Genomic DNA, 55650 nt, shown 5'->3' on the forward strand with positions numbered 1-55650 from the left:
CAGGAACGCGCGGCCTCCACGGTGATGGACAACGCCAGCGTGGTGGCCCAGCTCAAGGGCGCCGAGCGCAGCCTGGAACAGATGCAGCAGACCCTGGCCCAGCAGCAGGTGCCGGGCCTGGCCGAGTACCAGCGCACCAAGCAGCTGCGCGAACAGATCGACCCGAAGGCGCAGGGCCGCTTCCAGGGCGAGGTGAACGGGCAGAGCGCGATGAAGCCCGGCAGCGACGGCGGCAGCCCCGGCGAGCAGCCGGTGGAACGGCTGGGCACACCGTTGCTGCTGGCCGAAGCGCCGCACCATATCGCCTGGACCACCCCGGCCAGCGCGGTGGCCTATGCCGGGCAGAACCTGCAGATGACCGTGCAGCAGGACCTGCACGTCAGCGCCGGCGAGACCCTGGCCACGGTCTCCGGCGAGCATGTCTCGCTGTTCGCGCAGAGCGGCCCGCTGCGGGTGATCGCCGCGCAGGGGCCGGTCAGCCTGCAGGCCAACGATGGCGAACTGGAACTGCTGAGCGAGCAGGCGCTGACCATCACCGCCACCGACGACCGCATCGACGTGCTGGCGCAGACCAAGGTGGTGCTGCAGGCCGGCAACAGCGCGATCACGCTGGAGGGCGGCAACATCACCTTCAGCTGCCCGGGCGAGTTCAAGGTCAAGGCGGGCGAGCATCCGTTCATGCCCGGAGAAAGCATCACTCCGTTCATCGCTCCGCTTCCTGGTGGGCTTCAGGGCATCCCCGACTGGATCGCATTGGACTACCGCGATGGGGAGACGCAGCAGGCCATGGCAGGGACCCCTTACGAAATTCATTTCAAGAATGGTTCTGTCATCAAGGGAACGCTGGACGATGCCGGCCAGGCCCATCACGAGCCCATCCCGAAACAGGACGTAGAGAAAGTCGTCTATGAACCCCGCGAACCTGATGCGGAAGACACCTGGCCGGATCTTGGGCTGATCGCCATGCCCGAACAGGGCACCGGCCATGGGTGATTCGCGTGCCGATCTTCCCAACCAGGCCGCGCCCGTCTCCCTGCAACAGCTTCGCGAAGCGCTTGCCTTCATCAGCGACCAGTACAAGAGCGCCGTCGACGGCAGCAAGAACGTTTTCGTATGGCTGTGGGAGTCGATCCAGGGTGATTTCAACCAGGACCGCACCGCAGGACAGATCGTGTTCGACACCGCCATTTCCATGGTGCCGGGTGTGGACCAGGTCTGTGATGTCCGCGACATCATTGCCAACTGCAAGCAGATCAACGATGACAAGAGCAATACCTGGGCATGGATTGGCCTGGTTCTGACTCTGGTCGGCCTGATTCCCACCCTCGGTTCCCTGCTGAAGGGTGTGCTGAAGATTTTCTTCCTCTTCATCCGCCGTTTCGGCCTGAACCACCTCGTCCGCGCCGTCGATGAGGCCATGGGCTGGGTCATTACCCTCCTGCGCCGACGTGAGGTTGCCAAGTACTGGAAAGCCCTGCGCTGGGACCGCGTGTTCCATGAACTGGCGAAGCAGACCCGCATCGTGCGTGGACGGGTGACCCAGGCACAGCTGTTGAAGGCCTTTGATCGTGCCGTGCTGCTGATGCGCAACCTGCTGGGCAAGGTCGCCGATAACCCGCTGGTGGGAAGCCGCGCGCAGGAGACCATCGACCTCGTCGTTGGCATCCGGAAGATCGCAGACAAGTACATCGGCAAGGTACTGGCGCCCGTGCAGCGCATTCTTGACACGATCATCAAGCGACTTGAGTTCGAGGACATGGTGCAGCGGCGCGGCATCGTCAACACGGGCAACTTCCATTTCAGTGGGACGCTGCCCGAAGCGCATGCCGTGACGCTGATGCGGCGGGTTGATCCTCCACCGTCGTGGCTTGGGAAGGGCAGACCGACAAAGAACAAGCCGCTGGATCCCTCCGACTATCGTCCACATGTCGATGACATGGCGAAGAAGGACTTCCCGAAGTTGACCGATGGCCAGATCAGGAGTTTCGCCGAAGGCATGCGTGCCGATACGATCAAGGGGCCAGCGAAGCTGTATCGCGTGGTCTCGCCTTCAAACTCAGGGGCAGGCGCCGACTGGATGACGGAAGAGGTATTCGACACCATCATGAAATCGTCGGACCCCAAAGCCACCTGGCGAAAGCATCTTGCGGTCTGGCCTGATTGGAACCCCAACGGGCAGTTCGTAGTCTATGAGCTCAAAGCGGGAGAAAAACTGAACGTGTGGCGTGGTCCGGCCTCTGCGCAGACCAAAAAGGAACTCAAGGATCATCACCTTGAAGGCGGCTATGAACAGATCAAGTTCGATGCCGCCCTCGAATACGATGCCGCCGGTAAGCCGGAGAAGAAAATCCTGGGTGACAGTCAGGAGTACTACTCCGTCGATGAAGCGACCGGTGCCATGACCAGGAGCAGCATGACCTATGAGAAGTGGAAAGGCTTGCCCGCACATGAGCAGGTGAAGCATGTCAGTCTCCGGACAAAGATCAACAATCCACACATTCTTGGCCCCCTTGATACCAGATGGGGTACTAGCGACTTCGGCAGCCAGATGAACGACGTGAGGCTTGGGCTGCCAAACATTTCTGGCCAGAGGCTAAACCGCTGAACATGAAAATCCACTGTCTTGAACTTAATCCCTGGCACAAGCGGCAAGCCGCCCTTATCCATCATTTCACCTCGATGGAGTACCTAAAAGGTCTGTTGCCGCAGATCGACAGCCTGCTGGCTATGACCGACCAGATGCTTGCCGAACGCTCGCATCTGGATGCGGCAGGCAGGGCGCTGGCGGGGTGGAGCTCGCAGGACACGGCGTCGCACTTCTCGACGTATGCGTACCCCGCGCTGATAGAGTTCCGCGAGGGCATAGTAAAAGACATTGCTCTACGCTCGATAGAACAGTACCGCGTTGCTGGCGAACACCAATGCGAACGCATGCTGGAGGAGTACGCCCACCTGATGGCCTGGGCGACGCCGCAGCAGGAAGCAATGTTCAGAGATACCACAGAGCGGGTATTCAGGTACGCCTGGGAGATATCCGGACTAATTGCACGCCCCCCCGGCAAGAACGACTTCTCATTCTGGTTGCTTTGGAACAAGGGAGTGATCAACTCACATCGAATCCCCAAGTTCCGGGTCCGCACCGACATTATCGTGCGGACCAATCAAGTTCCTCCACGTACCGGCATCTACGTTGCAAAAGATGACCCCATGGCCACGCTCCAGTTTGCATGGACCGGTGGATACGGAGAGCTGTGCCCAGCCGTGACCCTCAATGATGTTGGAAGAACGGTTCTGCAGCAGTTCGGTCGCGAGCGACTGTGGGGCGATACCGAAGGGCTGTATCGCTTCCTCGATGCAAACCGGCACCTGGATCCCTATGGCTGGCCCTACATCCAGGCCGAGCTGGCCAAACTGGCTCCGTCAGTGATCGCAGGTGTGGCCTTCGATGATCAGGACTGCGAATGGTACTTTGTCGAACGCATTGCCGATGAATTCGAGGACATCGACGGCAGCTACACCGGTACGGATTGGAAGGATCGCCGACCGGACCGCGTCGCAGCTGGCAAGCCAGTACCCTTTGATGGCTGGTGGTATACCCCTGCCCAAGGCAGCAGGCGCTACTTCAAGCAAGGCGACGTGTTCCCCAGCATCAACAGCGACTGGGGTGACACGTTCTGGATCTGGGCGCCAGACCAGGCGCCACCGACGATGGGTTGATGGAAATGCACCGCCCTGATTCTCCCGGCGCTGATTGATCAGAAGCACGCACATGATCCCTATGGAACTCAACCCGTGGCACAAACGGCAAGCCGCGCTCATCCATCATTTCACCTCGATGGAGTACCTCAAAGGCCTGTTGCCACAAGTCGATAGCCTGTTGGCCCTGACTGACCAGATGCTTGCTGAACGCTCGCATCTGGATACTGCAGGCAGGGCGCTGGCGGGTTGGAGCTCGCAGAGCACGGCGTCGCACTTTTCGACATATGCCTATCCAGCCCTGATGGAATTCCGGCAAGCTGTCGTGGAATGCATCGCCCTGCGCTCAATTGAACGTTATCGTCGGGCTGGCGAACACCAATGCGAACGCATGCTGGAGGAGTACGCCCACCTGATGGCCTGGGCGACGCCGCAGCAGGAAGCAATTTTCCGGGATGCCACAGAACGGGTGTTCAGGTATGCCCGTGAGCTCTCCGACATCGTTGAGCGCCCGCCCGTCGCAAATGATTTTTCGTTCTGGTTGCTCTGGAGCAACGCTCTGATAGACAAGCATCGCATCCCTGCGTTCCGGGTTCGAACCGACATTGTCGTGCGCACCAATCAAGTTCCTCCACGCACTGGCATTTACGTAGCCAAGGACGATCCTATGGCTTCACTCCAGTTTGCATGGACAGGTGGATACGGAGAGCTGTGCCCAGCCGTGACCCTCAATGATGTTGGAAGAACGGTTCTGCAGCAGTTCGGCCGCGAGCGACTGTGGGGCGATACCGAAGGGCTGTATCGCTTCCTCGATGCAAACCGGCACCTGGATCCCTATGGCTGGCCCTACATCCAGGCCGATCTGGCCAAGCTGGCTCCGTCAGTGATCGCTGGTGTGGCCTTCGATGATCAGGACTGCGAATGGTACTTCGTCGAACGCATTGCCGATGAATTCGAGGACATCGACGGCAGCTACACCGGTACGGACTGGAAGGATCGCCGACCGGACCGCGTCGCAGCTGGCAAGCCAGTGCCCGTTGATGGCTGGTGGTATACCCCTGCCCAAGGCAGCAGGCGCTACTTCAAGCAAGGCGATGTGTTCCCCAGCATCAACAGCGACTGGGGTGACACGTTCTGGATCTGGGCGCCAGACCAGACACCACCGACGATGGGTTGAATGAGAACCACCGCACCGGGCCAAACATGCCTCACCTCACCCTGGGCGGCGGAATCTCAGACACCACCTCCGGTACGACCTCCGGCACCAGCGTGAACTGGTAGCGATTGTCGTACAGCTTCACCTCCAACTGCTTCCGGCCGCGCCGTTCAAGCGTGTAAAGCTTGCCGGCCCACGGGCTGCCGAGCAGTGCCATCGGGCTGATGTCGCCCAGCCGCGACGCATCCAGATGCACCACCACGCGGTCGTCCAGGTAGGCAACCTTCACCGAACTGAAGAACGTGGCGTATTGACCGCTGCGCATCGCGGCGTAGCCGGTCAGTTCCGGGTGCGCCACCAGGAACACGAAGTGGCTGCTGAAATCGACGTTGCCCAGATCGGGCTCGTTATCGCGCTGCGAGGACGGCCACTTCGCGCCCATCGCGTCCAATGCATTTGCATGGGTGATGGGGAAGAAACGGATATCGAGATAGCCCGGCCCGCCTGAGTCCACCCGGGCCTGGCCGTCGTTCACCGCTGCCGAGGACAGTAGGTTGTTGTGCACCAGGCCTGGTGGGGTGCTCATGCGGAATTCGCCGCTGGCCTGCACGTCCTGCGGAGGATTGAAGAATGCACTGACCTGTTCGTTCTGGCAGGCGGCAAGCAGGGGCAGCAGCGCAAAGGGCAATGCACGCTGCTGCAGGGTACGGATCCGTGTCATTGCATCGGGCCTCATCCATGGGGAGGCCATTAGATCATGCCGGGTGCAGCCGGGTCCGGGCCCGGCGCGACAACGGCCGCCGCTCAGAAGGTGTAAGCGGCCTGCACATACACCCGTCGCGGCTCGCCCGGGAAGTGCCCGTTGCGGGCGATGAAGCCACTGGCGGCATACACCTTGTCGAACAGGTTCTTGACGTTGGCCTGGAACTGCCACTGCTTCCAGGTGGTCTTCCAGCTCATGTCGAACACGGTATAGGCCTTCACCGTCTGTCCATCGAGGCTGACGCGCTCGCCCACATGGTCGGCGCCGAAGCCGATGGCGGAGTTGATCGCGGGCAGGTCGTAGCGCGTCCACAACCCGACCTTGTTGCGCGGCGCATTGGCGAAGCGGTCGCCGGAGGCGTTGGTGATGCCGCCCGGGCCGGCGTCCTTCACCCGCGCGTCGTTGTAGGCGTAGGTCAGGTTCAGCACCCAGCGCTCGGTGACGTCGGCCAGCAGGTCCAGCTCCATGCCGGTGCTGCGCACCAGGCCCAGCGCGGCCAGCTGGTTCACGCCGCCGGTCACCTCGCCGGTGGCCTGCACGATGTTGCTGCGGTCGATGCGGTAGGCCGCCATGTTCACGCTCACGCGCTCGGCCAGCAGCGATTTCAGGCCGATTTCCCACTGCTTGCTGCGCTCGGCGTCGAACGGGCCGCCGGCGGCCGGGTTCTGGTTCGCCGCGCTCTGCGGCACGAAGCCACTGGCCACGTTGGCATACAGGTTCAGCCCCTGGCGCACAGTGAACGTGCTGCCGAGCCGCCAGCTCAGATCGTTGCCATCGACGCGGCTGGCGCCGAGACGATCCTCATCCTTGAAGCCATCCCAGCGCAGCCCGGCCAGCACGTGCCAGCGCTGGCCCAGTGCGAGTTCGTCCTGCAGGTAGGCGCCGTAGCGTGTGCTGCGGGTGGAGGTGCTGCGCCAGGGCAGGGTGGCCAGGTTGTAGTCGTGCCAGGTGCTGGCGCCGTACACCGGGTTGAACAGGTCGATGCCGCGTACCGGGCCGGCGCCGCGCGCGAGGTCGGCGCTGTTGGCGGTCTGCGCGGTGAAGTCGGCGTCGAGCTGGTACACATCGGCGCCGAACAGCACCTTGTGGCCGATGCGGCCGGTGTCGAGGCGCAACACGGCATTGCCGCTCGCGGTGAATGCCTCGTTGTCGCGGACCTGGTTGCGCAACTGCCGGGTCATCCACTCGGCCACGCCATCGCGGTCGCGGTCGATCAGCCCCATCGGCTCGTGGTACATCTGGTGCTCGTTGTTGCTGAACCAGCGTGCGGCGAGATCCACATCCAGGTTCTCACGCGGCGCGAAACGGTACTGCGCCAACGCCACCTTCGCGCGCATGTCGAGGAAGTCGCTGGCCTCGTTGTGGTTCCAGCGGCGGTCGGTCAGGAAGGTGCCGGCATCGTTCACCGGCACGCCGCGCAGGCGGTTGCCGCCCAGGTTCTGGGTGATGTCGGTGAACTGCAGCACCAGCTCGCCGGTCTGGCCAACATCGAAGGCCAGCGAGGCATCACCGATCACGCTTTCGCTGTCGGCGTTCCAGCGCACGCCCTGTTCGGTATCGGCATACAGCCCGGCGCGGTAGCGCACGCTGCCGTCGGCGTTCAACGGGCCGGTGCCTTCGATGGAGCCGGCGCGGAAATCCTTGTTGCCCATCTGCACTTCGATGCGGCGCTCGGCGCTGGCCTTCGGCTTTCGCGTGACGTAGTTGATGACGCCACCGGCATCACCGCCACCATAGAGCGCCCCGGCCGGCCCCTTCAGGACCTCCACCCGTTCGATGTTGAACAGCTGCGGCACCGAGAAGCCGGCGTACGGGTCGCCGCGCAGGCCGTCGTACAGCACGTTCTCCTGGCGGAAGCCGCGCAGGGTGACCCCGGCATAGCTGAAGAAGCTGATGCCGCTGATGCTGCGGTACAGGTCGGTGACCTGGCGCGCCGCCTGATCGTCGATCAGCTCGCGTGGCACCACCTGGATCGATTGCGGAACGAGCTCCAGCGGCGTGTCGGTGCGGGTACCGACTGCGGCATCGTCTACCCGGTACAGGGTCTGCGCACGGCCACGCACTTCCACCGTGTCCAGCGCTGTAGCGGCTGGAGGGGAGGGTTCGGCAGCCTGGCAGAGCGTGGCCAGGGGCAGCGTCAGCGCCAGGTACAGGGCGCGCGGGTGGAGCAGGGCAGAGGGCATGGAGGGCGGGGAAGTGTCTGCAAATGAGAAAGATTAGCATTTGCAACACTTCGTGACCTATCCCCCGAATGCGCTATGGACGTGCGCCGGGGTCGGTGTAGGGGGTGCCGGCCAGCGCGACCAGCACGCCGGTGGCGCCGCGCACCATCAACTGCAGCATCGCCTCGCGCGGATCCTCGCCCAGCGCCTGGCTGGCCAGGCCCCTTTCGTAGGCGGCCACCACCGAGGCCAGCAGCATCGCCGCGCCCAGCCGCGCCTCTGCATCATGGGCTGGGCGACCGGCTGCGGTGGCCATCAACTGCGCCAGATCGTCGGTGAGCTGCGCCTGCAGGCGCCGCGCATGCGCGACCAGCACCGGGCTGTCGGCCACCGTGGCCCAGAACGCTGCGGCGCCAGCGTTGATCCGCAGCAGGGGGTGGCCACTGTGCAGCAGGCTGCACAGCAGCGACTGGAACGCGGCCAGCGGCGTCATGCTGCCGCGCTCGGCCATGCCTTCGCGCAGCAGTGCGCGCGCCTCTTCGTCGCGGTCGAAGACCAGGTCTTCCTTGCTGGCGAAGTAGTTGAACACCGTCTTGCGCGAGACGCCGGCGGCCTCGGCGATCTCCGACATCGACACGGCTTCGAAGCCACGCTCGATGATCAACCCGGTGGCGACGTCGGAAATCACCTGTCGGGTCTCGGCTTTGCGCTGTTCACGGCGGCCAGGGGGCGGGGTCATGAGCGGTTCACTTGTGAAAACGTACACCGAGTGTAACATTGTGGCTGCCAGAGCGCCGGCCCGGTGCTCACGAGGAATCCTCATGCGGTACGACGTGGTTATTGCCGGAGCCGGACCGGTCGGCCTGTTCCTGTCCTGCGAGCTGGCCCTGGCCGGCTGTTCGGTGCTGGTGCTGGAAGCGGCCGCATCGCCGCAGTCGCCGCTGAAGCGCTTGCCGTTCGGCCTGCGCGGCTTGAATACGCCCACCCTGGAGGCGCTGGACCGGCGTGGCCTGCTCGAGGCGGTGGCCGCGACCCAGGTGCTCAAGCCCGACAAGGGCGCACCGCCACCCGGCACCGCGCATTGGTTGGCGCAGTCGCGGCCGCTGGGCGGTCACTTTGCCGGCATCCCGTTCGCCCTGGACAACGTTGACAGCGGGCGCTGGCCGTATCGCCTCGCTACTCCGGTTGGCACCCAGATGGCGGTGGAACTGCACGCGCTGGAAACCGTGCTGAGCGACCGCGCGGTCGCGCTGGGGGTGCGCATCGAACGTGGCTGCGCGCTGCAGGCCGTGCAGGCGGGCGACGCGGAAGTGACCATCGAGACCGCCGCTGGACCGGTGCGCGCCGCCTGGCTGGTCGGCTGCGATGGCGGCCGCAGCACCGTGCGCAAGCAGTGCGGCTTCAGCTTCGCCGGCACCGACCCGGAGTTCACCGGGCATTCGTTGCTGGTGGAACTGGACGACCCTTCGGTGCTGACGCCGGGCCGCCAGTACACCGCGCACGGCATGTGCAATTTCAATCCGCCCAGCGTGCTGGCACTGGCCGATTTCGATGGTGGCGCAGGCCATCGCACACCGCTTGATCGGGAGGCGGCGCAGGCCCTGCTGCGGCGCATTTCCGGGCGTCAGGCCACCCTCACCGCGCTGCATCTGCACAGTACCTGGACCGATGGTGCGCGCCAGGCGACGAGCTATCGCAACGGGCGCGTACTGCTGGCCGGTGATGCCGCGCATGTGCATTCGCCGCTGGGCGGGCAGGGCCTGAACCTGGGCATCGGCGATGCGATGAATCTTGGCTGGAAGCTGGCGGCCGTGGTGCACGGTCAGGCCGACAGCACGCTGCTGGACAGCTATGGCGCCGAGCGGCATCCGATCGGCGCGCGGGTGCTGGACTGGTCGCGCGCGCAGGTGGCGCTGATGCGACCCGGTGCAGGCTCGCGTGCGCTGGCGGCGGTCATCGCCGACCTGGCCGAGACCGGCGATGGCGCAACCTACCTGGCCGAGCGGGTCTGGGGTGTTGCGCAGCAGCTGGACCTGGGTGAAGGGCATCCGCTGGTCGGCCGCAGCGTGCCGGACTTGCAGTTGGGCGATGGCCGTCGCATGGGCGAACTGCTGCGCGCCGGTAGCGGGGTACTGCTGGTGTTGGATGCCGATTCCGCGCTCTGCGAGGACATTGACGGCGAGCTGCACCGCCTCACCTGCATGGCTTCGCCGGTGCACGACACACTGGGTCTCGGTGCGGTGCTGGTCCGGCCCGACGGCATCGTGGCCTGGGCCTGCGATGCCGGCGCGGACGCGACGGGGCTGGCCGAGGCACTGCAACGCTGGTTCGGTGTGCCCGGCAGTGGCGGCGCTATATCCGCACCGGTACAGGTGAACGCTGTCGCCCGGCCTCGGTCATCACCGCCGCCAGCTGCTTGAGCGAATAGGGTTTGCGCAGCAGGGTGAAGCCATGCCCCGGATCACGTGCCAGCAGTTCGCTGTAGCCGCTGGTGAGGATGATCGGCAGATCCGGGAACCGGCTGCGGACGTTGCGGGCCAGGTCCAGCCCGTTGGTGCCGGGCATTACCACGTCACTGAACATCACGTGGAAGCGTGCGGCATCCTGTTCCAGCGCAGCCAGCGCTTGGTCTGCATTGCGCGCCAGCACCACGGTGTAGTCGAGTTCGCGCAGCGCACCGACTGCGAACTCGGCCACATCCACGTTGTCTTCCACCACCAGCACGCACAGCCCATGGCCATGCACCAGGCCTGGCTGTGACAGCGGGCGCGGGAGTGCGTCGCTGGACTGGGCCAGCGGCAGGTAGAGCGTAAAACGCGTCCCCGTGCCGGGTTCGCTGCTCACATCCACCTCGCCCTCGGACTGCTTGACGAAGCCGAACACCTGGCTGAGGCCGAGTCCGGTTCCTGCACCGACATCCTTGGTGGTGAAGAACGGCTCGAAGATGCGGTCGACCACGGTCGGATCGATGCCCGTACCGGTGTCGGTCACGCTGATGGCGGCGAACGCGCCCTTCATCGGTGCGGCGAAGCGGATCGATGGTACCGCGGTGACCTGTTCGACCTGGATCGTCACGCGGCCCTGACCATCGATGGCATCGCGTGCGTTGACCGCGATGTTGATCAGGGCGGTATCCAGCTGCGTGCGGTCCAGCAGCACCGGCAACGGCGTGTCAGGCAGGTTCACCCGCATCGTGATGCGCGCACCGAGCACGGTGGTGATGATGTCCGACAGTGCCTGCACGCTCTCGCACAGATCGAAAACCTCCGGCGACAGGCTCTGCCGGCGCGAGAATGCCAGCAGCTGCGCGGTAAGCCGCGTGGCCCTGTCCGAGGCGCTGCCGATGGCCTGGATGTAGCGCAGGCGCGGATCGTCACCAGGCCAGGTGTGCAGCAGCATGTCCACCGAACCGGTGATGACCTGCAGCAGGTTGTTGAAGTCGTGGGCGACGCCGCCGGTGAGCTGGCCGATGGCTTCCAGCTTCTGCGACTGCCGCAGCTGTTCGCGCGCGCGTACCAGCTCCAGGTGCGCCTCGCGCGCCTGTTCGGTGATGGCCGCGACCTGGCGGCTGTGCCGGTCGCGCTCGATCACCCGCTCGGTCTGTTCGCTGACCACGCAGATGATGCCGGCCACTGTGCCACTGCCGACGCGCAGCGGCGAATAGGAGAACGTCCAGAAGGTTTCCCGCAGTGTGCCGTCGCGGTCCATCATCAGGGGCAGATTGTTGAAGCTGCGGCTGGTGCCGGCAAACGCATCGTCAATCGCCGGTGCAACCACCTGCCAGACATCGGCCCACACCTGTTCCAGGCCATTGCCCATGGCCCCATGCAGCTTGCCGCCCAGCATCGGCAGGTAGGCATCGTTGAAGAAGAACGTCTTGTCCTGGTGGCCCCAGGCAATCCACAGCGGCTCGGGAGAGTCGAGAATCATCGCCAGCAGGGTGCGCAGTTCGGGCGGGGCGCTGGCTGCGGCGGCAGAGCGCGCCCAGTCGCTGTCCTGCAGCAGGCGGTAGGCCAGCTGGTCGGGCGCGGAGACGGAAAGGGGAAAAGGATGCATGGCCGACAGCGCGGGGAGGTCACGCAGCATAGCTGAGCGGATGTCAGCACGGCCTGCACACTCGTACGCGGCCTCAGTGCATCACACGCCCAGCAACATGGGTAAAGGCCAATCGGCCACCCGTGCGTGGCTTACCTGTTGATGGCAGCCACATCGCTCGCAGCGGAACAGGGCGCCGCCGGGCAGATGCAGCAGGCAATCTTCGCCGGCAGAACTAGTCTCGGCGCAATGGCGGCAGGTGATGGTCAGCGCGGTAATGCGCTCGATTCCACCGGACAGGTTGAACACGGCCTCAAAGGCGCTGATGACAGGGTGGATCGCGTCAGGCATGGGCAGCTCGGCAGGAAACAATGCCGCATCGTTGCCCATGGGCGGTGATGGCGCAGTCAGCTGCGTGCATGCAGCGGATCAAGCAAAGGCGACTGTTGCGGCGCCCCGCATCAGGCGACGCAGATCAGCAGCAGGCTGCACAGCACCAGCATCAGCACGAATACGCGCCGGCTCAGCGCCAGGCAGGCCAGGCAGGCCGCAAGGGCCCACGCCGCCAGCAGGGCGCAGGTCAGCAGCCAAATGCCGATCACCAGCAGCGAACCACTCGCAAGCGCCGACAATGCAATGGCCTTGAACAGCCCCAGACCCAGCACGCTACCGAGCACGCCCGCCTGCAGGGCAATGGCGTCATGGCGGGCGGGGGCGGAGGGGTGATGCATGGCGGCTCCGTGCTGGCCGGTTGTGGGCTGTCACCCACACTGTGCCCAACGCCATATCCACGGAATGTGTTCATCGGCGGGATGCTCCGGCGACGACGATGATTCAGTCGAACTCACCCTCGGCCGACTCCAGCCGTTGCCGGTAGGCCGCCCGATGCTGGTACAGCCGCTGGCATTCGGCCGATCGGTGGATACGGCTGGACGGCTCGTTGGCTACCGAGTCGCACATCCTGGCAATATGGTTGCTGGCGGCCAGTTCGGTGACGAAGAACACGGCTGTGACGCCGGTCCCAAGCAGCACCACATACAGCAGGCGGCTGAGCCAGCGTGACCGCTTGCGCGCAAAATGCTGCTGGATGGTCAGGTCGAAGCGGATGATGCTGAGCACGATCCAGATGATCGCGACCAGGAAGCACAGCGTGGGCAGCAGGCCACGCCAGAGACCGGCTTCATACACCGATTCACTGTAGTGGACGGCCGCCCCCGCACCGGCGATGGCGATCGCCAGCGCCCAGTTGCGGCCCAGCGAGAGCAGGTCATCGAGCAGCTTTTCACGGTTTCGGGTCGGTACGGCTGCCACGTCGGTTCCTTCTGCATGCTGCAATCGGCGGCAGGCTGCCGCCGATCATGCAGATGGTGGGCCATCACTGCGGCGAAGAGAAGCCTGCCGCTCAGGAGGTGCCGACACGTTCACCGATCCAGCGCCGGTAGCGGCGGGTACGGCATCGCGCCGCGACCTGCGCCAGCAACAGTGCCCACGCTGGCGACACGCCCGGTGCGGTGGATCGGCGCTTGCTCAACCGGACCAGCTGGTACTTCACCGCCGCCATGTGCGCACTGGCAGCCAGCGGCTTGCTGCGCCAGTTGATGGTGCGCAGCGTGGGTACCTGCTCGCGGCCCTGCTGCCAGTGCTGGGGCAGATCCGGCTCGATCGCCAGCGCGGTGGCGATGCCCACCATCGCCACGCCGCTGTCCAGCACCTGTTCGGCCACGGCGCGGCGGCGAATGCCGCCGGTCACCATCAACGGCATCGTCGCTACCGTTGCGATGTCCCGAGCGAATTCAAGGAAGTAGGCCTCGCGTGCCAGGCTGCGGTGGTCGCGGGCGGCGCCGGTCATGGCCGGCGCTTCGTAGCTGCCCCCGGATAGCTCGACCAGATCCACGCCGAGTGGTGCCAGCATCTGCACCACGGCGCGTGCGTCTTCCGGTGAAAAGCCACCCCGCTGGAAATCGGCGGAGTTGAGCTTCACCGCCACCGTGAAGCGGGGGGACACCGCTGCACGATGTCCAGCAGCAGGCGCGCGCGGTTGTGCAGGCTGCCGCCCCAGCGGTCGTCACGGCGGTTGGTCAACGGCGACAGGAACTGGCTGAGCAGGTAGCCATGCGCCGCATGGATCTGCACGCCGCTGAACCCGGCGCGCTCGGCCAGCCCGGCGCTGCGGACGAAGCGTGCGATCACCGCTTCGATGTCGGCCTCGGTCATCGTTCTGGGTATGGCGAACTGCTTGGACAATGCACCCAGATCCATCGCTACCGCCGATGGTGCCAGTGCCGGCTGGCCAAGCGCCGCCGGCATCTGGCGGCCGGGATGATTGAGCTGCATCCAGATCTGCGCACCGCGCGCGCGCGCTGTCTGCGCCCAGGCGCCGAAGCGTTCGAGATGGCGATCATCCTCCAGCACCACGCCGCCCGGACCGGTCATGGCGCGGCCATCGACCATTACATTGCCAGTGATGATCAGCCCGGCGCCGCCGTCGGCCCAGCGCTGGTACAGCTGCAGCAACGCGGTGGACGGCGCATGATCGGCATCGGCCATGTTCTCCTCCATCGCCGCCTTGGCGATGCGGTTGTGGAGGATGGCGCCGGAAGGCAGCGCCAGGGGCGAGAACAGCGACATCGGACAGCTCCAGGACAGGGGAAGGGCGCTACGCTAACCTTCAAGTTTCATTGAAGGTCAACGGGTTCCGATGTCGAGGATTCAGACAGATGAAAATCGGTGAGCTGGCCAGGCGTACCGGCCTGGCCGCGTCGCGCATCCGCTTCTATGAAGAGGCCGGGCTGTTGTTGGTGCCGCGCCAGGCCAACGGCTATCGCGACTATCCGGAGCAGGCGGTGCTGCTGCTGGAGCTGATCACCGGCGCGCAGCGCGCCGGCTTCAGCCTGGAAGAGATCCGCGCGCTGCTGCCGCCGGACATGGGCCAGTGGCAGCACGAGGCGCTGATCCAGATGCTGCAGCAGAAGGTGGCCGACATCGAGGCACTGCAGGTGCGGCTTGCGCAGAGCAGGTCGCACCTGCTGGCGTTGATCGAAGACATCCAGGCGCGGCCGGAAGGCATCGACTGCGCGGCAAATTCGCGGCGCGTGCTGGACCGTGTGCAGCGCGGCGAGCTGGCGCGGCCGACGCTGGCGGCCGCCGATGTGGCGATGCTGCGCCCCGGTCGCCGCCGTCGCACCGGCAACGGCTGACGACCGGCGCCAGACTCAGCGGCGGCCGGCGACGACGCCCTTGCGCCTGCTGTCCAGCATCACCGCCAGACCCCACAGCAGCAGGCCGCCGACGGCGGTGGCGGCACCCACATAGCCGGTGCTGGCGGGACTGAAACCGGCGCTGATGGCCATGCCGCCCAGCCACGGGCCAAGCGCATTGGCGGTATTGAAGGCGGCATGGTTGGAGGCTGCCGCCAGCGTCTGTGCTTCACCGGCAACGTCCATCAGGCGCGTCTGCAGCACCGCTGCCAGTGCGCCCATGGTGCCCACGGTGATGATCATCGGGCCGATGGTCCACACCGACTGCGCGGCCAGCGGATACAGCAGCAGCATCACGATCGACCACAGCAGCACCACGGCGGCGGCCTTGAAGTGGAACTTGTCCACCAGCCAGCCGCCGGCGATGTTGCCGATGATCGCGCCGATGCCGAACACGCCTACCGCCAGCGGCATCCACGATTCGGCCACGCCGGTGACCTGCACCAGGGTCGGCGCCAGATAGGTGAACACGCAGAACATGCCGGCAAAACCGACCGCGCCGATCGCCAGTGCCAGCCATACCTGGGTGGTGTTGAAGGCACGCAGTTCGCGCATCGGCGAGGTGCGCACCTCGTCCGGGTCGGGCAGCAGGAAGCGGGCGATCATCGCCACGGTGGCGATGGCCAGCACGCTGACCAGCGCGAAGGCGGTGCGCCAGCTCAGCTGCTGGCCCAGCCAGGTGGTCAGCGGGTTGCCGATCAGGATGGCGATCGACAGGCCCAGCAGCACGCGCGACATCGCCTGGCCACGCTGCCCGGCCGGGCTGATCGCCGCGGCCACCAGCATCGCCACACCGAAGTAGGCACCGTGCGGCAGGCCAGCGACGAAGCGTGCGGCCAGCATGGTGGCGTAGTTCGGCGCCAGCGCGCTGGCCAGGTTGCCCACCGCATAGAAGCCCATCAGCGCCAGCAGCAGCTTGCGGCGTGGGAAGCTGGCACCGACGAAGGCCAGGATCGGTGCGCCGACCACCACGCCGATGGCATAGGCGCTGATCAGGTGGCCGACCTGGGTCTCGGAAATCGAGAGGCCACGGCTGATCTCCAGCATCAGGCCCATGCTGGCAAATTCACTGGTGCCAATGGCGAAGCCGCCCAGCGACAGGGCGAGGATGATCAGAGTGCGCTGGCGGGGCGTCAGCCGCGCAGCCAGGGAAGAGTTGGGGCTCATGCGGGGGCGCGATGGGGCGGGGAGCCGGCTATTGTACTGCTGCAGCGCAGCAGCGATCAGCGCCCGCTGCCAAGAATCAGCGTTTGGCAGGTGGTGCCGACCGCGCCCCAGGGCGGATCAGGCCAGCGTGTACATGTCGCTCCAGAGAAGGAACGCTTCCGGCGTCATCTGCGCTTCGAGTTCGGCCAGCACGATGTCACGCACCCTGATCAGCGCCTGCGCATGCACGGAGGGATCCTCGCCACGGGCAGAGGCGCCGGCACCGGCCTCGTCAGCCAGCTGAACCAGGGTACGTGCTGCCTCCATCAGCGAGCGCAGGCAGGTGGATGCCGGATCGGGCACGGCGGTGGATGCGCTGCGGGTGCCGAGCGCGGCCAATGCGGCGGCGTACTTGCCACGCAGACGGTCGGCCACCTCCGGCGGCAGCTGCAGCAACCGGCGTGGATGGGCGTTGTCGGCGATGTCGGCCAGCTTGACCTTCAATGCTCGTGGATGCTGGCGGATGCCCGCGTAGTAATGCGGGGCATCGGTGGCGCTGTGCCGGTTGAGCAGGGTCACGATGTCGCGGATCGGCGCCGGAAAGGCCGCCAGCTGAGGCGCGTACTGCGGGCAATCCTCCACGACATCATGCAGCCACGCCGCCGCTTTGGCCGTGTCATCGTCATCGATTGCGGCGGCCACGCGCGCGACATGTTCGATGTAGGGCTGTCCGGCCTTGTCCTGTTGCCCGGCATGGGCCTCGCTGGCCAATGTGCGTGCCTGTACGACCCAGTCCATCGTCGCCTCCTGCTGCTGGAAGATAAACTATCGCCCAATCACGGCGCCGCCAAGGTTGACCCGCCGCAGGGGGCTGGGTAACGTGCGCGTGCCTGCAGTACGCAGGCGCCTGCCGAGTGTGGTTTTTCATGTTGGAGATTGTCGTCATCGGATAACCCTTCCCGTGTGTCTGCCGGGAGCGGTTATCGAATGCGTGGTTCCGTGACCGGGCGCCGTTGGCCGCCCGCGTCGTCCGCATTTCCGATTACGCAGGATCTCTTTTCCCATGAATATCTCCCGAGCGGAGCAGAGGACGCTGCACGTCCTCGCCCAGGGCGGCTGCATTGCGTTCAGCCGTGACGGCTCAGGCCGTGTCCGCAGTGTTGAATGCTTCAACCGTGAAGGCCTGTTGCTGAGCGATTGCACGCTGGCCGTCTTCAAGAAGCTGAAGAACAAGCGCCTGATCAGTTCGCATGACGGTCGTCCCTACCGGATCAACCGCGCCGGGCTGGTCGCGGTGCGCCCGCAGCTGGACAATCGCTGATGCACGTCGTATCGACTCTTTTACCTTCCCGCGGGCCCGCTGGCCGGGTCCGTCGCACTGAACGAGGTGCCTTTTGAATATCATCATCCGCGCTGAAACTCCGGCCGACATCGACGGCATCCACGCGCTGACGGCTGCGGCCTTCGCCACGGCCGAACACAGCAGCCACACCGAGCAGTTCATCGTCGACGCACTGCGCGCACGCGGTGAACTGTCGATTTCGCTGCTGGCCGAGCACGCGGGTCTGTTGCTCGGCCACGTGGCCGTGTCGCCTGTGGCGATCTCCGATGGCAGCAGCGATTGGTATGGCCTGGGCCCGATCTCGGTGCTGCCGGCGCGGCAGGGGCAGGGCATCGGGGCCGCGTTGATGCGCGCGGCCATCGACGCCCTTCGCCAGCAGGGCGCGCGCGGCTGCGTGCTGCTGGGCGAGCCGGCGTACTACGGCCGGTTCGGCTTCCGCGCCGAACCGGGGCTGGTACTGCCGGGCGTGCCCGCCGAGTACTTCCAGGCGCTGTGCCTGCAGCCACCGCTGGCGCAGGGAGAGGTGCGCTACTCGCCGGCGTTCGACGCGACCGCTTGATCGCGAGCGCTCAGCCCGGGTGCCGAAGGTGGATCAGCGGATAGGCACGGCCCTGCGAATCCAGCGCTGAGCGGCCGGTTTCGACGAAACCCATGCGCAGGTAGAACCCCACTGCCTGCGCATTCTGTGCATTGACGTCGGTGCTCAGCTGCGGATGCAGCGCCAGTGCGTGCTGCAGCAGCCGACGGCCGATGCCGGTGCCACGCACCTCCGGGTCGATGAACAGCGCTTCCATGTGCGTGCCATCGATCAGCATGAAGCCCAACGGTCGGTCCTGGGCATCGACGGCGACGGTCAAGGGCGCCTGTGGCAGGAAGCTGGCCACTTCGGCATCGATGGCCCGTCGGTCGTCGGCGCTGAGGAAGTCGTGGGTGGCGTCGACAGCGCGGCGCCAGAGATCGACGAGGGCCGCGCCGTCGTCGGCGCGCGAGGGGCGCAGGGTGGTCATGGGGTCACCAAGGTGCTTTGGAATGAGGCGAAGTATGAGGCCTTGCACGCGTCTGTACAGGCCGGGCTTCACTCGCCGCTGCGGTGGCGGATGAACGGGCTGTGCGCGGCAGCCTGCGCGCGCAGTACGACGCCGTCTTCAAAGTCCTGGCTGTCGTTGAAGGGCACGGTCGGCCAGTGCTGCCAGTGCGCCAGCCGTTCCCGGTAACCCTGGACGGCGGCAACGAGTGCGTCGTCGTGCGCCTGCTCGCGTTGCGCCGCGAGCCCCGAGCGCACGCCATGCACCCGATGCGGCTGCATCACCTCGAAGCCGATGTATCGCAGGCTGTACATCAACGGCCACAGCAGCAGCGCGGTATCGCCTTCGCGCCCATCGACCGCGCAGGCCCGTGCCGACGAGCCGGTGGTGACGCTGAGCAGTGCACGTTTGCCCCGCATCACCCCGTGTTCGTGGCGCTGCCGGCTGTTGTACATCGGCCCATAGACCAGCACGCGATCCAGCCAGCCCTTGAGAATGGCGGGCGCGGCGAACCACCACAGCGGAAACTGCAGGACCAGCAGATCGGCGGCGTGCAGCTGTTGCAGGTGACGCTGGATATCGGCAGGCAGGGTGCCGAGATCGGCGCTGTGCCGCTGCTCGCGCTGGGCATCGAAGCGCTCCGGCTGCAGGCGCTGCCGATGGTGGTGGGCGGCCTCGCAGGGGTCGAAGCCCTGCGCGTACAGATCGACCACCTCCACGCGCATGCCCTCGCGGCGCAGCTGTTCGGCGGCCTGCGTGGCCAGATGGGCGTTGAAGGACCGTGGTTCGGGATGGGCAAGCACGATCAGTGCGCGCATGGGGTGGGCTCGGCGAGGGATGTGCGACCATCCTCGCGACGCCGGAGTGCCCCGGCAATTACGCACCTTGAGGTAACCATGGCCCATCCCGGCGATGTCTATGCGGCGGACTGCTCGGCGCGCGATGCGCTGGCGCTGATCTCCGGCAAGTGGGTGATGCTGGTGTTGCCTGCGCTGGCTGACGGCCCGCAGCGCAATGGCGCACTGCTGCGGAAGATCGAGGGCATCTCGCAGAAGGTACTGACCCAGACCCTGCGGCAGCTGGAGCGTCACGGTCTGGTCGAGCGCTGCGAGCTGGGGCGCAAGCCGCTGCATGTGGAGTACCGGTTGACCGAGGTCGCGCGGGGCCTGGTGGCTACGCTGGCCAGCCTCGACCGCTGGGCGGAAATCAACTTTCCGGTGCTGGACGCGGCACGCGAGCGCTTCGACGCACGTTAGCAGCGCCTGCACGGCCGCCGGCGTACACTACCGCCCCGGCGGCCAGCCTGGCCCTGTTGATACCGGAGAACCGCCATGACCGATGCCCTGGGTGTACCGGTGCACGACGACGATGAACGCTGGATGCGCCACGCGCTGGCGCTGGCCGAGCGCGCGCAGCGCGAGTTCGACGAGATCCCGGTCGGTGCGGTGCTGGTCGGTGCCGACGGCCAGCTGCTGGGCGAGGGTTGGAATCTCAACATTGCCTCGCACGATCCCAGCGCGCACGCCGAGATCGTGGCGATGCGTGCCGGCGGTGTGCGGCTGGCCAATCACCGGCTGCTCGGCAGCACCTTGTACGTCACCCTGGAGCCGTGCGCGATGTGTGCGATGGCTATCGTGCATGCGCGTGTCTCGCGCCTGGTCTACGGCGCCAGCGACCCCAAGACCGGCGCCTGCGGCAGCGTGTTCGACCTGCTCGGTGACGCGCGCCACAACCACCGGGTGGAGATCCACGGCGGTGTGCTGGCCAAGGACGCCAGTACGCGCCTGACCAACTATTTCCGTGCCAAGCGTGGCAAGCCGCCGTTGCTGCTGGAAGACCACGCCGACGAGGGCTGAACGGCGAAGGGGTATGATGGGCGCCTCTTTCCTTTCCCGGTGGGCCGCGCGCCTGCCCAGCAACGAGGCGACACCATGGCGGAAAACGGCGCGGCCAACGAGCGACTGATCTGGATCGACCTGGAAATGACCGGGTTGGATACCGACAACGATTCGATCATCGAGATCGCCACGGTGGTCACCGACGCGCAGCTCAACGTGCTGGCCGAGGGTCCGGAGTTCGCCATCCACCACCCGCTGGAAACGCTGGAAGCGATGGACGAGTGGAACCGCAACCAGCACCGTCGCTCGGGCCTGTGGCAGCGCGTTGTGGACAGCACCGTCACCCTGGGCCAGGCCGAGGCGCAGACGGTGAACTTCCTGGCGCAATGGATTCCCTCGGGCCTGTCGCCGATGTGTGGCAACTCGATCTGCCAGGACCGCCGTTTCCTGCACCGGCAGATGCCGCGGTTGGAGAAGTACTTCCACTACCGCAACCTGGACGTGTCCACGGTGAAGGAACTGGCCAAGCGCTGGGCGCCGAGCGTGGCTGCCGGTGTCGGCAAGAACAGCAACCACACCGCGCTGAGCGATGTGCATGACTCGATTGCCGAGCTGCGCCACTACCGCCAGTTCATGGGGGCGCTGTCGGGGTTGCCGGCTGCCTGAACGCCGCCGCCGGGTGACACACGAACGGGTAGTGCCGGCCGTTGGCCGGCAATCCGGCAGCGTTCGTGGGGTGTATCGGGTTGCCGGCCAGCGGCCGGCACTACCCTCCGTTCAACTCCCTGGCGCTAAGATCGGCGCCATGAACGAGCCCATCCTGCTTCCCCGCGACATCGCCCATGACGCCCGCGACTGGTCCGACCTGCAACGGGCGGTGGCGCTGCTGGAAGCGCCGACCCTGACCGCGCGCATGGCCAACCTGGTCGGCACGCCGCTGGAGTTCGCGGTGAAAGCGCTGCCCAAGGCGGTTTCAGCTCGCATCCATGGCGCGGTGCAGGCGGCGCTGTCCAAGTCGGCGCAGGCCGCGTTGTGGAGCATGGACAACACGCCCGGCAAGGGCGCCTCTACCCGCTGGCACAAACTGGCGGCCGCCACCTCCGGTGCGGTGGGCGGGGCGTTCGGCTTCGCCGCGCTGTTCATCGAACTGCCGGTGTCAACCACCATCATGATGCGCGCGGTGGCCGACGTGGCCCGCAGCGAGGGCTTCGATCTGTCCGAGTTCAGCACCCGCCAGGCCTGCCTGGAGGTGTTCGCGCTGGGCGGCAACTCGCCGCGCGATGACGCCAGCGAGACCGGCTACTACCTGGCCCGTGGCTTCACCACCGACGTGATGCGGCATCTGTCGGCCGAACTGGCCGGGCGCGTGGTGACCGGTCGCGACCTGACCCTGGGCGTGGCACCGAAGGAAGCGGGCAAGCTGCTGGCGAAGCTGGTGGAGAAGGTGGCGGCGCGCTTCGGCGTGGTGGTCACCGAGAAGTTCGCCGCGCAGGCGGTGCCGATCGTCGGTGCCGCTGCCGGTGCAACGCTCAATACCATGTTCACCGATTACTACCAGGACATGGCGCGCGGTCACTTCATCGTGCGCCGGCTGGAACTGAAGTACGGCGAAGATGTGGTGCGCACCTGCTATGACCGGGTGGCGCATGGCGGTGTGTTGATCGAGCCGATGCTGTAACCGGCTTTGGGTCGCTTTGGGGTCAGAGCCCTTTGCGTTGCAAAGGGATCCGACCCCGGTTGCGCGCGGGGTCGAATCCCATTCCGCAGGAATGGGCTCTGACCCCTGACCAGGCCATCCTTGCCTGCCGGGCACAACTGTTTTGCCGCAGCACGCCTGTTGCGTGTCCCTGGCGATCCCCATTCTTGCCGGCACTTCCCCCGCAAGAGAGTGCCGCCATGCTGTTCACCCCTCACCGCCTCGGCGGGTTGACCCTGCCCAACCGCATCGTGATGCCGCCGATGACGCGCTCGCGTGCGGCCGCCGGCAACGTCGCCACTGCCGAAATGGCGACCTACTACGCGCAACGTGCTGGCGCCGGCCTGATCGTCAGCGAAGGCACGCAGATCAGCGCGCAGGGCCAGGGCTATGCGTGGACGCCGGGTATCCACAGCCCCGAACAGGTGCGGGGCTGGCGCCAGGTGACCGACGCGGTGCATGCCGCCGGTGGCCGCATCTACGCGCAGCTGTGGCATGTCGGCCGCGTCTCGCATGTGGCGCTGCAGCCGGGTGGTGCCGCGCCGGTATCGTCCTCGGCATTGCTGGCCGAAGGCGTGAAGGTGTTCGTCGACCCGGCCGGTGCCGGCCCGGAAGCCGGCGTGGGCGAGATGATCCAGCACTCGATGCCGCGCGCGCTGGGCGAGAAGGAGATTCCGGGCATCGTCGCCGATTACGCGCAGGCTGCGCGCAACGCGCTGGAGGCGGGCTTCGACGGTGTCGAGCTGCACGGCGCCAATGGCTACCTGATCAACCAGTTCATCGACTCGCAGGCCAACCAGCGTACCGATGGCTATGGCGGCTCGCTGCAGAATCGCCTGCGTTTCCTGCGCGAGGTGGTGCAGGCGGTGGTGTCGGTTGTGGGCGGTGAACGCGTTGGTGTGCGGCTGGCGCCACTGACCACGCTACAGGGTGCGGTGGACGATACGCCGCAGGCGACTTATCTGGCCGCTGCGCATCTGCTGGGCGAGCTGGGTGTGGGCTATCTGCACATTGCCGAAGCCGACTGGGAGGATGCGCCGCTGATGCCGGTGGCGTTCAAGCAGGCGTTGCGCATGGTCTACCCGGGCACGCTGATCTATGCCGGCAAGTACACCGCCGAGCGCGCCGAGCAGGCGTTGGTAGAAGGCTGGGCGGATCTGATCGGCTTCGGCCGGCCGTTCATCGCCAACCCGGATCTGCCTGAGCGCCTGCGTACGGGCGCGGCGTTGAACCCGCCGGATCGGGCCACGTTCTTCGGTGGAGGCGCCGAGGGCTTCACCGATTATCCGGTGCTGGAAGAGGTTACTGAGGCCTAAGGGCGATGCCGGCCAGCGGCCGGCACTACCAGGGCGCGCGAGGAGGGGTAGTGCCGGCCGCTGGCCGGCATCGCCAAGGCGCACGAGGAGGGGGTAGTGCCGGCCGCTGGCCGGCATCGCCAGGGCGCACGAGGAGGGGGTAGTGCCGGCCGCTGGCCGGCATCCCGGGAATGGATCAGGTTGGGTGGGTGCCGACCGTTGGTCGGCACTACCGGAATGGCTCAGGGCTTGTCGCGCACCAGCGCATCCGCCTCGACCACGCCGCCATCCTTGCCGTGCAGGTACAGGTGCATGTCCTGCTGCGGATACGGAATGTTGATGCCGGCCTTGTCGAAGCCCAGCTTCAACTGCTCCAGCAGCGTGACCTTGGTGCCGAACCAGTCAGCCGACTTCACGTAGCAGCGGATGCCAAGGTTGATCGCGTGCGCGCCCAGCTCGTACACCACCACGTCCGGGGCCGGTGTCTGCAGCACGCGCGGGTCGGCCTTCATCAGCGCCAGCGCGGTGTCGCGTGCCAGCTGGATGTTGTCTTCGTAGCCGATGCCGATCACCAGTTCGACGCGGCGGGTCGGTTCGGCGGTCAGGTTGATGATCGGCGCGGCCGTGATCAGCGTGTTCGGAATGGTCGTGTGCTGGTTGTCGGCACCGGTGAGGACGGTCTGGAAGATGCGCACTTCGCGCACGGTGCCGGTCTGCCCGGCGATGGTGACCACGTCGCCGACACGGAACGGGCGCAGCGTCACCAGCATCACGCCCGAGGCGATGTTGGACAGCGAATCCTTCAACGCCAGGCCAACCGCGAGGCCGGCGGTACCGAGCACGGCCAGCAGCGGGGTGATCTTCACGCCCAACGTATCGATGGCCAGTAGCGCCACGATCACCAGTGACGTGGCGTAGACCACGTTGCGCAGGAAGCTGCCCAGCATCGGATCTACGCCCATGCGCGAGATGACACGCGGCATTGCATTGGAAATGCGGCGAGCGATCCACAGGCCGATCAGCAGTACGACGACCGCGGCGAGCAACGGCACGCCATAGGTTTCCAGCAGGCGCTCCCAGTCCAGTGAGTGGAACCAGGGCGTTGTGGCGGGGGCGGGTGGGGCAGTAGCAATCATGCGGGCTCCTTGTCGAACCGGGCGCGGCGCTCAAGAACGCCAGAAACGAAAAACCCCGCAGAGGCGGGGTTGCATGCGAGCAGATTATCGACATGGTGGGATGAAAGTGGTGTCAGCCGCCTTCGATCAATGCGCCTGTGCCCTTGAGTAGCGAGCGTAGTCCTTGAACCAGATGCGGTTCTATCGTGCTGAGCCAGAGGCGGCCGGGCACCAGTTCGTCCAAGGTGCAGCCGGGAGTGCCTCGCAGCATCCCCGCCAGTGTCTTGCCGGGCGCCACGGGCGCACCCAGCTGCGTTGGATTCAGCAGGCTAAGGGGGAAGATGTTGCGGGCCCTGTGCAGGCGCACCTCTGGCGGGGCGTCGTACCAGATCTGGTTGCGGTCTTCTTCGTCCTTGGGTTGGGTTCCATCGCAGTAGCCACTGATGTAGGCCTGCGGGCTGCGCTCGAAGGGTGGGTGGGTGACGTAGCCGAAGTCCCAGTCATACAGGGCGATCAGCCCCACCAGAAGCTCTCGGAAGGACTGCGGTTCCAGAGGAAAGCGAGCGTCCTTGGAGAACAGAGCGAATTCCGTTCCAAGCTCACGACTTGAGAGGAAATCGACGGATGCCGTCAGATCGTATGCGGGCGCGTCACTTCCTTTGGGTCCAGCGACAACACTGAGGAGCGTCAGCTCGTTGAAGCCACAGGCCAGAAGTCTTCGATGTGCTGCATTGCCCAGCTTCGCCAGATTGCTGCTGTGGCCCTTCCCGTCAGATGCAAAGTAGGTGGCTTGAACTCCACGCTCTTCGAGAATGGATATCGCCAGCTCATGAAATTTCTGGAAATCCTGCGCTCCTGCCAGTGGGCCGGAGTAGTTGAACAGTCCAAGCGCGAAGGGGATGGTCATGAGGCGAATGTTGCCGGGAAGTGATATCAGTCCCCTCAGTGTGCGTCGGCCAATTCAGAGCGCCTACTGGAATAGTTGCAAATGTCGCATCGGGCCAGTTGGTCCTCCCCAGAAGCAGAAACCCCGCCGAGGCGGGGTTTCTGTTTGCAGCTTGTAACGGGATCAGCCGTTGGCCTTCAGCTTGGCCAGGCGCAGCCAGGTATCAACCACGGTGTCCGGGTTCAGCGACACCGATTCGATGCCTTCCTGCATCAGCCATTCGGCCAGATCCGGATGGTCGGACGGGCCCTGGCCGCAGATGCCGACGTACTTGCCCTTGGCACGTGCCGACTTGATCGCCATCGACAGCAGCTTCTTCACCGCCGGGTTACGTTCGTCGAACAGGTGGGCGACGATCGACGAGTCGCGATCCAGGCCCAGGCTGAGCTGGGTCAGGTCGTTGGAGCCGATCGAGAAGCCGTCGAAGATCTCCAGGAACTCATCGGCGAGCAGTGCGTTGGACGGCACTTCGCACATCATGATGATCTTCAGGCCGTTCTCGCCCTGCTTCAGGCCGTTCTGTTCCAGCACCTCGATGACCTTGCGGCCTTCTTCCAGGGTGCGCACGAACGGAATCATGACCCACAGGTTGTCCAGGCCCATTTCATTGCGCACGCGCAGCACGGCCTTGCACTCCAGCGCGAAAGCGGCCGAGAAGCTCGGGTCGACGTAACGGCTGGCGCCGCGGAAGCCGATCATCGGGTTCTCTTCGTGCGGCTCGTAGTTGCTGCCGCCGATCAGGTTGGCGTACTCGTTGGACTTGAAGTCCGACAGGCGCACGATCACCGCATTCGGTGCGACCGAGGCGGTGAGGGTGGCGATGCCTTCGGCCAGACGGTCCACGTAGAAGCTGACCGGATCACCGTAGCCGGCAATCTTCTCGTCGATCTTCTTCTTGGTCGCCGCGTCCTGGCGGTCGTATTCCAGCAGCGCGTTCGGGTGGATGCCGATGTGGCTGGCGATGATCATTTCCAGGCGGGCCAGGCCGATGCCGGCGTTCGGCAGCTGGCCGAAGTCGAAGGCACGTTCCGGGTTGGCCACGTTCATCATGATCTTCAGCGGTGCCGGCGGCATGTTGCCCAGATCGGTGGTGGTGCGCTCGAAGCCGAGCTTGCCTTCGTAGATGAAGCCGGTATCGCCTTCAGCGCAGCTGACGGTGACCAGCTGGCCATCTTCGATCACCTTGGTGGCGTTGCCCGAACCGACCACGGCCGGCACGCCCAGCTCGCGCGCGATGATCGCGGCGTGGCAGGTGCGGCCGCCACGGTTGGTGACGATGGCCGAGGCGCGCTTCATCACCGGTTCCCAGTCCGGGTCGGTCATGTCGGCAATCAGCACGTCGCCCGGCTGCACGCGGTTCATGTCGTCCAGGGTCTTGACCACGCGGGCCACGCCCGAGCCGATCTTGGCACCGACGGCGCGGCCTTCGGCCAGCACCTTGCCGCCCTTTTCGGTCAGCGCGAAGCGCTCGATCTGGGTGGCGTGGCTGCGCGACTTCACCGTTTCCGGGCGCGCCTGCACGATGAACAGCTTGCCGCTGACACCGTCCTTGGCCCACTCAATGTCCATCGGGCGGCCGTAGTGCTTTTCGATCACCAGCGCCTGCTTGGACAGTTCCTGCACGTCTTCGTCGCTGATGGAGAAGGTGCTGCGCAGTTCGGTCGGGGTGTCCTCGATCCTGACGCGCTCACCCGGGACATCCGAATACACCATGCGGATCGCCTTGCTGCCGAGCGAGCGGCGCAGGATCGCCGGCTTGCCGGCCTGCAGGGTGGGCTTGTAGACGTAGTACTCGTCCGGGTTGACCGCGCCCTGCACGACCATTTCGCCCAGGCCGAACGAAGAGGTGACGAACACCACGTCGCGGAAGCCGGACTCGGTGTCCAGGGTGAACAGCACGCCGGAGGAACCGACGCCCGAACGCACCATCAGCTGCACGCCGGCGGACAGGAACACGTCTTCATGCTTGAAGCCGTGGTGCACGCGGTAGGCGATGGCGCGGTCGTTGTACAGCGAGGCGAACACTTCCTTGACCTTGTGCACGACGTCGTCGGCACCGGTGACATTGAGGAAGGTTTCCTGCTGGCCGGCGAAGGAGGCATCGGGCAGATCCTCGGCGGTGGCCGACGAGCGCACGGCCACGGCTACGTCGCCACCGCCGTTGTCGGCGCTCAGTTTGGCGTAGGCGGTGCGGATGTCCTGGTCCAGCTGCGGCTGCAGCGGGGCATCGATCACCCAGGTGCGGATTTCCTTGCCGGCGGCGGTCAGCGCGGTGACGTCCTCGACGTCCAGCGTGGCCAGCTTGTCGAAGATGCGCTTGGACAGGTCGTTGTGCGCGATGAAGTCCTTGAAGGCTTCAGCGGTGGTGGCATAACCGCCCGGCACCGAAACGCCCAGACCGGCCAGGTTGCCGATCATCTCGCCCAGCGACGAATTCTTGCCGCCTACGCGGGCCAGATCGGCCAGACGCAGTTCGTGCAACCACAGGATGTTCTCGTTCAAGCGCGATGCTCCGTTTGGCCATCGCCCGAGGCGGGCTGAGTGGCCGCGTCCGTAGGAAGAAGCCGATATGATGCCGGGCAGAGCACCGTCGGCACAAGCTTGTGCTGGCGGCCTTTTTAAGCTTCGTAGGGGGTAAAAGCGCGCATGTCGACCATCCGTCCGGTGTTCTACGTTTCCGATGGAACCGGTATCACCGCTGAAACCATTGGGCATAGCCTGCTGACCCAGTTCTCCGGGTTCAGCTTCATTACCGACCGGATGTCGTTTGTCGATGACCCCGAAAAGGCGCGTGAAGCCTGCGCCCGGATCCAGGCGGCGGGGGAGCGCTACCAGGTCCGGCCGATCGTGGTGAACTCCTGCGTGGACCAGAGCCTGAGCCTGATCCTGGCCGACAGCGGGGCGCTGATGCTGGATGTGTTCGCGCCGTTCATCGAGCCACTGGAGCGTGAACTGGCCAGCCCGCGCCTGGCCCGGGTCGGTCAGGCCCATGGCATGGTCGATTTCGACACCTACCACCGCCGCATCAATGCGATGAACTTCGCTCTGACCCACGATGACGGCATCGCGGTGAACTACGACGACGCCGACGTGATCCTGGTGGCGGTGTCGCGCGCCGGCAAGACGCCGACCTGCATCTACCTGGCCCTGCATTACGGGGTGCGTGCGGCCAACTACCCGCTGACCGACGAGGACCTGGAAAGCGACCGCCTGCCGCCGCGCTTGCGCAACTACCGGCGCAAGCTGTTCGGCCTGACCATCGACCCGGACCGCCTGCAGCAGATCCGCCAGGAGCGCCGCCCGAACTCGCGCTACGCCAACCTGGACACCTGCAAGCGCGAGGTGGCCGCGGCCGAGGTGATGTTCCAGATGGAGCGGATTCCGACCCTGAGCACCACCCACACCTCGATCGAGGAGATCTCCAGCAAGGTGCTGGGCACGCTGGGGCTGCAGCGCGAGCTGTATTGATCCTTTCGGGGGTCGTGGGGCTGCCGGCCAGCGGCCGGCACTACCATTGGATGCTGCGCCCTGTAGAGCCGGCCGCTGGCCGGCTGATCGCAACACCTCCGGGGTTGGCTTGCGCATGCGCGCCCCCACGTTGAAGCACCAACGTGTAGGATCGACCCATGGCCCGAGCCTTGCCCCGCACCAATCGCATTCCCCGCCTGAGCCGGTTGAGCTGGCTCATGGGGCTGTACGCGGAAAACTACCGGCACCTGGTGCGCCTGTTCGAACCGGCCGGATTGGCGGCGGGCAGCTACATTTCCTCGATCGGCGACGGTCTGGACGTGCGCCTGGACGTCATCGAATGCCATCGCTATACGGTGGAACTGCGCCTGACCTACGACCTGGCCGACCCGGTCACCGGCGAGCCGGATCCTTCGGCCTATGTGCGGCTGTACCGTGACGCGCGCCAGGCCGAGACCACCCATTGCTATGTGGGCCGCCGCTGGCAGGACACAATGGGCCTGTACCCGCCGCCGGCCGAGCTGATCAGCCACCGCATGCGGATGAACACCTTCCTCGGCAAGTGGCTGGAATACCTGGCCGAGCGCGGCCACGGCGTGGCCACCCTGCGCCGCGACCCCGATGGCGCGGGCACACCTGCCGAACGCCGCCTGTCGCTGGTGCGCTGATCGGCCATAATCGACGGCTGACCTGCTGCTGGATGCTGCCCCATGCCGTATACCCCGATCGTCGCCACCCTGGGCTATGTGCTCTCGCCCGATCGTCGCCAGGTGCTGATGATCCACCGCAACACCCGCCCCGGTGACCATCATCTGGGCAAGTACAACGGCCTGGGCGGCAAGATCGAAGCGGACGAGGACGTGGCCGCCAGCATGCGCCGCGAGATCCAGGAAGAAGCCGGGATCGACTGCACGGGCATGCGCCTGCGCGGCACCCTCAGCTGGCCGGGCTTCGGCAAGCACGGCGAGGACTGGCTGGGCTTCGTGTTCGTCATCGATACCTTCGAAGGCAGCCCGCACGGCGGCAACCATGAAGGCACCCTGGAGTGGGTGGACCTGGACAAGCTGGACACGCTGCCGATGTGGGAGGGGGATCGCAACTTTCTGCCGCTGGTGTTCGACGCCGACCCGCGGCCGTTCCATGGGGTGATGCCGTACAAGGACGGCCGCATGGTCAGCTGGTCCTACAGCCGGCTGTGACCCGACGAAACGGCTGGGTGCCAACGACAAATCGGCTGGGTGCCAACGACGAAACGGGTGGGTGCCAACCTTGGTTGGCACGCTCTTCCGGCAAATTAATACCCGGGGAATATTGACGCGAACAAATTACCCGGGCAATATTTGCGCATCGCCCCCGATGCCATCGCCATGCCCGCGTCCGCACTTCCCCCCTTCAGCTGTTTCGACGGCCATCGCCTGGTCGCCTCCGGGTCCCTGACAGTGGCCGCGCTGGCACTGAAGCAGCTGCGCGCCGACCACGCCGCCGGCCCGCTGCTGGTATTCGACAACGCCACCGGCCGCACCCGTGATTTCGACACGCGCGGCAGCGATGCCGAACTGTTGGCGCGGCTGGCCGACGCCTTTGCAACGGCTGCGGAGGCCGATGCCGGAACCGCTCCGGAAGACGCGCCTGTTGCCCCGCGTGGCCGGGGCCGCCCGAAGCTGGGCGTGGTGGCCCGTGAAGTGACCTTGCTGCCACGCCATTGGGCGTGGCTGGCCGAGCAGCCCGGCGGGGCCTCGGTGGCATTGCGAAAACTGGTGGAGGCGGCCAGCCGGGCCGGTGCCGACAAGGACCGCCGGCGCCGCGACGCCGAGCGTGCCTATCACTTCCTGCAGACCATCGCCGGTGACCTGCCGGGCTTCGAGGAGGCCATCCGCCTGCTGTTCGCACACGACCGCGCAGGCCTGGAAGCGGCGTTGCGCCGCTGGCCCGAGGACGTGCGCCACCACGCGCTGTGCCTGGCCTTCGACGAACACGTAGACAGCGCCGACGGCTGAGCCAACACGCGGTCGTTGAGCGACCGCGCTCTCTGATCGCGGGCCAAGGCCCGCTTCCCCTGTGCTTGCCTTGCTGGCGGAAACGCCGGGCAGGGCAGCGCCTTGCCCCGAGAAAACCCATGAACACGCCTGCAGCTGCCACCGCCTCGGCCGCGCCACCGCTGTGGCGCACCTATCTGACCCTGCTGCTGCCGATGCTGCTGACCAATGCATTGCAGCTGGCCACCGGCACGCTGGACAACATCTACCTGGGCCATCTGCTTGGTACCCAGGCAGTGGCGGCGGCCGCTGCGTTCTTCCCGGTCTTCTTCCTGCTGCTGGCCCTGGTGATGGGGCTGGCGACCGGTGCGATGGTGATGATCGGCCAGGCCTGGGGCGCGGGCCGCCCGCAGCAGGCGCGCGCCATTGCCGGAAGTGCGGTGGCTCTGGTGCTGGTGCTGTCGGTGCTGGTGATGACCATGGGTGGTGGCTTCGCGCCTCAGTTGCTGGTGGCCCTCGGCACGCCCGCGCCGATCCTTGGCGAATCGGTCGTCTATGCGCGCGTCCTGCTGCTGGCGGCACCGGTGTTCTTCCTGCTGTGGCTGGCCACGGCGGTCAGCCGTGCGGTGGGCGATGCGAAAACGCCGCTGCATGCGCTGTTGCTGGCGACGCTGGTCGGCCTGCTGTGCACGCCGCTGCTGATCCTGGGCGGGGCCGGTCTGCCGCGGCTGGGCTCGGCCAGTGCGGCCGTCTCGGCGGCGCTGGCCTCGCTGCTGGCCCTGCTCTGGCTGATGTGGCGCTGGCAGCGGATGGGGCACCCGTTGGCACCAGGGCGCGAAGTGCTGCGTGCGATCCGCTTCGATGGAGCACTGATCCGTTCGATGTTGCGTATCGGCGTGCCGTCCTCGCTGCAGATGCTCAGTCTGGCCGTGGCCGAGATCGTGCTGCTGGGCTGGATCAATCGCTACGGATATACCGCCACGGCGGCCTACGGCGCGGTCAACCAGTTGATGAGCTGGGTGCAGCTGCCGGCGATGTCGCTGGGCATCACCGCCACCGTCCTCGCTGCGCATGCGATGGGGGCGGGGCGTACGGCACGGCTGCCGGCCATCGCCCGCACCGGCGTGCTGCTCGGCGGCGCGATGCTGGCGGTGGTGGTGCTGCTGGTGATGGCGCTGGCGCCCTGGCTGAGCGGCCTGATCCTGGCGGCCACGGACGTGCGCGAACTGGCCACGCAGCAGTTGCGCACGGTGGTGTGGGGGGTGTTGGCGATGGGCGGCAGTGCGGTGCTGGTTGGCGTGATGCGGGGCAGTGGCACGGTGCTGTTGCCGGCATTGCTGGGCATGGTTGCCGTGTTGCTGCTGGAGCTGCCGCTGGCGATGTGGCTGCAGGCGCGGCACGGGCTGACCGGCCTGTGGTGGGCGTGGCCGCTGGGGCTGATGGCGATGCTGGTGATGCAGGTGATCTGTTTCGCCCGGTGGCGCGGCCGGTTGCCGGCAGCGGCCTGACCGCCGCGCTCTGCGGGGCAGCCGGCCAGCGGCCGGCACTACCGAATGGGTGGGCCGGGATACGCCTTTGGTAGTGCCGGCCGCTGGCCGGCAAAGCCGCAAGGCCGGTCAGGTTCAGCGCCGATGTGCCAGCAGCAGGTGGAAATGCTTCTCGCGCATCTGTCCGTCATTGCTCGACGCGGTTTCCCGGTGGCTGCGCCAGGCCGAGACGTTGAATCCCGACACGCGCAGGGCCAGCTCCACTGCATCCAGTTCATGCAACTGGAAATCGGCCGAAAACGGCAGGCTGCGCATGAAGGCCGCATCGCCGAACGCCAGGCACAGCCGGCCTCCGCGGCGCAATACGCGAGCCAGCTCGTCCAGCACCGGGGCCAGGTTGGGCCAGAAGTACAGGGTGTTGACCGCCAGTGCGGCATCCATGGAGGCCTCGTCCACCGGCAGCGCATGGGCATCGCCAAGCCGCATCGCCGCCCGGCCGCCGAGGCCGGCACTGACCAGCCGTTGGTTGCCGGCCTCGACCATGGCGGCGGACAGTTCAATGCCCAGGTACTGGCTTGCTGACGCCTGCAGCAGCTGCGGCGCGAAGGCCGCATTGCCGGGGCCGATCTCCAGAATGCGTTCGCCGGCCGCCACCGCCAGCAGCCCGATCGCGGCCTGGTTCAGTGCGCCGTTGCTGCGGTTCATCGAATCGGCCACTGCCAGTGCAGCGTCGCCATGCGGCCGTCGCAGCTGCGCGGCCAGGGTGGAAGCATCCAGCATCATCATCGTCCGTCACAAGGAATCGGACGTGGCGGCGGCGGGTCCGCCGACGACCATAGCGCCGTCCTGGCGGCTTGGGAAGTAGGTAAGCCCCGTTGCCGGGTGATCAGGAAATGTCCAGAGTCGCAGTCGGTGAGATCTGGTTGTCCACAGGGGGTGTGGATTACGCGTGGGCAACTTTGTGGATAAGCCGCGACAGGCGCCACCCCCCTAGGCTGTCAAGATGGGTGGCGAAAAATTCACCGCTGGTGATGAGGAGTGAGGGCGCGGTGAAGGCGACGCCGTGCCGGTGCTGTCGCCAGCGGCGGCGCTCGCGGTAACCTGTGGGCCTTGATGCTCCGTGAGACCCCATGAAACGTCACTTCTCGATGCTGCGCGAATTCCAGCTGGCGGACTGGTTCACCCTGGCCAATGCCTTCTGCGGCACCGGTGCGGTGTTTGCCGCGATGCGCTTCCTGCAGGACGGGGAGCGCGGCTACCTGCTGTTCGGCATGGCGTTGATCCCGCTGGCCTTCATCTTCGACGCACTGGACGGGCGCATCGCACGCTGGCGCAAGTCCAGCTCCACCCTCGGGCGGGAGCTGGATTCGCTGTCCGATGTCATCTCCTTCGGTGTGGCTCCGGCGGCGCTGGCCTATGCCTGCGGCATGCAGGGCGGCTGGGACTGGCTGGTGCTGAGCTACTTCGTCTGCTGCGGTGTCAGCCGCCTGGCGCGCTACAACGTCACGGCCGAGGCGCTGGCCGGCGACGAGGGCAAGGTCAAGTACTTCGAGGGCACGCCGATTCCGACCAGCCTGGTGCTGGTGATCGTGCTGGCCATCGCCGCCGGTACCGATGCCATCGGCCAGGACATCTGGTTCGGCCAGTGGCAGATCGGGCCGTGGCAGCTGCATCCGATGGTGCTGCTGTTCGCGCTGTCCGGGTCGTTGATGATCAGCAAGACCCTGCGTATTCCCAAGCCATGAACCTGCTCTGCGGAGGCCTGCGATGACCAGCTCGGCCCACGACGCCGGCAGCAGAGATTTCGAGACCCTGGCCCGGCAGTATTTCGGTGCCTGGGGCGATGCACTGCGCCATGCGACCACGGCCGGCGCGCCGGGCGGCGGCGACCCCGGCAGCTGGCAGCGGCTGTTTGACGGCTGGGCCCAGTTGTTGCCGGAACAGGGGCAGGGCGCACCGGAAGATGCGGTGCGCCGCTTCCGCGAGCAGGCCGGCAGCTGGTACGGCACGATGCAGGAGGTGGCCGCGCGCTTCGCCGGCCGCGATGCCAGCAGTGCCGAGGTGGCGCAGGCCTGGCGTGAGGCGGTACAGGGGCAGGGCGAGGGCATGCTGCAGTGGATGCTGCAGGGCGCCCGCGGCAGTACCCAGGCCGGTGCCGCCGTGCCCGAATTCGCCGCATGGCTGCAGCAGTTCCAGCTGCAGGCCGGCCCGTGGCTGCAGAGTCCGGCATTCGGCCCCGGTCGCGAGCACCAGGCACGTTGGCAGGCATTGCTGCGTGCGCAGGAGGACTACCAGCAGCATTCGCGCGCCTACGTCGACCAGATCAAGCAGGTGCTGGAGCAGGCCTTTGCCCTGTTCGAACAGCGCCTGGCCCAGCACGAGCAGCCCGGCAGCCAGCTGACCAGCGCTCGTGCGATGTTCGATCTGTGGATCGAGGTGGCCGAAGAGGCCTACGCCAAGGTTGCCCTTTCCGAGCCGTTCCAGCAGGTCTACGCCGCATTGGGCAACGCCCAGATGCGCCTGCGCGCCGGCCTGCAGCGCGAGGTTGAACAGATGAGTGAACGCATCGGCCTGCCGACCCGCAGCGAGATGGACACGGCCCATCGCCGCATCGCCGAGCTGGAGCGCAGCCTTCGCCGCCTGCAGGCACAGGTGGCGGCGCTGGCCGGTACCGCCGCCGTGGATCCGGCGGCGCAGCCGGCACCGGCGAAGGTGAAGCCCGGCGCGCGCAAGGCCGCGAGCCAGGCCGCACCGGCAAAGAAGACCTCCGCGAAGAAGAGCGCGGCGAAAAAGGCGCCGGCGAAGAAGCCGGTCCCCGCTGTTTCCGCGCGGGCCCGCAACCGATGAAAGGCCCGTTGGGCTTCAACGCCGATGATCTGATGCAGGAAACCCTGGCCATGCAGCGCAAGCTGATGGAAGGGCTGAAGCTGCTGCCGCAGGTGGAGGACGTGGACTATGGCGTGACCGCCCGCGAGGAAGTCTGGCGCGATGGCAAGGTGGTTCTATACCGCTTTGTCGGTGAGCAGGCGCCGACCCGGCGCACGCCGCTGCTGATCGTCTACGCGCTGGTCAACCGGCCGTACATGGTGGACCTGCAGGCCGATCGTTCGCTGGTGCAGAAGCTGCTGGCGCTGGGCCAGGACGTCTACGTGCTGGACTGGGGCTACCCGGACCGCTCCGAGCGTTTCCAGACCCTGGAGGATTACCTGCTGCGCTACATCGATGGCGCGGTGGACGCCTTGCGCGCACGCAGTGGCGGGCCGGTGGACCTGCTCGGCATCTGCCAGGGCGGTGTGTTCGCGCTGTGCTATGCCGCGCTGCGCCGGCACAAGCTGGGCAACCTGATCACCATGGTCACCCCGGTCGATTTCCAGACCGCCGACAACATGCTCTCGCACTGGGCACAGCAGGTGGACGTGGACCTGCTGGTGGATACGCTGGGCAACATCCCGGCCGACCTGATGAACGCCAGCTACCTGATGCTCAAGCCGTTCCGTTTGAACGTGCAGAAGTACGTCGGCCTGCTCGACATCCTCGATGACAAGGCGGCGCTGGAGGACTTTCTGCGCATGGAAAAGTGGATCTTCGATTCACCGGACCTGGCAGGCGAGGCGTTCCGTGACTTCATCAAGCAGTTCTATCAGGGCAACGGCCTGATGAAGGGTACGGTGCGGATCGGTGAGGAGACGGTGGATCTGTCGCAGGTGACCCTGCCGGTACTGAACATCTACGCTGAGCAGGATCACCTGGTGCCGCCCGATGCCTCGCGCGCCATGCGCGGTCGACTGGGCACGCAGGACTACACCGAGTCCAGTTTCCGCGGCGGCCACATCGGCATCTACGTGTCCGGCCGCGCGCAGCGCGAAGTCCCAGCCACCATCGATGGCTGGCTGAAGGCACGGGAAGCGTAGCGTCGAGCTTGCTCGACGGTCTCTGTTGCCTGGCCGCGCCCGGTTTCACCTGCCCACGTGAGATCAGGACTCCTCCGACTCAGGCTGTGCCGGCAGTGACAGCCCACCGGTATATGGCGTGTGCTCCACATACAGTGTGATTTCAGGCTGTCCTTCCATGAAATACCGTGGTACGCGGCGTGAGTAGGTGAAAGTCTTGGCATCCAGTGATTCCAGCCGTCGGCGCAGTGCTGGGCCGTGATCGGCGACGGTGATCTGATGGGTGCCGTCACCGGTAAAGAAGAAGTAGCCGCCGCCCCCATTGGTACGGCGTGAGGTGCCGTCTGCCGGATCGAAGTACTCGAACCGGTTGCTGCACGCATTCCAGAGCGATACGCCCACCACAGCCGGGTACTGGTCGACCAGGTTTCGCGTCCTGTCATCGCCTTCGTACACCGCCGTTGTAAGCCACGCTGTGCTGGAGAGCATGCGTGACGCGGCGCCCGCTTGCGGGCAGTCGGCGCCCCGGGCGTGGCTGGCGATGGAGGCCAGCAGGAGGCAAAGCGCATGTCGAGACATCGGACGTTCCTGTAGCTTCGGGAGAGTGCTTACAATCAACGAAGGCAAACAGGGAACGCCATGGAATCTGTCCGAAATCGAAGCCTCGCAGTCGCCTCAGCCGGCCTGCTCCTGGTGGCACCACTGGCCCACGCCGCCCCCGGACCACAGGCGCAGCGCGAGATCGCCCAGCTGATCGGTAGCCTGGACGGCTCGCAATGCCGGTTCCAGCGCAATGGCAGCTGGTACGACGGCAGCGATGCGCGCGCGCACCTGCAGCGCAAGTACGACTACCTGCTGAAGAAGAACCAGGTGGACAGCGCCGAGCAGTTCATCGAGCGTGCCGCCAGCCAGAGCAGCATGAGTGGCAAGCCCTACCGCATCCAGTGCCCCGGGCAGCCTGAACAGACGGCAGCGGCCTGGTTTGGCGCACGTCTGCATGCCCTGCGCCAACGCACGCCGTAGACACCGGGGCGATGTAGAGTCGAGCTTGCTCGACTGCTCTTTCCGTTATCCAGGAGACGCCGCCATGAACACCACGCCCAGGACGCTGTCGCGATCGCTCAACGACCGCATGATTGCCGGCGTGATCGGCGGCATCGCGCACCGCTTCGGTTGGAGCCCCACGTTGCTGCGGGTGATCTACGTGCTGGTCTCGGTGGCCTCGGCCGCGTTCCCGGGCATTCTGGTCTATCTGATCCTGTGGCTGTTGATCCCCAACGAGGCCGATTGAACGCCTCGCAACGACCGTGGCCGGTCTGGCTGCGCGCGCTGCAGGTGCTGGGCGCGGCCTGGACCCTGCCCAACACGCTGGCCGGACTGCTGGGTGGGCTGGTGGGCATGCTCGGCGGGGCGAGACCGCGCTGGAGCGGTGCCGACTGTGCTGTCGTTTTTGACCGGTGGCCATGGGGTCCTGGCGGTGCGATCACCTTGGGCAACGTGATCCTGCACACCGGGCACGACCTCGGCATGTCGTGCCGGACCTACGCCCACCAGGCAGGGTGGGGGGGGGAGCCGCTGATCCGCCTGGATGACCATGAGCGGGCGCACGTCTACCAGTATCTGGTGCTGGGGCCGTTGTACCTGCCGGTGTATCTGCTGTGTGGCGGGGTGAGTGCGCGCAATCCGTTCGAGCGCGCGGCCGATCATTACGCCCGGTATGGGCACGGCTGGTGGCCATAGATTCCAGCCAACGGCGCAGCCCCTCGTGGGTTGGTCGCGGAATGCGTTTCATGTGATCGGGCCGGGCGGGATGGGTTCGCGGGACACGCCGTAAACCCGTCCATGGGGGCTCGATGGCGCCATCCATGGCGCCAACGGTCCCGCGAACCCATCCCGCCCGACCGCTGACAGTTTCCGGTCGCGTCCAGCCACGGAAAAGAAAAAGAACAGCAGAAGCGGGTCGCGCGCTGCGCTTGCTCGTGTAGAGCCGAGCCTGCGCTCGGCTTCGTGGACTGGCCTGAAAGCAGCCGAGCGTGGGCTCGGCTCTACGAAAAGCGGCCAGTCCGGCAGTTTTTGCTTTTGATTTTCTTTTTTCTTCTCCGTGGGTGGAGGCAGGCATCAGGAATCTGTCAGCGGCCGGGAGGCTGGGTAGGGCGGGGTGTCCGCGGCATGGATGCCGCGGCCAAGCCCCCATGGATGGGTTCACGGCGTCCCCGGCCTGCCCACCCTCCCGGCCAGCCCACAGGAAACCGGCTTTCCGCGACCAACCCATCCACCCACGAGGGGCTGCGCCGTTGGCGGGAATCCCCTGCGGATTCGTTAGCCGGAAGTTAAGGATTCGTAAGCATTTTGCTGCGAATTCGCCGTCATCTGCATGCAACCGATCGTCATTAGGCTGCGTGACGTTCCAGTCAGGTTCGACGCGGTAAGCTCTCCCTCGATGGGCTCGCAGCATCGCTCATCGAGTGCAGTACGCAGTAGCAATTTGGAGGAATACATCACATGGCAATTGTTCTCTATGTCGGTGGTAGCAAGGATGGCGAGAAGGGCGTGGTGCCCTACGGCTTCAGCAAATCCCGCGCCGACACCGCGCTGGGGCCGGAGTTCTACACCGAGCGGTTCATGGAACTGCAGGGTGTCGGCAAGGTCCGCCTGATGGCCCTGGAAGGCATGCGTGACGAGATCGTCATGCAGCGGGCCGCCCGCCACTACCGCTGACCTTCGCAACACGCGGCAGGGCGCGCCCACCATCGCGCGCCCGCGCCGGCATCCCAGCCCCGGGCCCGTCCGAGCCCTCTCTCCGCCAGGATGCCGGCGTCCCCACCGGTTGCGCCGCTGAACCTCGCCCTCTGTCAATGCCTTGTTCGGCTGCGCCGCGGGTTGCCAGAATGGGGCCTTCCCGTAACGCGGCACAGACCTGAAGCAATGCACGACGCCAAGAACGCCCAGAGCGCGCTCGCCCAGCAGATCGCCCAGACCATCGCCGAGGAGATCGGTGCCCAGTCCGCCCAGGTACGTGCCGCCGTCGGCCTGCTCGACGAGGGCGCCAGCGTTCCGTTCATCGCGCGCTACCGCAAGGAAGTGACCGGTGGCCTGGATGACACCCAGCTGCGCAACCTGGAAGTGCGCCTGACCTACCTGCGCGAGCTGGAGGACCGCCGTGCGGCGGTGCTGGCCAGCATCGGCGAGCAGGGCAAGCTGAGCGACGAACTGCGCAACGACATCCTGGCCGCCGATACCAAGAGCCGGCTGGAAGACCTGTACCTGCCGTACAAGCCCAAGCGTCGCACCCGCGCGCAGATTGCCCGCGAGGCCGGGCTGGAGCCGCTGGCCGATGGTCTGCTGGCCGACCCGACGCAGGACCCGCAGGTTTTCGGCGCCACCTTCATCGACAGCGACAAGGGCGTGGCCGATACCAAGGCGGCGCTGGAAGGCGCGCGCGCGATCCTGATGGAGCGCTGGGGCGAAGACGCCGCGCTGGTCGGTGAACTGCGCACCTGGCTGGGCGAGACCGGCGTGATCCGTGCGCGCGTGGCCGAGGGCAAGGAAACCGAGGGCGCCAAGTACCGCGACTATTTCGAGCACGCCGAAGCGCTGGCGAAGATTCCCTCGCACCGGCTGCTGGCGTTGTTCCGCGCGCGCCGCGAAGAAATCCTGTTCCTGGAGCTGGACCCGGGCAGCGATGCCGAGGCCGGCCACCAGTACGCCGAAGGGCGCGTGGCGCGCCGGGCCGGCATCGCCGACCAGGGCCGCGCGGGCGACCGTTGGCTACTGGACGCGTGCCGCCTGACCTGGCGCGCCAAGCTGCACACGCACCTGCTGCTGGACCTGTTCAACCAGGCCCGCGAAAAGGCCGAAGCCGAGGCCATCGCGGTGTTCGGCGACAACCTGAAGGATCTGCTGCTGGCCGCGCCGGCGGGCCCTAAGACCGTACTGGGGTTGGACCCGGGCATCCGCACCGGCTGCAAGATCGCGGTGGTCGACGCCACCGGCAAGCTGGTGGCTACCGACACCATCTACCCGCACGAGCCCCGGCGCCAATGGGACCAGTCACTGCAGACCCTCAAGCAGTTGTGCGCGAAATACAACGTGGAGCTGATCGCGATCGGCAACGGCACCGCCAGCCGTGAGACCGACAAGCTGGCCGGTGAAGCGATCAAGGCCGCGGCCAACCCGAAGCTGCAGAAGGTGGTGGTCAGCGAGGCCGGTGCCTCGGTGTACTCGGCTTCCGAATTCGCGGCCAAGGAATTTCCGGGCCTGGACGTGTCGCTGCGCGGCGCGGTGTCGATCGCACGCCGGCTGCAGGATCCCCTGGCCGAGCTGGTCAAGATCGAGCCCAAGGCGATTGGCGTCGGCCAGTACCAGCACGATGTGGACCAGTACCGCCTGGCGCGGGCCCTGGACGCCCGCGTGGAGGACTGCGTGAACGCGGTGGGTGTGTACGTGAACACGGCTTCGGCCGCACTGCTGTCGCGCGTGTCCGGCCTGTCGGCCACGGTGGCCGAGAACATCGTGCGCCACCGCGATGACAACGGCCCGTTCAAGCGCCGCAAGGACCTGCTCAAGGTCGCGCGCCTGGGCGAAAAGACCTTCGAGCAGTGCGCCGGCTTCCTGCGCATCGCCGACGGTGAGCAGCCGCTGGATGCCTCGGCGGTGCACCCCGAAGCCTACCCGGTGGTCGAGCGCATCGTGGCCAGCACCGCACGCCCGATCAAGGCGCTGATCGGCGACGGCAGCTTCCTGCGCGGGCTGAAGGCCGAGCAGTTCACCGATGAATCCTTTGGCGTGCCGACCGTGCGCGACATCCTGAAGGAGCTGGAGAAGCCTGGCCGCGACCCGCGTCCGGAATTCAAGGCGGCACGCTTCGCCGAGGGCGTGGAGGACATCAAGGACCTGCGTGAGGGCATGGTGCTGGAAGGGGTGGTCAGCAATGTGGCCGCGTTCGGTGCCTTCGTCGACATCGGCGTGCACCAGGACGGCCTGATCCACATTTCTGCCCTGTCCGACACCTACGTGAAGGACCCGCGCGAGGTGGTCAAGGCCGGCGATATCGTCAAGGTGAAGGTGCTGGAGGTGGACGTGGCGCGCAAGCGCATCGCCCTGACCCGGCGCCTGGACGACACCCCCGGCCAGGCCACCAGCCGTCCCGGCAGCCGCGAGGAGCGCGGTCCGGGCCAGCCGCCACGCCGTGATGCGGCGGGACAGGGCCGTGGGCCCGGCCGCGGCCAGGGCACCGGCAACCGCGGCGGGCAGGCGGCGCCGCCGGCCAACAACGCCCTGGCCGAGGCGTTCGCGCGCGCCAAGCGCAGCTGAGGTTCGTGGCCCCCGTCACGCTTGATGTGTGGCGGGGGACTTGTCGGTTTTCCCCGTGATTGCGCACACTTGCGCAACAGGGGCGGCGTTTGGCCACCCCGCTGTCGCTGGGGAGGGCCATGACGCCAGCACGACCCGTCGTCTTCATTGGCGGCTGCAGCCTTTCGCTGCGGTCCGCGCCTGCCTGCGCCTGCGAGGCGCCCCGTTGATGGCGGGCCAGGGCAACAATGGCAACGGAATGCTGGAGCGACGCCTGCACGAGCTGGCCGAGGAGCGGCGCCGGCTGGCGATGATCATCGACGGCACCGCGGCCGGTACCTGGGAATGGAACGTGCAGACCGGGCAGATGCGGGTCAACGCGCGCTGGGCCGAAATCGTCGGATATCGGCTGGACGAGCTGGAGCCGGTCTGCCAGAAGACCTTCCTGAAGCTGGTCCATCCCGATGACATCGCCTTGTCCGATGCGGCGCTGGAAGACCACTTCGAAGGGCGCAGCGACAACTATGCCTGTCTGCTGCGCATGCGCCACCGCAATGGCCAATGGATCTGGATCCAGGACCGGGGCAGGGTGTTCGAATGGGATGGGCAGGGGCGGCCGCTGTGGATGGCCGGCGCGCATGCCGATGTGACCGAACTGCAGCAGGCCCGGCATGACGCGGCCGAGACCCGCCAGCGCCTGCAGGCCGTGGTCGATGCCTCCGACGAGGTGGCGGTGATCGCCACCGATACCGATGGCACCATCACCCTGTTCAATACCGGCGCAGAGCGGCTGCTGGGCTACAGCGCCGCTGAGGTGGTCGGCCAGCGCAGGCTCGATGCCTTCCACGACCCCCAGGAACTCAGCGCCTGGCTGCAACCGCAGGCCGCGGCCGACGGCACGCTTCCGGGCGTGTTCGAGGCGCTCAGCGCGCGCGCCGACGGCCAGACGTATTCACGGCAATGGACCCTGCTGCGCAAGGATGGCCAGTCGCGCCAGGTGCGGCTGTCGATCAGCCGCATGGACGGGGCTGACGGCCTGCGCATCGGCTACGTCGGCATGGCCATCGACATCACCGAGATCCTGCAGGCCCGCGCCGAAGCGCGCCTGTCGGCGGAGAAGTTCGCCGGCGCGTTCACGTCCGCCGCACTGGGCATGGCGCTGGTGTCGCTGGAAGGGCGCTGGCTGGACGTCAACGACGCGCTGTGCCGGATCCTTGGCTATCCGCGCGAGGAACTGCTGCAGGTCGATTTCCAGCGGCTGACCCATGCCGATGACCTGCAGGCCGATCTGGCCCTGGTGCAGGACCTGCTGGCGGGCCGGCGCAGCCACTACCATCTGGAAAAGCGCTACCTGGACCGCGATGGCCGCACCATCTGGGCGCGCCTGTCGGTCTCGCTGGTGCGCAACGAGCATGGCGAACCGCTGCATTTCGTCTCGCAGATCCAGGACATCACCGCCCAGCGCAGCAGCGAGCAGCGCCTGTTCGAGAGCGAGCAGCGCAGCCGCATCACCCTGGATGCGGTGGCCGACCTGGTGCTCAGCGTCAACCTTGATGGTCGCATCGACTACGCCAATGCGGCGGCGGTGCGCACCCTGGCCGGCGATGGCGCCTTGTCGCTGGCCGGGCACAAGGTGCAGGACGTGCTGTCGCTGACCACCGAATATGCGCCCGGCTCGGTGCTGGACGTATCGGTGCTGCTGGACCCGGAAAGCAACGCCGTGGACCTGCATGCCGATCTGCTGCTGCGGCTGGGCAGCGCCACGGTGCCGGCGGATCTGACCCGTGCCTGGCTGCGCGACGATGAAGGCCATGTGCGCGGCGCGGTGTGGGTGCTGCGCGATGACACCCAGCAGCGCGCACGCCAGCGCGAAGCCCGCCACCTGGCCGAGATCGACCCGCTGACCGAACTGAGCAACCGCCGTGGCTTCGAAGTGCACCTGCAGCAGGCGATCACCCGCGTTGAACGGACCGGACAGGCCGCGTCGCTGATGTATATCGACCTGGACCGCTTCAAGCCGGTGAACGACACCTGGGGACACCTGGCCGGCGATGCCGTGTTGTGGGCGGTGGCCAGCGTGCTGCGGCACGGCGTGCGTGATTCGGACGTGGTGGCACGACTGGGCGGCGATGAGTTCGCGGTGATCCTGTCCGGCTGCACGCCGCGCCGCGCTGCCCGCATCGGTGGCGAACTGCTGCACACGCTGGCGTCGCTGTCCATTCCCTGGGACCAGCACCGGCTGCGGGTCGGTGCCAGCATCGGCATTGCGCCGTTGGCCGGCGGCATGAGCGTGGACCAGGCGGTGGCCGCCGCCGATGCCCAGTGCTACCGGGCCAAGGCGATGGGCCGCAACAACGTGCAGGTGCAGGGCGAACTGTCCGACCTGCCGGGCGAGGACGGTGAGGCCGGCTGAACCGGCCTGCACCGCCGGTGCGGATGAAGGATGTTTCATTTGCCCGCGTCGGCCGATTTGGCGAGCATGGGCGAGCCTGGACTTCAGCGGTGCCCATGTCGCGCGTATTGACCATCGAGGATGATGTCATCACCGCCCAGGAAATCCTGGCCGAACTGGCCAGCCATGGCCTGCAGGTGGACTGGGTGGCCGACGGCCGCGAAGGCCTGGTGCGGGCGGCCAGCGGTGACTATGACGCGATCACGCTGGATCGCATGCTGCCCGGCCTGGATGGCCTGGCCATCGTCACCACGCTGCGCCGGATCGGCATCGATACGCCGGTGTTGATGCTCAGTGCGCTGTCCGATGTCGACGAGCGCGTGCGTGGCCTGCGCGCCGGCGGCGACGACTACCTGACCAAGCCGTTCGCTTCGGATGAGATGGCCGCGCGGGTGGAAGTGCTGCTGCGCCGGCGCCAACGCTCGGCCGGCAACGAGACCGTGCTGCGGGTGGGCGACCTGCAGCTGGACCTGCTGGCGCGCACCGCCCATCGCGGCGGGCGCAGCCTGAGCCTGCTGCCGACCGAGTTCAAGCTGCTGGAGTACCTGATGCGCAATGCCGGCCAGGTGCTGACCCGGATGATGCTGTTCGAGGAAGTGTGGGGCTATCACTTCGACCCCGGTACCAACCTGATCGATGTCCATATCGGTCGCCTGCGGCGCAAGCTGGACCACCCTGATGCGCCGCCGCTGATCCGTACCGTGCGCGGTAGCGGCTATGTCCTCAGCGAAACTGTCTGACGGCTGGCGCTCGTCCAGCAGTCGCCTGCTGGGCCTGTACAGCCTGCTGTTCGTGGCCTGGTCCTGCGCATTGCTGGGCGTGCTGTACTGGCGGGTGTCGCTGTACCTGGACGAGCTGGCACAGTCTGCCGTGCTGCAGCGCGCGCACCTGTTCGAGCACTTCACCGGTGACGGGTTGACCGCAGCGCTGCGCGAGAACCGACGCTACGACCTGCATGGCATTGATGCCTACGGGCTGTTCACGCCCGAGGGCAAGCCGCTTGCCGGCATGCTGAAGTCGCTGCCCGCACAGCTGCCGCCGGATGGCAGCGCGCACCCGGTGTCGGGGCTGCCGATCAACGATGCCTACGCCCGCGGCAAGCGCGGTTTCGGCGTGGCCATGCCGACCCGCGACGGCCGCATCCTGGTGCTGGTGCGCTACAGCGGGCCGTTGAACCAGGTCAACCATCTGATCCTCGATGCACTGTTGTGGGGCGTGTCGCTGACCCTGCTGCCCGGCCTGCTGGGCTGGCACCTGCTGCGGCAGCGGCCGCTGCGGCGCATCCAGGCCATCGAGCAGGCCACCGCCCGCATCGTGGCCGGCGACCTGGGCCGGCGTCTGCCGCTGTCCAACCGTCGCGATGAGCTGGACATGCTGGCGGCCATCGTCAACGCCATGCTCGACCGCATCGAACAGCTGATGACCGAGGTCAAGGGCGTGTGTGACAACATCGCCCATGACCTGCGCACGCCGCTGACGCGCGTTCGTGCGCAGCTGTACCGCATGCGCCAGCAGGTGGCCGATGGTGATCCGCAGTCACTGGCGCTGGAGCAGGTGCTGGAGGAGACCGACACCCTGATGGCGCGCTTCCGCGCGCTGCTGAGGATTTCCGAACTGGAAGACCATCAGCGCCGTTCCGGTTTCAGCACGCTGGCGCCGGACGCGCTGCTGCAGGAGATCCACGCCTTCTATGCGCCGCTGGCGGAAGAGAAGGGGCAGCTGTTGCTGCTTGAGCTGGCCGCCGATCTGCCGGGCGTGATCGGTGACCGCGGCCTGTTGTTCGAAGCGATCGGCAATCTGCTCGACAACGCGATCCGGTTCGCACCGGAAGGCGGCCGTGTGCAGCTTTCGGCGCGGGTGGAGCAGGGCGTTACCTGCGTCGTGGTGGAGGATTCCGGGCCGGGCATTGCCGAGGCCGAGCGCAGCCTGGTGTTCCAGCGTTTCCATCGTGCGGAGGCCAGCAAGGGCGGTGGCTTCGGGCTGGGGCTGTCGATCGTGGCGGCGATTGCCGGGCTGCATGGATTCCGCCTGCAGGCGGGGGAGTCGACGCTGGGCGGCGCGCGGTTCAGCCTGCTGTGCCGGCCGCAGGTGCTGTAGGGAGTGGCTTTTGCAGGGCTTGCAGCCCTGCACCTGCTGCAATCAAACTCAACGTCAAAGGCAGAAGCTTGCATTCCGTGCGGGGCTGGGCAGTGTCGGATTGCGGGGACGCCGCAAGTACGTCCCTGTAGGCTTGGCAGCCGCATCCATGCGGCTGACACCCCGCAATCCGACACCGCCCCGCCTCTGACAGATTCCCGCGATCTGTCGGAACATCCATTGGGCGCTGACCCCATTCCTGATTTTCGATATCTGATGGATTTCATCCACGCATGGCGTGGATCTATTGGCCACCGGCAAACTGTCAGAAGCGAGGCGGTGTGGCTGGGCAGGACCGTTGGCGCCATGGATGGCGCCATCGAGCCCCCAAGGACGGGTTTACGGCGTGTCCTGCCCAGCCACACCGCCTCGCGATTCCCAGGAAGCTGCTTCTGCTTCGGCCGTTGCTGTGGCTTGAAGGCTTCGGCGGGTGCAGGGCGCCGCCCTGCCGAACCCACCCCTTTCATGAAATATGTTTCATCCGCGGCACAGCATTGTTTTAGCTGCCAGCGCCGATACTTGCCGGCCTGCGCTGCCCACGGTGGGCAGTGGCACCGCTGGAGAGCCGCATGCTCGGGTTGGTCAGGACCGCGCTCAACAAGCCTTACACCTTCATGGTGATGGCCATTTTCATCTGCATCGTCGGTCCGCTCAGCGCACTGCGCACCCCCACCGATGTGTTTCCCGATATCGGCATCCCGGTCATCGCGGTGGTCTGGCAGTACACCGGCCTGTCGCCGGATGCGATGGCCGGTCGCGTGGTCTCTCCTTACGAGCGCGCGCTGAGCACCACCGTCAACGACATCGAGCACATCGAGTCGCAGTCGCTGGCCGGCATGGGCGTAGTCAAGGTGTTCTTCCAGCCGGGCGTTGACATCCGCACCGCCAATGCACAGATCACCGCCATCTCGCAGACCATCGTCAAGCAGATGCCGGCCGGCATGACGCCGCCGCTGATCCTCAACTACAGCGCCTCCACCGTGCCGGTGCTGCAGATGGCGTTCTCCAGCCCGACGCTGGGCGAATCGCAGATCCGCGATCTGGCACAGAACACCGTGCGGCCGCCGCTTACTTCGATTCCCGGGCTGGCCATTCCCGCGCCGTACGGCGGCAAGCAGCGCCAGATCACCCTCGATCTGGACCCGCAGGCGATGGCGGCCAAGGGATTGTCGGCGCAGGACGTGGGCAATGCGCTGGCCGCGCAGAACCAGATCACCCCGGTCGGCACTGCCAAGCTGGGCAGCAGCGAGTTCACCGTGCTGCTCAACAACAGCCCCAGCGAGATCGAGGCGCTGAACGATCTGCCGATCCGCACCGTCAACGGTGCGGTGGTCACCATTGGCCAGGTGGCCCACGTCCGTGATGGCGCGCCGCCGCAGACCAACATCGTGCGCGTCAATGGCGGGCACTCGGTGCTGATGGCCGCCCTGAAGAACGGCGATGCCTCCACGCTCACCCTGGTCAGCCGCATCCGCGGCATGCTGCCGCAGATCGGCGAAACGCTGCCGCCGTCGCTGAAGATCTCGCTGCTGGGGGATGCCTCCACCTTCGTGCGCGAATCGATCAGCAGCGTCGCCCGCGAAGGCATCATCGCCGCGCTGCTGACCAGCGTGATGATCCTGGTGTTCCTCGGCAGCTGGCGCTCGACAGTGATCATCGCCGCGTCGATCCCGCTGGCGGTGCTGTCGGCCATCGCGCTGCTGTCGGCGGCGGGGCAGACGCTGAACGTGATGACGCTGGGCGGCCTGGCACTGGCGGTGGGCATCCTCGTCGACGATGCCACGGTCACCATCGAGAACGTCAACTGGCACCTGGAGCAGGGCAAGGGCGTGCGCGAGGCGATTCTGGACGGCGCCGCGCAGATCGTCGGCCCGGCATTCGTGTCGCTGCTGTGCATCTGCATCGTGTTCGTGCCGATGTTCCTGCTCGATGGCATTGCCGGCTACCTGTTCCGGCCGATGGCACTGGCGGTGATCTTCGCCATGGCCAGCTCGTTCGTGCTCTCGCGCACGCTGGTGCCGACGATGGCGCTGTATCTGTTGAAACCGCATCGGGTGGAGGCAGGCGCCGGTCATCATCCCGAAGATGCCTTCCTCAACCATCACGAAGGTGACCATCCGCAGCCCCGGCGCGCGCGCCTCACCGCCACGCTGGTGCGCTGGCAGCAGCGCTTCGAAGCCGGTTTCTCCGCCACCCGTGACCGCTACCACGCGCTGCTGGGCCTGGCGCTGGCCCATCGCGGGCGCTTCCTGGTCGGCTTCATGGCCTGCGTGCTGCTGTCCTTCGCGCTGCTGCCGACGCTGGGCCAGGACTTCTTCCCGGCCACCGAGGCCAGCGCATTGTCGCTGCACGTGCGCCTGCCGCTGGGCACGCGCATCGAGGAAACCGCTGCGGCCTTCGACCGCATCGAAGCGCGCATCCGCCAGGAGATCCCGCCGCACGAGATCGATGCCATCGTCGACAACCTTGGCCTGCCGATGACCGGCATCAACATGGCCTACAGCGCCAGTGGCACCATCGGTCCACAGGATGGTGACATCCAGGTCTCGCTGAAGCCGGGTCATGCTGATGCGGCAGCCTACGAGAAGCACCTTCGCGAAGTGCTGCCGGCCGCGTTCCCGGGTGCCAGCTTCGCCTTCCTGCCGGCCGACACCAGCAGCCAGATCCTCAACTTCGGTTCACCGGCGCCGCTGGATATCCGCATCGCCGGGCCGGACGCAGCCGGCAACCGTGCCTATGCGCAGGAACTGCAGCGCCGCCTGCGCCACGTGCCGGGGCTGGTCGACCTGCGCCTGCAGCAGCCCGACGGCTATCCCACCTTGAAGGTGGACGTTGATCGCCTGCGCGCCAATGGCCTGGGCATCACCGAACGCGACGTCACCAACAGCATGGTGGCCTCGCTGGCCGGCAGTGGCCAGGTGGCCCCCACGTTCTGGCTGAGCCCGAAGAACGGCATCTCCTACGGCGTGGTCGCGGCGACGCCGCAGTACCGCATGGACAGCCTGGCCGCACTTCAGGCGTTGCCGGTGACCGGCAGCGGTGGCGTGCCGCAGGTGCTGGGCGGACTGGCCGACATCCAGCGCGGTTCCAGCTCGGCGGTGGTGACCCACTACAACGTGCAGCCCACGCTGGACCTGTTTGCCAGCGTGCAGGGCCGCGACCTGGGCGCGGTGGCGGCCGACGTGCAGCAGGTCATCGACGGCATGGCCGGCCAGCGTCCGCGCGGCACCGAGGTTGGCCTGCACGGGCAGATCGACGCGCTGCATGTGGCCTTCACCGGACTTGGCTACGGCCTGCTGGCCGCGATCGTGCTGATCTACCTGCTGATCGTCATCAACTTCCAGTCCTGGACCGACCCGTTCGTGATCATCACCGCGTTGCCGGCCGGGCTGGCCGGGGTGGTCTGGATGCTGTTCCTGACCCATACCACGCTGTCGGTGCCGGCGCTGACCGGCGCCATCCTGTGCATGGGCGTGGCCACGGCCAATTCGATCCTGGTGGTCAGCTTCTGCCGTGAGCGCCTGGCCGAACACGGTGATGCCGCCAAGGCCGCACTGGAGGCAGGTTTCACCCGCTTCCGCCCGGTCTGCATGACGGCGCTGGCGATGATCCTGGGCATGTTGCCGACCGCACTGTCCACCGAGCAGAACGCGCCGCTGGGTCGTGCAGTGATCGGTGGCCTGCTGCTGGCAACCTGCGCCACGCTGATCTTCGTGCCCGTGGTGTTCGCGCTGGCCCATTCCCGTAAAACCCGTACGGCTCCTGTTGGAGAACCCCTGCATGTCTGAGTCTTCGCTGCCGCAGCGTTCGCTGCGCCGTCCTTTGCTCCTGGCCGCCGCTGTGGCGGTGATGCTGGTGGCCGCCGGCCTCGGCCTGCGCGCACAGCAGGCGCACGCGGTGGTCGAGTGGACCGAGCGCCAGGCGGTTCCTTCGGTGCAGGTGGTCACTGCGGGCGAGCAGGGCGCTGCCGGTACCTTGACCCTGCCGGCGCACCTGAGCGCCTGGACCGAAGCGCCGATCCATGCCCGGGTGGGCGGCTACCTGAAATCCTGGAGTGCCGACATCGGTCAGCCGGTGAAGGCTGGCCAGGTGCTGGCGGTGATCGACAATCCGGAGCTGGATCAGCAGATCGCCCAGGCCCACGCCCATCTGTTGCAGGTGCAGGCCGATGCAGCGCTGGCCAAGGTCAGCGCCGAGCGCTGGCAGGGCATGCTGGGCAGCCATTCGGTATCGCGCCAGGAAGCGGATGAGAAGCAGGCCAACGCGGTGGCGGCGCAGGCCAGCGTGGAAGCGGCGCAGGCCGACTATGCGCGGCTGCAGGAGCTGGGCCGTTACCGCACGTTGCGCGCGCCGTTCGACGGCACGGTCACCTCGCGGCAGACCGACGTCGGCCAGTTGATCCGTGCCGATGACAGTGGTCGCGAGTTGTTCACCATCGCCGATACCCGCCGCCTGCGCCTGATGGTGCCGGTGCCGCAGAACAGCGCGGCCAGCATCCGGCCCGGACTGCAGGCCACGCTGCAGGTGCCGGGCCAGGATGGGAATCATTTCACGGCCACCCTGCAGGGTGATTCCAGCGCGATCGACCGCAGCTCGGGCACGCTGCTGGCGCAGTTCGTGGTCGACAACTCTGATGGCGCACTGCTGCCCGGCAGCTACGCGGAAGTATCGTTGCCGCTGCAGGGCGGCGGTGCCGGCGTCAGCGTGCCGGCCGAGGTGCTGATTTTCCGGGCCAAGGGCACCCAGGTGGCGGTGGTTGATGGCAAGGACATCGTGCACCTGCGCGACATCCACATCGCCAGTGACCTGGGCAGCACGCTGCGCGTGGACCGTGGCCTGAAGGCGGGGGAGCGGGTGATTCCCAACCCGCCGGATGCATTGCGCGAGGGCGATCATGTGCGCGTGGTCGCCGGTAACGCGGAGCCTGCGCATGCCCGCGGTTGAGCGCGCAGCGGCGCTGGTGGCGGCAGTCGCGCTTGCGGGTTGTTCGCTGGCGCCGACCTATCAGCCGCCCTCGGTGGCGATGCCGGCGGCGTACGAGCAGGTGCAAGCCCCGGCGGCTGCCGCGCCGCTGCCACCGACATGGTGGCAGGCGTTCCAGGACCCGCTGCTGGACCGGTTGCAGCAGCAGTTGCTGCAGGCCAATCCGACGCTGGCGTTGGCCGTTGCGCACTACGACGCGGCGCGTGCAGCCGCCGGGGAAGTGGCTTCAGCAGGCGCGCCGCAGGTCGGCTTCAGCACCGGGCCGGTGCGCCAGCGCCAATCCGATGACAAGCCGCTGCGCAGTGCCACCCAGCCGGCCATCTATGACAGCAACACGGCCACATTCTCGTTGTCGTTCGATCTCGATCTGTGGGGGCGCCTGCGCAACGCCGCCGCTGCGGGCAAGGCGCGCGCCGAGGCCAGTGGCGATGACCTGGCCGCCGCGCGCCTGAGCCTTTCACAGCAGTTGACCGGGTTGTACCTGCAGCTGAGGGGTACCCAGGCGCAGCAGGGGATCCTGCATGACAGCATCGAGGACTACCGGCAGGCGCTGGCACTGACCGAGGATCGCTTCCGCGGCGAGATCGCCTCGGAACTGGACGTGTCCAGGGCGCGTCATCAGCTGGCCAGCGCACAGGCTGACCTGGACGCGCTTGACGCACGCAACGAACTGGTGCGGCATGCCATCGCCGAGCTGGTCGGCGCACCTGCGAGCGGATTCGCGCTGGCCGATGCCGCGCTGCCGGCGTTGCCTGCGGTGCCGGCCGATCTGCCCAGCCACCTGCTGCAACGTCGGCCGGATATCGCTGCCGCCGAACGGCGGGTGTTTGCCGCCAACGCCGGCATCGGTGTGGCCCGTGCGGCGTGGTTCCCGCAGCTCAGCCTGAGCGGCCTGCTGGGGGGACAGACCTCCGGTGGCAGTGCATTGCTCGAGGCAGGCAACCGCTACTGGGCGTTGGGCCCGCTGGCGGCGCTGCCGGTGTTGGATGGCGGCCGGCGCAAGGCGGCCAAGGCCGAGGCCGATGCGGAGTTCGATGCGGCCTCGGCACAGTATCGCGCGACCGTGCTGGCCGCGATCCGCCAGGTGGAAGACCAGTTGACCCTGTTGCGCCAGCTCGATGCCCAGCGCGGCCACGAGCAGGAGGCGGTGAGTGCGGCGCGGCGTGCCGAGCAGATCGCGCGCGACCGCTACGCCGGAGGCGCGGTCAGCTACCTGGACGTGGTCAGTGCGCAGACCGATGCGCGCCAGGCCCAGCTCGGCCTGCAGGACATCCAGAGCCGGCAGCTGCAGGCCAGCGCCGCGCTGATGGCGGCGCTGGGCGGCGGCTGGTCGCGATAGCGGCCGGAGGCGGTCTCAACCTGTGAGAGGGAGGGGCGGAACAATCGCCGCATCCTCCCGGACAAGAGAGCACAGGATGATCAGCTGGAATCGGAATGCCGTCGCCGCCTACGCACCGGCCATGGTCGGCTGGTGCCTGGCGCTGGCCAGTGGCCTGCGCCTGGAACAGCTGCGCGATGATCGCCTCGCCCAGGCGATGCTGCCGCTGCTGCACAAGGGCGTGGTGGCCTCGCTGGTCCTCACCCTGGCGTGCACGGTGGTGGCCAGCGTGCTGCTGTGGCGAGGTGGCCACCGTGATCGCAGCGGCATCGATGCGGGCACTACAGCGGCGCGGCATCCATCAGCACGAACCGGCACGGAGCACGCTGGAAGGCGTTGATCCGGGGCACCAGACGCTGGAAGTGTTCGCTGGCGCAGTGGAGGTCGAGCGCGGCGCGGTCCGGCCATTGTTCGATGAAGACGAAGTGCCCCGGATCCTGCTGGTCGACAAACAGTTCATAGCCAAGGCACAGCGGCTCGCGCTGCGTGCACGCAACCAGCTCGCGGTACAGGGGAAGCACGGTGTCCACGGCATCGGGATGGATGAAATCCTCGGCGATCACTTTCAGCATGTCGGCACCTGCAGCTCGGGCCCTTCAGGATAGTGCCGGCGCGCGGTCGGCACCTATCCCCCTCACTGCAATACTGCGTCCGCACCGACCAGCTGCACATCGTGCATCTGGTTGAGGTAGGCCTCGTAGTAGCCCTTGTGCGAGGCGCCAACGATGGTCAGCATGCGGCTGCCGGGGTGCTGGCCGAGCACGTCGCGCATGTTGGCCACCATGCGCAGGTTGCGGGTTTCCCAGTAGCCGACATAGGTGCGGCCGAAGCCTTCGGTGGACGGCTCGACCAAGGCGGCGCCGAAGTCGCTGCGGTAGACGGTCATTGCCGTTCCCGCGGCGTTGTAGTCGCGATAGAGCGCGAGCATTCCCCCGGGCTTGGCCAGGTTGGCGTACAGCACCTCATCGGCGGCGAAGCGTGCCGTGGTTGCCGGATTGTCCCAGGCCGCCTGCAAGGCCGCACCATAGGCTTTCTCCTGGTCCTTGGCCGTGGGCGTGTCAGCGGTGTGGTCATCCACCTGCCACAGCCGCTCCAGGCCCAGGCGCGCGGCCAGCACGGCAGCGATCATGCCGGCCTCGTCGCGGCGGGTCATGCGCTTGTCGAGGAACTGCACCAGTTCCGGGGTCAGGCTGTCGGCGGCGCGGCGTTCCTGCTGGGGCAGGCGCAGCCATTGCACCAATGCCGACCCGTGCTCGCCTGCGGCCAGGCACACGGCGGCCAGCCGGCGGCGCTGTGCCGGCGTCGGCGTATCCGGCCATTGCGCGAGCAGGCGCTCCATTTCGGCATTGGCGGCAGGTACGTCCAGCCCGGTGGCAGCCCGCGCCGGCGCCGGGTCGATGCAGTAGGTCTCGACGCTTTCGGCGTAACGGGTCGGATAGCGCCGCATGAAATCGCACTGCAGGCCGGACAGGTTCTCCACGGCGATGGCATTGGGCTGCCAGGCCTGCAGGCGCTGGAGCAGAGGCTCCAGCAGCGGCTGCAGGATGTCCGGTGTGAAGGTTTTCGGCAGGCCGGACAGATGCGGGCTGCCCAGCACCAGCACCTGGTTGGGACGGCCTGCGGGCGGCCCCTTCAGCTGGTCGGGGTGGAAGTCTGGCCGATAGGTGGCATCGGCAGCGAACGCGCCGGTGCTGCACAGGCCCAGGATCAGGAAGCTGGCCAGGCGTGGGAACATGCGATCTCCGTGTCAGTGGACGTCCTGCAGTCCGCTGCATGCTGGCCACTTTCGTGTGCCGGGGAATCTCCCGTTGGTCATGCAAACCTTTTGTGCTTGAACTGCATCGGCGTTGCAGGCGAGGCTGTGGGTATTGACCGTGACGAAGCTGGACATGCCCACTGACGACTGGATCATCAACAGCCGGCGGCTGCGCCTTCGGCCGTTCACCCCGGCTGATGCGGACCAAGTGTTTGCCGCGATCACGCCAGGGCTGACCCGCTACATGGCGTTCGAACCGCCGGTGTCGGAGCAGGCATTTGCTGCCGTCTGGCAGGCGTGGTTGCCGACCATCGCCGATGCGAGCGACATCACGTTCGTGATCCGCCGGCACGAGGATGAGGCGTTTCTCGGCCTGGCGGGTCTGCATCGCACCGCTGATGCGGAACCGGAACTGGGCATCTGGATCGCCGAAGCGATGCATGGGCAGGGCTACGGTCGTGAAGCCGTGGCGGCGGTGTGGGCGTACGCATCCCGGCGGTTGCACTGCGCTGCGTTCCGCTACCCGGTGGCCGAGCAGAACACGCGCAGCCGGCGCCTGGCCGAATCCCTCGGCGGCGCCCCAGTCGCACGTGAGCAAGCTGTGAAGTACGTCGCGGTTGTCTACCGCATTCCCGCAGCAGCACCGGAAGATGCGACCGGCGTCGCTTAATTCGGCTAAAGCCACCCGCAACAACGCCGATATCCCCTCTGGATCCCGCTCCAGTCGCCCGCTGCAGTACCCCAGGCTGCCCCCGATGGGCGGCCCGCGCTGTGTGTTCCGCCGCTCCCAGATGCCGATCGCACCCGCACCAGATGTTCTTGCCAGCCGCTCGAGGGGTGCCATCCGGCACCTGTAGTCCTTAGCAACTGAAGTTGCCGCCGGGCATCCCGCCCGTCGGGTCGCAACCCTTTGTCGGACACCGAGGATCAGACAATGCTCATTCCAGGCTTCACGGCGGGCGCGCAGGCGCCGGCCGAGCTGCATACCCGTTGGTCGCCGTGGCGCGCGCTGCTGGGCGCCTTGGCCCCGCAGCATCGCGCCAGCACCGGGCCGGCAGCGAACGATCGCTCCGAACTGGAAGCCCAGGTCGCGGCGCTGCATCGGGTGCAGGCGGTCATCGAGTTCGCGCTCGACGGCACCATCCTGCAGGCCAATGACAATTTCCTGCAGGCGGTGGGCTATCGGCTGGAGGAGATCCAGGGCAAGCATCACTCCCTGTTCGTCGATCCGGAGCAGGCGCGCAGCGCTGAATACCGCGACTTCTGGGCGCGGCTGGGGCGTGGCGAGTTCGATGCCGGGCAGTACCGCCGCTTCGGCAAGGGCCAACGCGAAATCTGGATCCAGGCCTCGTACAACCCG

The 55650-nt window shown here is 66.7% G+C and carries 53 protein-coding genes and 1 pseudogene (1 of these 54 only partly in view); 35 read left to right on the forward strand and 19 right to left on the reverse strand.

Going from position 1 to position 55650, the window contains the following annotated elements:
- The 4 genes from C9412_RS19535 to C9412_RS19550 form a co-directional block, all read left to right on the forward strand.
- Nucleotides 1-993: DUF2345 domain-containing protein (locus C9412_RS19535; protein ID WP_258190366.1), on the forward strand; the 993-nt coding region annotated here is incomplete at its 5' end.
- Entirely contained in the window at nt 986-2605 is a 1620-nt protein-coding gene (locus C9412_RS19540) for a hypothetical protein (RefSeq protein ID WP_107233124.1), read from the forward strand. The genes C9412_RS19535 and C9412_RS19540, both read left to right, overlap by 8 nt.
- A 2-nt stretch (nt 2606-2607) precedes the next feature.
- Nucleotides 2608-3717, forward strand: coding sequence for a hypothetical protein (locus C9412_RS19545; protein WP_107233125.1), 1110 nt, complete (start codon nt 2608-2610; stop codon nt 3715-3717).
- Between the two features lie 52 nt (nt 3718-3769).
- Complete coding sequence (locus C9412_RS19550; protein WP_258190367.1) at nt 3770-4873, forward strand: hypothetical protein; 1104 nt, start codon at nt 3770-3772, stop codon at nt 4871-4873.
- A 31-nt stretch (nt 4874-4904) separates the two neighbouring features.
- Here C9412_RS19550 and C9412_RS19555 read toward each other — a convergent pair whose 3' ends face one another.
- The 3 genes from C9412_RS19555 to C9412_RS19565 all read right to left on the reverse strand — a co-directional run bounded on the left by C9412_RS19555 (nt 4905) and on the right by C9412_RS19565 (nt 8516).
- Nucleotides 4905-5573 carry a hypothetical protein gene (locus C9412_RS19555; protein ID WP_107233126.1) on the reverse strand — a complete coding sequence of 223 codons (669 nt, stop codon included), beginning with the start codon at nt 5571-5573 and terminating at the stop codon, nt 4905-4907.
- A gap of 83 nt (nt 5574-5656) precedes the next feature.
- The gene (locus C9412_RS19560) at nt 5657-7798 is read right to left on the reverse strand and encodes a TonB-dependent receptor (RefSeq protein ID WP_107233127.1); all 2142 of its coding nucleotides are present in this window, start codon (nt 7796-7798) and stop codon (nt 5657-5659) included.
- Between the two features lie 73 nt (nt 7799-7871).
- The gene (locus C9412_RS19565; RefSeq protein ID WP_107233128.1) at nt 7872-8516 is read right to left on the reverse strand and encodes a TetR/AcrR family transcriptional regulator; all 645 of its coding nucleotides are present in this window, start codon (nt 8514-8516) and stop codon (nt 7872-7874) included.
- A gap of 82 nt (nt 8517-8598) precedes the next feature.
- Between C9412_RS19565 and C9412_RS19570 the strand changes: the two genes are divergently transcribed.
- Complete coding sequence (locus tag C9412_RS19570) at nt 8599-10197, forward strand: FAD-dependent monooxygenase (protein ID WP_107233129.1); 1599 nt, start codon at nt 8599-8601, stop codon at nt 10195-10197.
- On the opposite strand, the gene C9412_RS19575 is transcribed toward C9412_RS19570, so the two are convergent.
- From C9412_RS19575 to C9412_RS19595, 5 genes and pseudogenes are all read right to left on the reverse strand, one after another.
- Nucleotides 10130-11833: a PAS domain-containing sensor histidine kinase gene (locus C9412_RS19575; RefSeq protein ID WP_107233216.1), complete on the reverse strand. Its 1704-nt coding sequence runs from the start codon at nt 11831-11833 to the stop codon at nt 10130-10132. The genes C9412_RS19570 and C9412_RS19575 overlap by 68 nt on opposite strands.
- An 81-nt stretch (nt 11834-11914) precedes the next feature.
- A complete protein-coding gene (locus C9412_RS19580; RefSeq protein ID WP_258190369.1) occupies nt 11915-12202 on the reverse strand; it encodes a hypothetical protein in 288 nt (95 codons plus the stop codon).
- Between the two features lie 71 nt (nt 12203-12273).
- Complete coding sequence (locus C9412_RS19585; protein WP_107233130.1) at nt 12274-12543, reverse strand: hypothetical protein; 270 nt, start codon at nt 12541-12543, stop codon at nt 12274-12276.
- Between the two features lie 103 nt (nt 12544-12646).
- Nucleotides 12647-13123 (reverse strand): hypothetical protein, encoded by a 477-nt coding sequence (locus tag C9412_RS19590; protein ID WP_107233131.1) that lies wholly within the window; start codon nt 13121-13123, stop codon nt 12647-12649.
- A gap of 91 nt (nt 13124-13214) precedes the next feature.
- Nucleotides 13215-14440: pseudogene (locus C9412_RS19595) on the reverse strand (NADH:flavin oxidoreductase/NADH oxidase family protein).
- An 89-nt stretch (nt 14441-14529) separates the two neighbouring features.
- Here C9412_RS19595 and C9412_RS19600 point away from each other — a divergent pair.
- A complete protein-coding gene (locus C9412_RS19600) occupies nt 14530-15009 on the forward strand; it encodes a MerR family transcriptional regulator (protein ID WP_107233132.1) in 480 nt (159 codons plus the stop codon).
- A 15-nt stretch (nt 15010-15024) separates the two neighbouring features.
- On the opposite strand, the gene C9412_RS19605 is transcribed toward C9412_RS19600, so the two are convergent.
- Nucleotides 15025-16236, reverse strand: a complete 1212-nt coding sequence (locus C9412_RS19605; protein WP_107233133.1) for an MFS transporter — start codon at nt 16234-16236, stop codon at nt 15025-15027.
- Nucleotides 16237-16353: 117 nt separating this feature from the next.
- Nucleotides 16354-17013 (reverse strand): HD domain-containing protein, encoded by a 660-nt coding sequence (locus C9412_RS19610; RefSeq protein WP_107233134.1) that lies wholly within the window; start codon nt 17011-17013, stop codon nt 16354-16356.
- 265 nt (nt 17014-17278) lie between these two features.
- Between C9412_RS19610 and C9412_RS19615 the strand changes: the two genes are divergently transcribed.
- Nucleotides 17279-17536, forward strand: a complete 258-nt coding sequence (locus C9412_RS19615) for a YjhX family toxin (RefSeq protein WP_040007459.1) — start codon at nt 17279-17281, stop codon at nt 17534-17536.
- Between the two features lie 73 nt (nt 17537-17609).
- Nucleotides 17610-18116 (forward strand): N-acetyltransferase, encoded by a 507-nt coding sequence (locus C9412_RS19620; protein WP_107233135.1) that lies wholly within the window; start codon nt 17610-17612, stop codon nt 18114-18116.
- A gap of 10 nt (nt 18117-18126) precedes the next feature.
- Here C9412_RS19620 and C9412_RS19625 read toward each other — a convergent pair whose 3' ends face one another.
- Together C9412_RS19625 and C9412_RS19630 are read right to left on the reverse strand one after the other, a co-directional pair.
- A complete protein-coding gene (locus tag C9412_RS19625; RefSeq protein ID WP_107233136.1) occupies nt 18127-18564 on the reverse strand; it encodes an acetyltransferase in 438 nt (145 codons plus the stop codon).
- Nucleotides 18565-18632: 68 nt separating this feature from the next.
- Nucleotides 18633-19400, reverse strand: a complete 768-nt coding sequence (locus C9412_RS19630; protein WP_107233137.1) for an NAD(P)H-dependent oxidoreductase — start codon at nt 19398-19400, stop codon at nt 18633-18635.
- 78 nt (nt 19401-19478) lie between these two features.
- On the opposite strand from C9412_RS19630, the gene C9412_RS19635 reads away from it, so the two are divergent.
- The 5 genes from C9412_RS19635 to C9412_RS19655 all read left to right on the forward strand — a co-directional run bounded on the left by C9412_RS19635 (nt 19479) and on the right by C9412_RS19655 (nt 23432).
- Complete coding sequence (locus tag C9412_RS19635) at nt 19479-19838, forward strand: helix-turn-helix domain-containing protein (protein WP_107233138.1); 360 nt, start codon at nt 19479-19481, stop codon at nt 19836-19838.
- Between the two features lie 75 nt (nt 19839-19913).
- Nucleotides 19914-20438: a tRNA adenosine(34) deaminase TadA gene (gene tadA / locus C9412_RS19640; RefSeq protein ID WP_107233139.1), complete on the forward strand. Its 525-nt coding sequence runs from the start codon at nt 19914-19916 to the stop codon at nt 20436-20438.
- 75 nt (nt 20439-20513) lie between these two features.
- Nucleotides 20514-21086, forward strand: coding sequence for an oligoribonuclease (orn, locus tag C9412_RS19645; protein WP_107233140.1), 573 nt, complete (start codon nt 20514-20516; stop codon nt 21084-21086).
- A 139-nt stretch (nt 21087-21225) separates the two neighbouring features.
- Complete coding sequence (locus C9412_RS19650; RefSeq protein WP_107233141.1) at nt 21226-22098, forward strand: EcsC family protein; 873 nt, start codon at nt 21226-21228, stop codon at nt 22096-22098.
- 218 nt (nt 22099-22316) lie between these two features.
- A complete protein-coding gene (locus C9412_RS19655; RefSeq protein WP_107233142.1) occupies nt 22317-23432 on the forward strand; it encodes an alkene reductase in 1116 nt (371 codons plus the stop codon).
- Between the two features lie 221 nt (nt 23433-23653).
- Here the strand turns inward: C9412_RS19655 and C9412_RS19660 are convergent, their stop codons facing one another.
- The 3 genes from C9412_RS19660 to ppsA form a co-directional block, all read right to left on the reverse strand.
- A complete protein-coding gene (locus C9412_RS19660; RefSeq protein ID WP_107233143.1) occupies nt 23654-24547 on the reverse strand; it encodes a mechanosensitive ion channel domain-containing protein in 894 nt (297 codons plus the stop codon).
- Between the two features lie 112 nt (nt 24548-24659).
- A complete protein-coding gene (locus tag C9412_RS19665) occupies nt 24660-25433 on the reverse strand; it encodes a hypothetical protein (RefSeq protein WP_107233144.1) in 774 nt (257 codons plus the stop codon).
- A 162-nt stretch (nt 25434-25595) separates the two neighbouring features.
- Nucleotides 25596-27974: a phosphoenolpyruvate synthase gene (ppsA, locus tag C9412_RS19670; protein ID WP_107233145.1), complete on the reverse strand. Its 2379-nt coding sequence runs from the start codon at nt 27972-27974 to the stop codon at nt 25596-25598.
- A gap of 144 nt (nt 27975-28118) precedes the next feature.
- Here ppsA and C9412_RS19675 point away from each other — a divergent pair, with 144 nt between their 5' ends.
- The 5 genes from C9412_RS19675 (at nt 28119) to C9412_RS19695 (ending at nt 32424) form a co-directional block, all read left to right on the forward strand.
- Nucleotides 28119-28940: a pyruvate, water dikinase regulatory protein gene (locus tag C9412_RS19675; RefSeq protein WP_057498537.1), complete on the forward strand. Its 822-nt coding sequence runs from the start codon at nt 28119-28121 to the stop codon at nt 28938-28940.
- A 158-nt stretch (nt 28941-29098) separates the two neighbouring features.
- A complete protein-coding gene (locus C9412_RS19680) occupies nt 29099-29608 on the forward strand; it encodes a DUF1249 domain-containing protein (RefSeq protein ID WP_107233146.1) in 510 nt (169 codons plus the stop codon).
- Nucleotides 29609-29650: 42 nt separating this feature from the next.
- Nucleotides 29651-30139 (forward strand): 8-oxo-dGTP diphosphatase, encoded by a 489-nt coding sequence (locus tag C9412_RS19685; protein WP_107233147.1) that lies wholly within the window; start codon nt 29651-29653, stop codon nt 30137-30139.
- A gap of 168 nt (nt 30140-30307) precedes the next feature.
- Complete coding sequence (locus C9412_RS19690; RefSeq protein ID WP_107233218.1) at nt 30308-30937, forward strand: DUF2239 family protein; 630 nt, start codon at nt 30308-30310, stop codon at nt 30935-30937.
- Nucleotides 30938-31056: 119 nt separating this feature from the next.
- Nucleotides 31057-32424 carry an MATE family efflux transporter gene (locus C9412_RS19695; RefSeq protein ID WP_107233148.1) on the forward strand — a complete coding sequence of 456 codons (1368 nt, stop codon included), beginning with the start codon at nt 31057-31059 and terminating at the stop codon, nt 32422-32424.
- A gap of 114 nt (nt 32425-32538) precedes the next feature.
- Here C9412_RS19695 and C9412_RS19700 read toward each other — a convergent pair whose 3' ends face one another.
- Nucleotides 32539-33189: a class I SAM-dependent methyltransferase gene (locus C9412_RS19700; protein WP_107233149.1), complete on the reverse strand. Its 651-nt coding sequence runs from the start codon at nt 33187-33189 to the stop codon at nt 32539-32541.
- Nucleotides 33190-33533: 344 nt separating this feature from the next.
- Between C9412_RS19700 and C9412_RS19705 the strand changes: the two genes are divergently transcribed.
- Genes C9412_RS19705 through C9412_RS19715 form a run of 3 tightly spaced genes read left to right on the forward strand, consistent with a single transcriptional unit; the run spans nt 33534 to nt 36314 of the window.
- On the forward strand, nt 33534-34148 hold the full coding sequence (locus C9412_RS19705) for a phosphatidylcholine/phosphatidylserine synthase (RefSeq protein ID WP_107233150.1): 615 nt from the start codon (nt 33534-33536) through the stop codon (nt 34146-34148).
- A gap of 22 nt (nt 34149-34170) precedes the next feature.
- Nucleotides 34171-35250, forward strand: coding sequence for a class III poly(R)-hydroxyalkanoic acid synthase subunit PhaE (gene phaE, locus C9412_RS19710; RefSeq protein ID WP_107233151.1), 1080 nt, complete (start codon nt 34171-34173; stop codon nt 35248-35250).
- The gene (locus C9412_RS19715; protein ID WP_107233152.1) at nt 35247-36314 is read left to right on the forward strand and encodes a class III poly(R)-hydroxyalkanoic acid synthase subunit PhaC; all 1068 of its coding nucleotides are present in this window, start codon (nt 35247-35249) and stop codon (nt 36312-36314) included. Before phaE ends, C9412_RS19715 begins: the two co-directional genes overlap by 4 nt.
- Nucleotides 36315-36377: 63 nt before the next feature.
- Here the strand turns inward: C9412_RS19715 and C9412_RS19720 are convergent, their stop codons facing one another.
- Nucleotides 36378-36872, reverse strand: a complete 495-nt coding sequence (locus tag C9412_RS19720; protein WP_107233153.1) for a DUF4822 domain-containing protein — start codon at nt 36870-36872, stop codon at nt 36378-36380.
- A 60-nt stretch (nt 36873-36932) separates the two neighbouring features.
- Between C9412_RS19720 and C9412_RS19725 the strand changes: the two genes are divergently transcribed.
- The 12 genes from C9412_RS19725 (at nt 36933) to C9412_RS19780 (ending at nt 52874) form a co-directional block, all read left to right on the forward strand.
- Entirely contained in the window at nt 36933-37316 is a 384-nt protein-coding gene (locus C9412_RS19725; RefSeq protein ID WP_107233154.1) for a YfeK family protein, read from the forward strand.
- Between the two features lie 64 nt (nt 37317-37380).
- Complete coding sequence (locus tag C9412_RS19730) at nt 37381-37584, forward strand: PspC domain-containing protein (RefSeq protein ID WP_107233155.1); 204 nt, start codon at nt 37381-37383, stop codon at nt 37582-37584.
- Nucleotides 37581-38033, forward strand: coding sequence for a hypothetical protein (locus C9412_RS19735; RefSeq protein WP_107233156.1), 453 nt, complete (start codon nt 37581-37583; stop codon nt 38031-38033). Before C9412_RS19730 ends, C9412_RS19735 begins: the two co-directional genes overlap by 4 nt.
- Before the next feature lie 762 nt (nt 38034-38795).
- The gene (locus C9412_RS19740) at nt 38796-39011 is read left to right on the forward strand and encodes a hypothetical protein (RefSeq protein ID WP_005410085.1); all 216 of its coding nucleotides are present in this window, start codon (nt 38796-38798) and stop codon (nt 39009-39011) included.
- Nucleotides 39012-39218: 207 nt separating this feature from the next.
- A complete protein-coding gene (locus tag C9412_RS19745; RefSeq protein WP_107233157.1) occupies nt 39219-41606 on the forward strand; it encodes a Tex family protein in 2388 nt (795 codons plus the stop codon).
- Between the two features lie 208 nt (nt 41607-41814).
- Nucleotides 41815-43998, forward strand: a complete 2184-nt coding sequence (locus C9412_RS19750) for a PAS domain S-box protein (protein WP_107233158.1) — start codon at nt 41815-41817, stop codon at nt 43996-43998.
- A gap of 95 nt (nt 43999-44093) precedes the next feature.
- Nucleotides 44094-44777 carry a response regulator transcription factor gene (locus C9412_RS19755; protein ID WP_107233159.1) on the forward strand — a complete coding sequence of 228 codons (684 nt, stop codon included), beginning with the start codon at nt 44094-44096 and terminating at the stop codon, nt 44775-44777.
- Nucleotides 44755-46134: an ATP-binding protein gene (locus tag C9412_RS19760; RefSeq protein WP_107233160.1), complete on the forward strand. Its 1380-nt coding sequence runs from the start codon at nt 44755-44757 to the stop codon at nt 46132-46134. Before C9412_RS19755 ends, C9412_RS19760 begins: the two co-directional genes overlap by 23 nt.
- 608 nt (nt 46135-46742) lie before the next feature.
- Nucleotides 46743-49961: an efflux RND transporter permease subunit gene (locus C9412_RS19765; RefSeq protein ID WP_107233161.1), complete on the forward strand. Its 3219-nt coding sequence runs from the start codon at nt 46743-46745 to the stop codon at nt 49959-49961.
- Nucleotides 49954-51117, forward strand: a complete 1164-nt coding sequence (locus C9412_RS19770) for an efflux RND transporter periplasmic adaptor subunit (protein ID WP_107233162.1) — start codon at nt 49954-49956, stop codon at nt 51115-51117. Before C9412_RS19765 ends, C9412_RS19770 begins: the two co-directional genes overlap by 8 nt.
- Entirely contained in the window at nt 51104-52495 is a 1392-nt protein-coding gene (locus tag C9412_RS19775) for an efflux transporter outer membrane subunit (protein WP_107233163.1), read from the forward strand. Before C9412_RS19770 ends, C9412_RS19775 begins: the two co-directional genes overlap by 14 nt.
- A gap of 76 nt (nt 52496-52571) precedes the next feature.
- On the forward strand, nt 52572-52874 hold the full coding sequence (locus tag C9412_RS19780; RefSeq protein ID WP_107233164.1) for a hypothetical protein: 303 nt from the start codon (nt 52572-52574) through the stop codon (nt 52872-52874).
- On the opposite strand, the gene C9412_RS19785 is transcribed toward C9412_RS19780, so the two are convergent.
- Together C9412_RS19785 and C9412_RS19790 are read right to left on the reverse strand one after the other, a co-directional pair.
- Nucleotides 52816-53106 carry a putative quinol monooxygenase gene (locus tag C9412_RS19785; RefSeq protein WP_107233165.1) on the reverse strand — a complete coding sequence of 97 codons (291 nt, stop codon included), beginning with the start codon at nt 53104-53106 and terminating at the stop codon, nt 52816-52818. The genes C9412_RS19780 and C9412_RS19785 overlap by 59 nt on opposite strands.
- Nucleotides 53107-53168: 62 nt before the next feature.
- On the reverse strand, nt 53169-54269 hold the full coding sequence (locus tag C9412_RS19790; protein ID WP_107233166.1) for a DUF5694 domain-containing protein: 1101 nt from the start codon (nt 54267-54269) through the stop codon (nt 53169-53171).
- Between the two features lie 154 nt (nt 54270-54423).
- Here C9412_RS19790 and C9412_RS19795 point away from each other — a divergent pair, with 154 nt between their 5' ends.
- Nucleotides 54424-54960 carry a GNAT family N-acetyltransferase gene (locus C9412_RS19795; RefSeq protein ID WP_107233219.1) on the forward strand — a complete coding sequence of 179 codons (537 nt, stop codon included), beginning with the start codon at nt 54424-54426 and terminating at the stop codon, nt 54958-54960.
- Between the two features lie 264 nt (nt 54961-55224).
- On the forward strand, nt 55225-55650 hold the 5' end (the start) of the coding sequence (locus tag C9412_RS19800; RefSeq protein WP_107233167.1) for a methyl-accepting chemotaxis protein. 1401 nt of this gene lie beyond the right edge of the window; 426 of the gene's 1827 nt are visible here — the first part of the coding sequence; its start codon is at nt 55225-55227; the stop codon falls past the right edge of the window.

This window comes from Stenotrophomonas sp. Nf1 (genome assembly GCF_003028475.1).
GTDB lineage: Bacteria > Pseudomonadota > Gammaproteobacteria > Xanthomonadales > Xanthomonadaceae > Stenotrophomonas.

Excerpts from the sequence above, each read along its gene's own strand:
- C9412_RS19650 (WP_107233141.1), top strand. The coding sequence starts at position 21,226 with ATGAACGAGCCCATCCTGCTTCCCCGCGACATCGCCCATGACGCCCGC.
- C9412_RS19600 (WP_107233132.1), top strand. The coding sequence starts at position 14,530 with ATGAAAATCGGTGAGCTGGCCAGGCGTACCGGCCTGGCCGCGTCGCGC.
- C9412_RS19560 (WP_107233127.1), bottom strand. The coding sequence starts at position 7,798 with ATGCCCTCTGCCCTGCTCCACCCGCGCGCCCTGTACCTGGCGCTGACG.
- C9412_RS19715 (WP_107233152.1), top strand. The coding sequence starts at position 35,247 with ATGAAAGGCCCGTTGGGCTTCAACGCCGATGATCTGATGCAGGAAACC.
- C9412_RS19660 (WP_107233143.1), bottom strand. The coding sequence starts at position 24,547 with ATGATTGCTACTGCCCCACCCGCCCCCGCCACAACGCCCTGGTTCCAC.
- C9412_RS19575 (WP_107233216.1), bottom strand. The coding sequence starts at position 11,833 with ATGCATCCTTTTCCCCTTTCCGTCTCCGCGCCCGACCAGCTGGCCTAC.
- C9412_RS19775 (WP_107233163.1), top strand. The coding sequence starts at position 51,104 with ATGCCCGCGGTTGAGCGCGCAGCGGCGCTGGTGGCGGCAGTCGCGCTT.
- C9412_RS19605 (WP_107233133.1), bottom strand. The coding sequence starts at position 16,236 with ATGAGCCCCAACTCTTCCCTGGCTGCGCGGCTGACGCCCCGCCAGCGC.
- C9412_RS19765 (WP_107233161.1), top strand. The coding sequence starts at position 46,743 with ATGCTCGGGTTGGTCAGGACCGCGCTCAACAAGCCTTACACCTTCATG.
- C9412_RS19685 (WP_107233147.1), top strand. The coding sequence starts at position 29,651 with ATGCCGTATACCCCGATCGTCGCCACCCTGGGCTATGTGCTCTCGCCC.
- C9412_RS19745 (WP_107233157.1), top strand. The coding sequence starts at position 39,219 with ATGCACGACGCCAAGAACGCCCAGAGCGCGCTCGCCCAGCAGATCGCC.
- C9412_RS19695 (WP_107233148.1), top strand. The coding sequence starts at position 31,057 with ATGAACACGCCTGCAGCTGCCACCGCCTCGGCCGCGCCACCGCTGTGG.
- tadA (WP_107233139.1), top strand. The coding sequence starts at position 19,914 with ATGACCGATGCCCTGGGTGTACCGGTGCACGACGACGATGAACGCTGG.
- C9412_RS19565 (WP_107233128.1), bottom strand. The coding sequence starts at position 8,516 with ATGACCCCGCCCCCTGGCCGCCGTGAACAGCGCAAAGCCGAGACCCGA.
- C9412_RS19705 (WP_107233150.1), top strand. The coding sequence starts at position 33,534 with ATGAAACGTCACTTCTCGATGCTGCGCGAATTCCAGCTGGCGGACTGG.
- C9412_RS19795 (WP_107233219.1), top strand. The coding sequence starts at position 54,424 with ATGCCCACTGACGACTGGATCATCAACAGCCGGCGGCTGCGCCTTCGG.
- C9412_RS19610 (WP_107233134.1), bottom strand. The coding sequence starts at position 17,013 with ATGGACTGGGTCGTACAGGCACGCACATTGGCCAGCGAGGCCCATGCC.
- C9412_RS19780 (WP_107233164.1), top strand. The coding sequence starts at position 52,572 with ATGATCAGCTGGAATCGGAATGCCGTCGCCGCCTACGCACCGGCCATG.
- C9412_RS19730 (WP_107233155.1), top strand. The coding sequence starts at position 37,381 with ATGAACACCACGCCCAGGACGCTGTCGCGATCGCTCAACGACCGCATG.
- C9412_RS19655 (WP_107233142.1), top strand. The coding sequence starts at position 22,317 with ATGCTGTTCACCCCTCACCGCCTCGGCGGGTTGACCCTGCCCAACCGC.
- C9412_RS19680 (WP_107233146.1), top strand. The coding sequence starts at position 29,099 with ATGGCCCGAGCCTTGCCCCGCACCAATCGCATTCCCCGCCTGAGCCGG.
- C9412_RS19755 (WP_107233159.1), top strand. The coding sequence starts at position 44,094 with ATGTCGCGCGTATTGACCATCGAGGATGATGTCATCACCGCCCAGGAA.
- C9412_RS19545 (WP_107233125.1), top strand. The coding sequence starts at position 2,608 with ATGAAAATCCACTGTCTTGAACTTAATCCCTGGCACAAGCGGCAAGCC.
- C9412_RS19550 (WP_258190367.1), top strand. The coding sequence starts at position 3,770 with ATGATCCCTATGGAACTCAACCCGTGGCACAAACGGCAAGCCGCGCTC.
- C9412_RS19580 (WP_258190369.1), bottom strand. The coding sequence starts at position 12,202 with ATGGGCAACGATGCGGCATTGTTTCCTGCCGAGCTGCCCATGCCTGAC.
- phaE (WP_107233151.1), top strand. The coding sequence starts at position 34,171 with ATGACCAGCTCGGCCCACGACGCCGGCAGCAGAGATTTCGAGACCCTG.
- C9412_RS19790 (WP_107233166.1), bottom strand. The coding sequence starts at position 54,269 with ATGTTCCCACGCCTGGCCAGCTTCCTGATCCTGGGCCTGTGCAGCACC.
- C9412_RS19625 (WP_107233136.1), bottom strand. The coding sequence starts at position 18,564 with ATGACCACCCTGCGCCCCTCGCGCGCCGACGACGGCGCGGCCCTCGTC.
- C9412_RS19760 (WP_107233160.1), top strand. The coding sequence starts at position 44,755 with ATGTCCTCAGCGAAACTGTCTGACGGCTGGCGCTCGTCCAGCAGTCGC.
- C9412_RS19635 (WP_107233138.1), top strand. The coding sequence starts at position 19,479 with ATGGCCCATCCCGGCGATGTCTATGCGGCGGACTGCTCGGCGCGCGAT.
- C9412_RS19700 (WP_107233149.1), bottom strand. The coding sequence starts at position 33,189 with ATGATGATGCTGGATGCTTCCACCCTGGCCGCGCAGCTGCGACGGCCG.
- C9412_RS19555 (WP_107233126.1), bottom strand. The coding sequence starts at position 5,573 with ATGACACGGATCCGTACCCTGCAGCAGCGTGCATTGCCCTTTGCGCTG.
- C9412_RS19630 (WP_107233137.1), bottom strand. The coding sequence starts at position 19,400 with ATGCGCGCACTGATCGTGCTTGCCCATCCCGAACCACGGTCCTTCAAC.
- C9412_RS19540 (WP_107233124.1), top strand. The coding sequence starts at position 986 with ATGGGTGATTCGCGTGCCGATCTTCCCAACCAGGCCGCGCCCGTCTCC.
- C9412_RS19740 (WP_005410085.1), top strand. The coding sequence starts at position 38,796 with ATGGCAATTGTTCTCTATGTCGGTGGTAGCAAGGATGGCGAGAAGGGC.
- C9412_RS19615 (WP_040007459.1), top strand. The coding sequence starts at position 17,279 with ATGAATATCTCCCGAGCGGAGCAGAGGACGCTGCACGTCCTCGCCCAG.
- C9412_RS19690 (WP_107233218.1), top strand. The coding sequence starts at position 30,308 with ATGCCCGCGTCCGCACTTCCCCCCTTCAGCTGTTTCGACGGCCATCGC.
- C9412_RS19725 (WP_107233154.1), top strand. The coding sequence starts at position 36,933 with ATGGAATCTGTCCGAAATCGAAGCCTCGCAGTCGCCTCAGCCGGCCTG.
- C9412_RS19675 (WP_057498537.1), top strand. The coding sequence starts at position 28,119 with ATGTCGACCATCCGTCCGGTGTTCTACGTTTCCGATGGAACCGGTATC.
- C9412_RS19750 (WP_107233158.1), top strand. The coding sequence starts at position 41,815 with ATGGCGGGCCAGGGCAACAATGGCAACGGAATGCTGGAGCGACGCCTG.
- C9412_RS19720 (WP_107233153.1), bottom strand. The coding sequence starts at position 36,872 with ATGTCTCGACATGCGCTTTGCCTCCTGCTGGCCTCCATCGCCAGCCAC.
- orn (WP_107233140.1), top strand. The coding sequence starts at position 20,514 with ATGGCGGAAAACGGCGCGGCCAACGAGCGACTGATCTGGATCGACCTG.
- C9412_RS19665 (WP_107233144.1), bottom strand. The coding sequence starts at position 25,433 with ATGACCATCCCCTTCGCGCTTGGACTGTTCAACTACTCCGGCCCACTG.
- C9412_RS19770 (WP_107233162.1), top strand. The coding sequence starts at position 49,954 with ATGTCTGAGTCTTCGCTGCCGCAGCGTTCGCTGCGCCGTCCTTTGCTC.
- C9412_RS19570 (WP_107233129.1), top strand. The coding sequence starts at position 8,599 with ATGCGGTACGACGTGGTTATTGCCGGAGCCGGACCGGTCGGCCTGTTC.
- C9412_RS19585 (WP_107233130.1), bottom strand. The coding sequence starts at position 12,543 with ATGCATCACCCCTCCGCCCCCGCCCGCCATGACGCCATTGCCCTGCAG.
- C9412_RS19785 (WP_107233165.1), bottom strand. The coding sequence starts at position 53,106 with ATGCTGAAAGTGATCGCCGAGGATTTCATCCATCCCGATGCCGTGGAC.